Source organism: Paludisphaera soli, from assembly GCF_011064595.1.
Lineage (GTDB): Bacteria > Planctomycetota > Planctomycetia > Isosphaerales > Isosphaeraceae > Paludisphaera > Paludisphaera soli.
The window spans coordinates 1-55,785 of sequence record NZ_JAALJI010000021.1 but is presented as its reverse complement, the minus strand read 5'-3'; the positions used below and the strand labels follow the sequence as shown (position 1 = coordinate 55,785).

The window sequence follows — 55,785 nt, the reverse complement described above, 5'->3', positions numbered from 1 at the left end:
GTCCGTCCAGCCTTGCGCGAGGGCTCGCCGGTAGGCCTCGCGGGACTCGGGCAGGAAGAGGGCGTCGGCGGCCCAGCGCTGGGGCGTGCGGGCGTCGATCTCGGCGGGGATGACGTTGTAGTCGCCCGCCAGGACGACGGGGCCGCCCTGCGCGATCAGCGAGTCGGCGTGCGCGAGGAACCGGTCGAACCACCGCAGCTTGTAGTCGAACTTCGGCCCCGGCGCGGGGTTGCCGTTGGGCAGGTAGAGGCAACCGACCGTGATTCCGCCGACCTCGGCCTCGATGTAGCGGCTGTGGACGTCCTCGGGGTCGCCGAGGAGGCCGCGGCGGACCTCCCTCGGCTTCTCACCCCGGGCGAGGATGGCGACGCCGTTGAAACCCTTCTGGCCGTGCCAGACGGCCTCGTAGCCGATCTCGCGGACGGCGTCCTCGGGGAACAGTTCGTCCGCGGCCTTCAGTTCCTGCAGGCAGGCGACGTCCGGCCGCGAGGCCGCGAGCCAGTCGAGCAGCACGGGGAGCCGGGCGCGGATGCCGTTGACGTTGTAGGTGGCGATCTTCATGCCGCCATTCTACCGCGCGGCCGGCCGGTCACTCCCCGGGCTTGAGTTCCACCTTCAGCCAGCCCGCCTTGCGGCTGTCGAAAGCCTTGTAGGCGGAGATGGCGTCGGTCATCGGCTCGATCTCGGTCAGCACCCGGGTCGGGTCGACCTCCCCAGCCGCGACCGCCTCGATGAGCCTGGGGATGTACTTCCGATGCGGGCAGTTGCCCATCTGGAGCGTCAGGTTCTTCATCATCGCGTTGCCGATCGGGAAACGGGTCATCGACTCCGGGTAAACCCCGATGATCGACAGCGTCCCGGCCTTCGCCAGCGCCTGCACGGCCCAGGTGAGCACCTGCGACGGGGCGTCGCCGGGGACCCACTGGCCCCCCCAGGTCGCTCCCGAACCTTCGAGCAGGACCTCCTTCTGCTCCTCCTTGAACTGCGACTTCATCGCCCGCGACTCGGCGTAGGCCGGGCCGCTCTCGGGGCGATAGGCGTCCACGCCGACGGCGTCGATCGCCCGCAGCACGCCGATCCCCTGCGTCAGCTCCTTGAGGCGTTCGATGGGGCTCTCGGCGTTGAAGTCGATCGTCTCGGCGCCCAGCTCGCGGGCCTTCGCCAGGCGGTCCGGGAGCGTGTCGACGGCGAAGACCCGCCCCGCCCCGAGCATCCGGGCGCCGACGATGGCGAACAGCCCGACGGGCCCGCAGCCGAAGACACAGACCGTGTCGCCGGGCTTGATCTCGGCGACGTCGGCGCCGAAGTAGCCGGTCGGGAAGATGTCGGACAGCAGGATCGCCTGGTCGTCGGTCATCGAGTCCGGCAGCTTGATGAGCGTGGGGTCGGCGAGCGGGACGCGGGCGTACTCGGCCTGGAGGCCCTGGATCGGGCCGGTCGTCGCCGGGCCGCCGAAGAACGCGGTGCCCGCCTGCTTGCCGTTCGGATTGGCGTTGTCGCACTGGGACTGGTAGCCGGCGGTGCAGTAGGCGCAGGTCCCGCAGCAGATGGTGGACGGGACGACCACGCGGTCGCCGACCTTGAAGTCGCGGACCCCGGGGCCCACGTCCTCGATCACGCCGACCCCCTCGTGCCCCAGGATCGTTCCGGGGACCATGCCGGGCATGGTGCCGCGGACCATGTGCAGGTCGGTCCCGCAGATGGCGCTGGCGGTGAGGCGGACGATCGCGTCGGTCCCCTTCTCGACCTTCGGCTCGGGGACCTCGTCGAGCCGGATGTCCCCGAGCCCGTGGAAAACGACGGCCTTCATGCGGGTGTCCTCCCTGGAGAAACGGCGGGGCAGCCTCAGATGAGCGGACGACCGCCGGTGACGGCGAGCGTCGCCCCGGCCATGTAGCTGGCCTCGTCCGAAGCCAGGAGCACGAATGCGGGGGCGAGTTCGGCCGGCTGACCGGCGCGGCCGAGGGCCGTGTCCTTGCCGAAGTTCTCGACCTTCTCGGGCGGCATCGTGGCGGGGATCAGGGGGGTCCAGATCGGGCCCGGAGCGACGCAGTTGGCGCGGATGCCCTTCTTGCCGAGCATCTGGGCCAGGCCGCCGGTGAAGTTCTGCATCGCCGCCTTGGTCATCGCGTACGGCAGCAGTTCCGGGCTCGGGTTGTCGGCCTGGATCGACGACGTGTTGATCACCGCGCCGCCGGCCGGCATGTGGGGCACCGTCGCCTTCGTCAGCCAGAACATGGCGTACAGGTTCGTCTTGAGGGTCCGGTCGAACTCCTCGGTCGAGATCTCGTCGATCGACTCGCGGGCCATCTGGAACGCGGCGTTGTTGACGAGGACGTCGACCTTGCCGAACTCCTTCACGGCGCGGTCGATGATCGCCTGGCAGTGGGATTCTTCCTGGATGTCGCCCGGGACGGCGACGCACTTCCGGCCGGCGGCCTCGACGACGCGGACCGTCTCCTGCGCGTCGGTCTCCTCCTCGGCCATGTACGAGATCAGGACGTCGGCGCCTTCTCGGGCGTACGCGAGCGCCACGGCCCGGCCGATGCCCGAGTCGCCGCCGGTGATGACGGCGGCCTTCCCCGCCAGCTTGCCCGACCCCTCGTAGCTCTCCTCGCCGAAGTCCGGCAGCGGGTCCATCTCGGATTCCAGGCCGGGCGGAACCTGCTTCTGCGGAGGATGGGGGGGCTTCGGTCCGCGTTCGCGCGGGTCGTCGCTCATGGCGGGTCTCCTGGCGGTCTCGATTCGAAACGAGGGCGCGGATCCCCGCGCCCGTACGCCGGATCTGATGAGCATAAGTCATACCGCCGCCATCGGTTTCCGGGGCGGTCCGAGCCCGTCGAGGACGCGTCGCGGCCGATCACCGAGGAGGGGCGATCCTCTCCAGCGGCACGACCGCCGGCGCGGCGGGTACGTCGGGGACGATCCGGCTCGGAAAGGCCGGGACGATCATCCCGGGGTCCACGTCGGGACGGGCCTGATGGATCATCGCCTCGTCGATCCCCGGGCGGGCCGGGACGATCATCCGGGGGTCGATCGCCGCCGTTCGCGGCGGCTGGAGGTCGCGGACGGGCCCCGGGAAGATCCCGATTCGCGGGGGCCGCGGCGGCATCGGGCGGGGCGAAATCGAGGGACGGTCCGCGCGATCGAGCGCGGTCGCCGCCAGCGCGACGATCAGGAGGGGCGTCGCGACGCCGGCGAAGGCGGGACGCATCCCCAGGAAGCGCGGCCTCCGATCGGCGGCCGTCTCGGGCTTCGGCCGGTCGGAGAAGTCCGGATCGGTCCATCGGGTCGACATGGCGTCCTCCGTCTCTCGGGCCTCGGGGTGGACGAGACGCGTCGCGTCGGCACATCTCGATTCGACATGTTACCCGAACGGCCCGCCCCCGGTTCCAGGAAAATCCCGAGGGCGGGGCGGGCGATGAGGCCGGATCGGTCAGCCGCCCGGCTCCAGGGCGGTCACGGCGTCGAGCGGGACGCGGACGATCCCGGCGGCGGGTCCGGGTTCGCGGTCGAGTTCGAGGGCTAGGCCGAGTTCAAGGTCCACGTCGGCGAGGCGGCCGACGACGGCCCCCGAGGGGGTGACGACGCGGACGAGACGGCCGAGGTGCTCGCAACGGGCCCGCCAGGCGGGCGACAGGGCGGCGGGGCCTTCGCGGAGCACGGCGTCGTACCAGCGGTCCAGGCGGCGGATCAGGTCGCGGGCCAGGTCGGAGCGGTCGAAGTCGCGGCCGGCCAGCATCCGCAGCGAGGTCGCCTTGCCGCGAAGCTCCGCCGGGAAGTCCGCCTCGGAGACGTTCACGTTCAGGCCGACGCCGACCACGACGGCGGTCTCCGCCCCATCGGCCGAGAGGGCGCGGATCGCCCGCTCGACGAGGACTCCGCAGACCTTCCGGCCCTCGACCCGGACGTCGTTCGGCCACTTGACCCGGGCCTCGCGCCCGGTCCGGTCGGAGACCAGCTCGGCCACGGCGACCGCCCCCACGACCGTCAGCCAGGCGACCCCCGCGGCCGAATCCGGGCCCACCGGCGCGAGCCCGGCCGGGGGGAACAGCAGGGCCGACATCAGCAGGCTCGAACCCGGGGGGGCGACGAACGAGCGGCCCCGGCGGCCCCGGCCCGACGTCTGCTCCTCGGCCATCACCACCAGGCCGTCGTTGGCGGGCGACGAGGCCGCGCGGGCGGCGACGTCGTTGGTGCTGCCCAGTCGGCTCCAGACCGCCAGGCGGCGGCCGACCCGGAGCGTCCCCAACTCGTGCTCGATCTGGTCCGGGCAGAGCCGGGGCGAGGGCCCCCGGTACGCGACGCCCCCGGCCGCCGGCCGGTCGATCGCGAAGCCGAAGGCCGCCAGCGCGTCGATGTCGGCGACGACGGCGGCGGGGTCGCCGGGGAGGTCGCCGAGGGGGACGGGACCGTCGGCGGAACGGAGCCGATCCAGCAGCGGGATGTTCAGGGCCGGCGGCGAGGCGTCGACCCAGGTCGGGCGTGATCGGCCTTCGCTCATAGGGCCGCTGAGACGTCGAAGGCCACGTCGAGGGCGATCGCCGAGTGCGTCAGGGCCCCCACGCTGATCCGGTCGACCCCGGTCCGGGCCAGACCGGCGATGGTGTCGAGGGTCACGCCGCCGGAGGATTCCAGCTCCACGCCCGGGGCCCGCGCGTCGCGGCGGCGGAGCGCCTCCGCCAGCGCATCGGGGCCCAGGTTGTCGACGAGGACGATGTCGGGCCGGCATTTCAGCGCCGCGTCGAGCTGGTCGAGGTTGTCGACCTCGACCTCGATCGTCGTTCCGGCCGGCGCGGCGGCGCGGGCGGATCCGACGGCGCGGGTGATCGGGTCGGCCACGCCCTGGGTCCGGAGCCAGGCGAGGTGGTTGTCCTTGATGAGGACGGCGTCGTACAGGCCGATGCGGTGGTTGCGGCCCCCGCCGCAGCGCACGGCGTACTTCTCCAGGATCCGCCATCCGGGGGTGGTCTTCCGGGTGTCCAGGACCTTCGCGGCGGTCCCCTCCACCCTCGCGACGAACCGCGAGGTGAGGGTGGCGACCCCGGAGAGCCGCTGGACGAAATCGAGCGCGGTGCGCTCCAGCGCGAGGATCGCGCGGAAGTCGCCGACCAGGTCGGCGACGATCTCGCCGGCCGCCACGCGGTCGCCGTCGGCCTTGCGAGGCCGCCAGCCGTCGGCCACTTCGAACGCTTCGAGGAGCATGGCGACGATCGGCAGGCCGGCGATCACCCCCGGCGCCCGCGCGACCAGCCGGGCCGTCCCCCGCGCGTGGGGCGGGATGACGGCCGTGGTGGTGAGGTCCCCGCGCTCGCCGAGGTCCTCGGCCAGGGCCATGCGGATCAGGGCCTCGGCGTTTCGCCGCTCGGGCTCGCCGAAGCCGGGGTCGGGGTGGGGCATCGCGTCCGTCCTCACTCGCCGGGCGGCCTTTACTCGGGGGCCACGGGTTTTTTCGGCGCGGTCGCGGGCCGTCCCTTGGCCAGGCCGGACTCCACAGGCGACGCCATGACGGAGTTCTCGATCTCGACGCGGTCGGCGACCTTCTCGCCGCGGAGCAGCTTGGCGGCGACGTTGATCCCCTTGCGGACCAGGCGGTCGGGGGCGTAGATGCCGATCGCGGCGTACTCGCCCACCTGCACCTGCGACCGACTGCCCGACTCGTCGGGGCTGTAGCCGGCGATGACGAAGGCCCGATCGTCCTGGACCGCCCCGGCGACGTCCTCGGCCAACTGCACGCCCACGCCGTCGGCCGCGATCACCAGGTTCGTCCCGGGATGGGCCTTCAGGAAGTCGAGGAGGGCGGCCTGCGCGGCCTCGGAATCGCGGCCGGTGCGAAGCTCGCCCACTTCCGCCACGCCGGCGGCCTTGAGGGCGTCCTTCAGGGCGGCGATCCGGTCGCCGATCAGCGGATCGCTCGGGGTCTCGGCCAGGATCACCGCGCCGGACTTGGGGTCGACCTTGCCATTGCCGGCGTTGCGGACGGCCAGGCCGACGATCTCCTTGGCCGACTCGGCGAACGGCCTGGGGGCGACGACGATCTCACGCCCGGGCCCCCCCTCCGGGCCGCCCAGCGAGCGGCCGAGGGCGACGATCGCGACCCCCTTCGCCCGCGCCTCGCCGACGGCGGCGGCCAGCTCGGCGTCGGGCTCGGCCGGGGCCTCGACCAGGAGGTAGCCGGGCGCGCGCTTGAGGCCCTGGCGGACCAGCTCGGCCTGCGAGGTCGCCGACGGGTCGGCCACCAGCACGCGGATCGTGTCGAGCCCCGCCTGGATCCGCGCCGCGCCCTTCACGAAGTCCAGGTCGGCCTCGAGCTTCGGCGCGGGGATCAGCTCCAGGGTCTTCACGCCCTGGCCCGCGACGGTGGCGGGGCGCGACCGCGAAGGGGGCGGCGCCGGCCCCTCGCATCCCGTCGCGGCCAGCCAGCAGGCCGTCCCGACCAGCCCCAGAACTCGACGACGAGGGCTCATCCCAGCGAAACCGAGGCGCGTCATGGGTTCCGAAATCCTCCGACGAGACACCGTTGTCCGACACGTCCGTAGTGTATCCCAAGCCGCCGCGCGCGAACATGGGTGGGGGCCTTTTCGAGTCGTGGGGGGACGCCATGCCGATCAGACGGAGCCTGACCATCGTCGCCTGCTGCGGCGTCGCCTTCGCCCTGACGGGGGGAGCCCTGGGGACGGCCCTGGGCCTCGGGGTCCCCTCATACTATCGGGGGGTGTTCCGCCGGGGCGCCGAGTTCGACTTCAACCCGGTCCGGGTCGGGCTGGGGCTGGGGGCGACCCAGGGGGCCGTCGTCGGGATCCTCGTCGGTTGCGTCGCGGTCCTCGCCGCGGCGATAGCGGGCCGGCCGAGGCCCGGAAACGGAGCGGCGGCGGATCCCGCCCCCCGGCCGTCTTTGGCGCGGCTCGCGTGCTTCCTGCTCGTCGGCCTTGTGCTCGTCGCCACGGGAGGGCTCGTCGGTTTCGTGGGCGGTGCCCTGTCGGCCGAGGGGATGCGCGCCCGCCGCGATCTCGACAGGCTCCTCCCCATCCTCCAGGAGCCGGCCTTTCGGGGGCTCTCGGCCGACCTCTGCTTCTACAACGAGATTCACCTCGATGGTGCGGTCGGCTCCGAGGAGGACCGTCGCAATCTGGAAGGCCGACTCCGATCCCTCTACGGCGACGCCCAGGCGAAGGAACTGGCGGACGGCATCCCGATCGCGCCCCCGGATGGTGAGGCGGGGGAAATTCGTCCGCACCCTTCCCCCGCCGACTCCGACTGATCCGGCATTACTGCCGCTTCTTCCCCGCGCGGGCCTTGGCCTTCGCCTTGGCCCGCGCGCTCTGGCCCTGGGGGGAGGCGGAGGGGCGGGCGACGCCGCCGTCCTGGGCGGAGCGGAGCTGGTGGATCTTGTCGCGGAGGGCGGCGGCGCGTTCGAATTCCAGCTTCTCGGCGGCCTCCATCATCTCCAGTTCGAGGGCCGTCAGGTACTCCTCGCTGGCGTCGGTCGCCTCGTCGCGGTGGACGGCCTCGCGGGCGACGGTGCGGGCGTGGATCTCCTCCTCGATCCCCTTGCGGATCGCCTTGACGATCGTCTCCGGCGTGATGCCGTGCTCGGCGTTATAGGCGAGCTGCAATTGGCGGCGGCGCTCGGTCTCGTCCATCGCGCGCTGCATGGACGGCGTGATCTTGTCGGCATAAAGGACGACCTCGGCGTTGACGTGCCGGGCCGACCGGCCGATCGTCTGGATCAGCGACGTCTCGCTGCGGAGGAACCCCTCCTTGTCGGCGTCGAGGATGCAGACCATCGACACTTCGGGAAGGTCCAGCCCCTCGCGCAACAGGTTGACGCCGACGAGCGCGTCGAAGGCCCCCTCGCGAAGCTCGCGGAGGATCGTCACCCGCTCGATGGCGTCCAGCTCCGAGTGCAGCCACTTGCAGCGCAGGCCCTGCTCCTTCAGGTAGCGCGTGAGGTCCTCGGCCAGCCGCTTGGTCAGGGTGGTGATGAGCACCCGCTCCCCCTTCGCGGCCCGCTTCTTCGCCTCTTCCAAAAGCGCCGGGACCTGGCCCCGCGCCGGCTCAACGCGGACGATCGGGTCGATCAGTCCGGTGGGGCGGATGACCTGCTCGACGACCTCGCCGCCGGACGCCGCGACCTCGTAGTCGGCCGGCGTGGCCGAGACGAACAGCCGCCGCGACGGCTTGGACTCCCACTCGTCGATCCGCAAGGGGCGGTTGTCGAGCGCGCTCGGGAGCCGGAAGCCGTGGTCGACGAGCGTCAGCTTGCGGCTGTGGTCGCCGGCGAACATGCCCCGGATCTGCGGCAGCGTGACGTGCGACTCGTCCAGGATGAACAGGCTGTCGGGCGGGAAGAAGTCCAGAAGGGTGTTCGGCATGTCGCCGGGGTTCCGGCCCGAGAGGTGCCGCGAGTAGTTCTCGATCCCCGAGCAGTAGCCGACCTCCAGGAGCATCTCCATGTCGTACCGGGTCCGGGCGGAGAGCCGCTGGGCCTCCAGCAGCTTGCCCTGCTCCTTGAACTGCTGGAGCCGCTCCTCCAGCTCCCGGCCGATCGAGTCCACGGCGCCCTGGATGCGCTCCTCGGGCAGGACGAAGTGCTTGGCCGGGTAGATGTACAGGTCGTCGTGGGTCTGGACGACCGAACCGGTCAGCGCGTCGATCGTCGCCAGCCGCTCGACCTCGTCGCCGAACAGCTCGATGCGGTAGCCGAACTCCTCGTACGCCGGCCACAGCTCCACCACGTCGCCCCGGACGCGGAACTTGCCGCGCTCGAAGGAGACGTCGTTGCGGTCGTACTGGATGTCCACGAACTTCAGCAGCAGCTCGTCGCGGTCGACCTGGTCGCCGAGCTTCAGGCGGACCATCATCTTGCGGTAGTCGTCGGGCGAGCCCAAGCCGTAGATGCACGACACGCTGGCCACCACCACCACGTCGGGCCGGCTCACCAGGGCGCTCGTCGAGGCCAGGCGGAGGCGCTCGATCTCCTCGTTGATCGAGGCGTCCTTCTCGATGTAGATGTCGCGCTGGGGGATGTAGGCTTCGGGCTGGTAGTAGTCGTAATAGCTGACGAAGTAGCGGACGGCGTTGTGGGGGAAGAACTCCTTGAACTCGGCGTAGAGCTGGGCGGCGAGCGTCTTGTTGTGCGACATCACCAGCGCCGGGCGGCCGTACTGGGCGATGACGTTCGCCATCGTGAAGGTCTTGCCCGAGCCGGTGACGCCCATGAGCGTCTGCGCGCCCCGGCCGTCGCGAAGCCCCTGGACGAGCTTCTCGATCGCCTGGGGCTGGTCCCCCGCCGGCTGATAGGGGCTGACAAGCTGATAGGCGCTCATCGTGTCTGGGGCCTCGTCGCGACTGGGGCTTCCTGGTGAACGTCGGTCTAGGCGTCCAAGTATACCCACGGACGAGCCGAAAGTCTCGCCCGGGCGGGGCTCAGGCCGTGCAGTACCAGAGGTCGAGGCCGGCCTCCTGGATCTGGGCGATCCACCCGCACAGTTCGCCCACGAACTCGGCCGCCTCCAGGTCCTCGCCGGTGGGCTCGCGTTTGCGGCCGACCCGGTAGTCCACCTGCTCGCGGAGGTCGACCAACCCCGGGCCGAACGCACGCAACTTCTCGCCCCCGACGGCCGCGTAGAGCAGCCCGTCCTCGGGTAGGCTGCGGCCGAACAGCGGGACGCCCTCGGCGAACCCCCGGAGGAGTGCCCGAACCTCGGGCCGGGCGTACTTCCCATACCGCCTCCCGAGGGAGTCGCGCAGCGCCGAGGCGTGGTAAGCGGAGGCCGAGGTGACCAGCCATTCCTGGTCGTGGCCGGCGAGGGCGTTCGCCGCCAGCCAGTGAGCGTGCCCCTCGCACTCCAGGTCGCCGAACGGGACGCCGGTCGTGACCGCCCGCTCCACGATCTCGCAGACCTCCCCGAGTTCCCTTTGTGAGAGATCGGGCTGCTCCGTCGCCATCCGCTCGCGGATCCGGGCGACGGCCTCGACGTCGCCCGACCGGAAGAGGCGTCGCATCCGGGCGATCGAGAATCCGTAAAGGTTCAGCCGTTCCGACATGCGAGGCCTCCGCCCGCGGTGCCGATGGGAGGGCCCGGCCCGCCGGGCGTCGCCCGGCTCTCGTCCGTGCATCCTCGAACGAGCACGCGAAATCGGGCCGACTTTAAGGGCGGCGGTCCGGGCGGTCAAGCTCCCCCGCCACCTTGCCAACGCGGCCGCGAGCGGTCACGATCGACAGGAGCCAGGCCGACGCGCCCGCCGACGCCCCCCCCCTCGGAGCCGATCCGCCATGCCCGAAATCAGACGGCGTCCCGCCCGTCGCGTCCTCTCGTCCGCCCGTTTCCTCCTCCTGGCCCTGGCCCTCTCCGGGGGCGCGACGTTCGAAGCCTCCGCCCAGGCCCCGGCCGATCGCCGCGCCTCGCGAGGGCGGATCGACGTCGAAACGCCGCTCAAGCCGGGCGACGGCGGAGCGGCCGTCGAGGACCTCCAGCGCCGGCTGAACCGCGCGCTCGAGCCCTCGCCCGGCCTGGACGACGACGGCGACTACGGCGACGCCACCCGCGCGGCGGTCGCCCGCTTCCAGCGCTCGAAGGGGATCGCCCCGACGGGGACGGCCGACGCCGAGACCCGCCGCGCCCTGGGGACCGAGCGGCTCCCCGAGCCCCCCGTCCCGGCTCCCGAGGTGGTCAACGCCGAGGTCCAGCCGAAGAAGCCGGCCGACCCGCTCGACGGCCCGCCGTTCGTCTCGGCCAAGGCCTGGGCGATCGCCGACGGCCGGACCGGCGAGGTCCTCTGGGGCGACCGCCAGGACGAGCCGCTCCCGATGGCCAGCACCACCAAGATGATGACCGCCCTGGTCGTCGCCCGCCTGCTCGAACGCGAGCCGGCGGCGCTGGGCGAGACCGTCACCTTCTCCGAGCGGGCGGACAAGACCGCCGGCTCGACCTCGGGCGTCCGCGCCGGGGAGAAAGTCCCGGTCGAAGAGCTGCTCTACGGCATGATGCTCCCCTCGGGCAACGACGCCACGGTGGCCTTCGGCGAGCACTTCGGCGGCCGGGTCGAGGTCGAGGGGGACGAGGCCGACCCCCTGGCCCGCTTCGTCGCCGCCATGAACCGCACGGCCGGGGAGATCGGACTGGCCGGCTCGCACTTCACCAACACCCACGGCCTGCCCGACCCGGACCACAACGCGACGGCCGGCGACCTGGCCCGCCTCGCGAGTCACGTCCTCAAGGATCCGACCCTCGCGAAGGTGGTCTCGACCCCGAAGCGCGGCTGCAAGCTCGTCGACGCCGAGGGGAACGAGCGGAACGTCGTCTGGACGAACACGAACCGGCTGCTGGGCACCGAGGGCTACGACGGCGTGAAGACCGGGACGACGAACGCGGCCGGCAACTGCCTGGTCGCCAGCGGCCGACGCGGCGACGACCACCTGATCGTGGTCATCCTGGGCGCGCCCACGACGGACGCCCGCTACCTGGACGCCCGCAACCTGTTCCGATACGGATGGACCCGCCGCGGCCATGTCGCTCCCACGCCGGCCGGAGACTGACCGGGAGGCCCCTCCGCTCCCTCAGGGGCTCCGGCGACGGGCGGCCTCGTCGGCGAGCTTGCGAGCGTCGCCGGCGACGGTCGCCGCCTCGGCGGAATCCGGCGGCCAGAGTTCGGCCCGGCGGTCCAGCGAGGCCTTCGCCGCCGCATAATCCCCGTCCTCGCACTCGAATCGGGAGAGCCGGGCGAGCGCCCTGTCCAGGTCCGTGCGGGCCTCGGCGGCCTCCGGCTCGCGGTCGAAGACCACCCGCGCCGAGGCCGTCGCCCGGACGAGGGCCTCGCGAGCGGCCCGACGGTCGACGTCCCAGTCGTTCTTGGCGGAGTGGGTCCAGACCTGGACGGCGGCGCGGTGGTACGCGACCTCGTCGGCCGCTCCGGGGGTCGTCGCGGCCACGCCCGCCCGGGCGATCGCGCCGAGCTTCGCCGCGCGGGCCCGGTCGCCCCGGTCGCGGTGCAGGAACGTGGACCGCGCGAGCGCCTCGAACAACCGGGCGCGGCCGGCGACGGGCCGACCTCGTTCCAGGAGCCCAAGGCCCCGCTCGAAGTCGAGGGTCGCCCAGCCCGCCGAAGGTTCCCCCCGACCCTCCCCCGCCGCCGCCGATCCCGGCAGTCCCGATTGGGTCGCGTACTCGGCCGTCAGTTCCTCGCACGAGGAGGCCAGCCAGCCGCCGTCGACCGGGGGGCGGCCCGACTCGGCCTCGATCGCGGCGAGCAGGCGGCCGGCGAAGGTCCCCGAGGGGTCGTCGAGCCGGGCGCGTTCCTCGGCGAGCTTCCCGGCGAGCCCTTGAAAGCTCGCGAGCGCCCGGCCGGCGGGGACGTCGCCCGGCGTGCGCGCCAGGGTTCGCTCAAGTCGGCCGACGTGGTCGGCCAGGACGGCGTCGGCCTCGACGAGGATCGGCCGGCGGGCTTGCGAGTCGCGCGTCTCCCGGGCGACGTCGATCAGCATGCCGATGAGCTGGACGGCCGTCTCGCCGTCCTCGGGCTGGAGGGCGAAACACCGGCGCTGGGCCTCGACGGCGGGGAGGAATCGCCAGTCGCGTTGCCGGGCGGCGGCGAGGATGCCCCAGGCCCACGCGACGCCCGGCTCGGCGGCGACGGAGGCCTCCAGCTCCCGTTGCAGGTCGGCGAGGTCGCGTCGAGCTTGTTCCTGGCGACCGCCGAGTTCCAGGGCCGTGGCGGCCAGGAGCCGCCCTTCCCACAGCCGGAATTCCGCGTCGTGCAGCCCTCGGATCGGCCCCAGCAGGTCGCGATGGCGGCCGAGGGCCGTCCCGGCCTCGTCGAGGCGACCGGCCTGGATCAGGGCCTGGGCGTGGTCGCGGAGGTAGAACCCGGCCGCATAGCGGATCGCGGCGTCGTCGGGCGACCGCCCGACGTCGCGCGAGCCGATCGCCGCCGCTTCCTCCAGGAGGCGGAGGGACTCGACATGGTCGCCGATCAGGCCCTGGAGCCGGCCCGAGGCGTGGGCGAGCCGAGCCAGCGTGCGGCGGAGCCCGGCGTCGTCGGGCCGACGTTCGAGGAGGGCGCGGCATTCCGCCAGGGCGTTCGTCGTCGAGACCGCCAGGGCGGCGGCGTTGCGGGGCTCGACCTCCCCGATCCTCGCCGCGAACTCCGAGACGACCCGGGCGGCGGCGTCCGCGCCGGAGCGGGCGTCCATCCGCGAAAGCCGGGCGGCGGCCTCGCCGGCCTCGGCCCGATCCCGGAGCCCAGCGAACGCGACGCCGACGAACGGCAAGGCGACGGCGGCGAGCAGGAGGACGCAGGCCGCGGCCGAAGCGACCGGCCGACGTCGCGCCCGCCGCCATGCCCGCTCCGCGAGCCCCGCCGCCCGCGCCGAGACCGGCCGGCCGTCCAGGAACCGCCGCAGGTCGTCGGCCAGCGCGCGGGCCGAGCCGTATCGTCGCGACGGGTCTTTCCGAAGGCAGGCCGACGCGATCGCTTCCAGGTCGCGCGGCACGTCGGGCCGGAGCCGTCGCAGTGGCAGCGGCTCCCGCTCGACCGTCATCCGGAGGACCTCGCGCGCGTCCTTCCCCCGGAACGGCGGCCGGCCCGCCGTCAGGACGTACAGGATCGACCCCAGGGCGTACACGTCGGTCGCCGGGCCGATCGATCCGAAGCGGCCGTCGACCTGCTCGGGGGCCATGTAGTTGGGCGTGCCTGTGCCGCCGCGGAGGTCGCCGGAACCCGACGGGTCGATCTCCCGGGCGAGCCCGAAGTCGCCGATCAAGGGGTCGCACCGATCCAGCGTGACCTCGGCCCCGTCCCGGAGCAGGACGTTCGACGGCTTGAGATCGCGATGGACGAGCCCTTCGCGATGGATCGCCTCGGCCGCGTCGGCCAGGATCGCCACGAGCCTCGCGGCGACGCCCGGCGCGATCGGGGAACCGGGCGCGAGCCGATCGGCGAGCGTCCCCCCCTCGACGTACTCCATGACGATGTACGGCCGGTCCCCCGCCAGGCCGACGTCGAACGTCCGGACCACGTTGGGGTGGCGGACGCGGGCGGCGGCCCGGGCCTCGCGGAGCCCCTGCTCCCGCCGCCAGGTCCGGCCGCCGGGGAGGACCTTGATCGCGGCCCAGGCGTCCAGTGCCGTCCGCCTGGCCTTGTAGACCACCCCCGCGCCGCCCCTGCCGATCTCGCGGAAGTCCTCGAAACCGGGGACTTCCGGCCAGGCCTCAGCATCCCCCGCGTCGTCGTCGGCGAACGGGGTCGTCGCGGTCGAGGGATCGGCCCTCGCCAGCCGTTCGAGGACGGCCTGGCAACGAGGGCAGGCTTCCAGGTGGCGTTCGAGCGAGGCGTCGGCGGGCCGCTCCCCCGGCTCGTCGTCAAGCCGGCGGAGCGCCCGGTGCTGGGGGCATTGCATGACTTCGCGGCTCCCGGATGCCTGTCCTGGTCGCTCGACCTCTATCGGCCGGGGCGGTCGAGCTCGCGCCGGCCCTGCTCGGCCAGCTTCCGCCCCACGCGGCGGACGGCCATGTAGACGGCGGCGAAGCTCATGCCCAGGTCGCGGGCGACCTCGGCCATCGGCTCGTCGTCGATCGCGCAACGCCGAAAGACGGCCCAGGTCGTCTCGCTGACGCCCGCGCGGACGGCCTTTTGGATCGCCCGCGCCCGCTCGAACAGCGGATGGTCGGGCTCATCGTCGAGCAGGCCGAAGGTGGCGGCGGCCGGGGCGGGCGGGTCGTACTCCGGCGGCAGCGGCCGGGCGGCGGCGCCGGCCTCGCGCAGGTAGTCGCAGACCTCGTTGCCGACCACCCGACGGAGCCAGCCCCGGAACGTCTTCGATGGGTCGTACGCGAAGCTTCGCATCCGCGAGGCCAGGCGCACCAGGACCCGCTGGATCAGCTCGTCGACCGCCTCCTCGCCCAGCCCCGGTCGGCGGCACCAGGCGCGGATCCGGGGGACGTACTCGGCCAGGAAGGCCGCCCAGGCCTCGTGGTCGTCTCGCGATCGGACCCGTTCGAGCAGGGACCGATCGGTCCTCGCTCCTCGGCTTCCGAGATTCGGCGTGCCGACTTCCACGAATTCCCCCCGGGCGCGTTAAGGCCGCCGGTAATGGATGAGGAGGCCGATCGGGCGGGTGAGGAACCCGATGAGATCATGATCCCAGGCGAGGCGATTTTAACCGGCCGTCACCACGCCGAATATCCCCAAATCGATCGCAGCCGCTCAATTGGGCAGGAATCCACCGGAGATCAAACCATGAGAGCCTTTTCAGGAAGTCACGGTCGGCCGCGGATCCGCCTCCTCACGCTCGCGTTCGGCCTGCTCGCGGCCTGGGGCGTCGCACGCGGAGACGATGATCCGATCCTGGCGAAGCTTGAGACGGCCCAGGTCGACTTCGAGGCCCGGATCGCCAAGGCGCGCGAGTCGCTCCTCAAGCGATTCGACGAGGCGATCGAGGGCCGACGGAAGCTCGGCAAGCTCGACGAATTGACGGCCGTCCAGGCGGCCAGAGACGCCTTCGAGCTTGAGCGCACCCTTCCCGACCCGAACGAGGCCCTCGGCCAGGCACTCGCCCGGGGCGGCCGCCAGTATCAATCCGGCCGCGACAAGGCGCGAAAACGGCTGCAAAACGCCTACGAAGCGGCGGTCGCCGCCCTGACCAGGGCCGACCGCCGCGACGACGCGCGGCGGATCCGGGACGAACTGGACGCGCTCGCCGAGGAATGGGCCGCCGACGCCCCGAAGCGGGACTTCGAGGCGATCGACCCCCGCGGCCGGCCCCGAAACTTCCAGCCGGGCAAGGTTGCCGCCATCGCCGTCTGGGCCGAGAAGGACCCGAACGACGGCCGATGGACCTGGCGCATCCGCATGACGCCGCTCGTGAAGGATCGCGTGATCAGCGGCACGATCGCCGTCGATGGGGGGACCATCGAGGGCTACCAGCTCTGCGGGATCGGAAAGGGGAGGTTCGCCGACAACGCCTGGCAGCCCGATCCCTCCACGCTCAGGTTCGACGTCCGCCTGCCCAAGGGCTCCGAGGACGGCCTGGACTTCCGGGTCGCGGGCCGCGACGCCGTCCTGACCATCGAAGCCCGCAACGGAAACGGGGAGGGGGGCGCGAAGGCCTTCCTGATCGGGAGCCAGGGCACGAATCCCGGGCGGCACCCCTTCCGTCTGAGCAACGCCATCCCCGCCGGGGCGGGCCGCTGAAGCCTCCACGAAGCACCACCACGAACCCGGGCGGGACGTCCGCCCGGGCGACGCCAGTCCACCCCGAGGAACGATCTCATGAAGTCAGCAGCGAAATCCGTTTGGTCGGTCGCGGCCCTAGGCGGCCTGCTCTGGACGGCCCCCGCGCCATCGCGCGGCGAGGACGTCCAGCCCCTGGTCCGCATCGGCGACGTGGACGGCTTCGGCTACGGCGAGGCCCGCGGATTCCGCGCCGCCAAGGGGGGCGGCTACGCCAACCGCGACCGGGCGGGCCTGCTGACCGACGGCGACGTCCTGCCCGACATCGACCAGGACGGCTGGCTCCGCACCGGCTCGAAGGACAACTTCGACTTCCGGAGCGCGGCGGAAATCGCGGGGAACTCGATCTTCACCGGCGCCGGCGTCGTCAACGCGGTCGGGACCACCGGCTCGCAGTTCACCGACGTCTCGCTGTCCACGAGCTATGACGCGAGCCGGGCCGCCGGCGAGGTGCTCGTCGGCGGCGACGCCGAGACGGGCCTGATCTTCGGCCCCGGCGGCCCGTTCCCGACGCCCCCCTCGACGACGACCCCCAACCAGCCCGGCTTCGTCTTCCGGTTCGAGGTGGACAAGACGGCGCTCGCCGTCCGGCAGGAGATCTACTTCAACCTCCTCTTCGGGGACTACGACGTCACGCCGGCCTCGATCCGGATCGTCAAGGCCGACGGCTCCGCCGAGATCCTCGGCCTCCGCCAGCAGAACAACACGCGGAACGACGGCCTCATCCAGGCGGCGACGGCCGTCCTGGCGTTCTCCGACGTCTTCGCCGACGGCGGCGATTCCTGGATCGGCTCGCTGATCGTCGACTTCCGCGCCCCTAACGAGCCGTACACGGCCTTCGATTTCGTGGAGCTGAGCACCGCCGCCCTGGTCCGGCCCGTGCCGGAGCCCTCGGCGCTGGCGGCGTCGGCGATCGGGCTGCTGACGATCGCCGCCGGGGCCGGCCTGCGGCGGGGATGGCGGGCCCGCTCGGTGGACGCCTGAGGCGAAGGGGCCTCAGCGGGGCCGGGGCGGCCCGTCGTGGAGGCGGGCCGCGACCTCGTCGGCGCCCGTGCGGAGGTGGCGGGCGAGCCGGGCGAGGGTCGCCGGGCCCACGCCCCGCGCGCGTCGGCCGAAGTCGGAGAGGCTGAGGAACGGGGCCTCGGCCCGGCGAGCGTCGATCTCCCGGGCGAGCGACGGGCCGACGCCGGGGAGGGCCGAGAGGACCTCGACCGGCGCGGCGTTGAGGTCGAGCACCAGCCTCGGCGCGGCGGTGGGCTCGTTCCGTCGGGCGGGTGCGGCCAGGGCCAGCATCGTCAGGCCCGCGCCCAGCGCCAGGGCCGCCAGCAGGCGACGGCCGGCGGCCGTCCAGGGGCCCGACCGCGGCCTCGAACCCCTGAACTCATGTTCCGTAAAGCCTGGCATGGGCGTCCGTTGCGAGCGACGAACGGGTCGTGAGCCGCCGCAACGAACTTACCCCGCCGCCCGGTCGCCGACAAGGACGCTCCCCCGGTCGCCCTGCGGCGCGTGGTCCGGGGTCAACGCGGCTTGCGGCGGGCCCGATGGAAGAACAGGCCCATGGTCAGGATCGCCACGGCGAACATCAGGAACGCGGCCGGCTCGGGAACCGCCTGCGGCGTCACCGGCGGGGTCGTCGGGGTCCCCCCCTGGCCCGCGGGGGGGTTCAGGGGCGGGATGATCGGCGGGATCACGGGGGGGATGACCGGCGGGTTGACCGGGGGGTTGATCACCTGCGGCACCGGCTCGGGGCCGCGCATGTGCCCCTCCCAGCCCCGGACGATCTGCTCGGCGGGCGGGGCGGGCGTCTCGCCTTGGAGGTCGATCATCCGGCCGATGTTCGGGTGGTAGAAGTTGAACCGGGAGGGATTGAGGTTGTGGCGGAACTCCAGCATCCGCCAGACCCGCGTGTCCGGGAGCTGGCCGTTGTTGGCGGACTGGTATGACTGCGCCGCGAAGATCTGCCTCGCGTGCTGAGCTTCCCATTTGGACGGTGGTACGACGAAACCCATGACGATGCCACTCCTCGACCGACGGCTGCGTCCGACGACGAACGCCTGACTCCTCCATGAGGTCCGACGGATCCGATCGACACGACGACCGTTCGATTCCTCGATCCAGGACCGATTCTGACCTGTCCAAATCCTGCTCCATCCGACCGACGCCCGGACCGCGGCCGACGTCGCGGCGAGGGCGAGAGTTCCGACCGAAGCTTGGGAGTCCCCCATCGAGGGCCCTCGGCTTGCGATACGGTGTCGTTGTATCAGGATTTACGATCCTGCCTAGACCATGTGTCAAGCTAGCCCACAGAAAATGATGAGTGCATGAGGAAAATCCGAGACGGCCCCGCTCTTGATGCTTTTACTCAACGACGCCCCATCCGCCGACGCCCAGGAGCCCCCAAACGCTCGAAAATCGAGACGACGGGTCACGTCCCCGCGCGGGCGGGCGGGCGGCCCGGAGGTTCGGGGGAGGCTTGATGGGCGGGCGGGAGTGAAAAAATCGTTAACGAAGGGATTCGGACGTCTTGGAACGGGCCGCACGGCGGTGGTAGACTCGCCCCCACGATCACGCCAGACCGCCGCGCGACTCGTTTCGCGTCGCGTCGCCTTGCCTCGCCTTGCTTCGGTTACGGAGAGAACGTCCAGGATTCCGCCCGGTTCGCCCCGCCCGTCCGATGCGTCCCGACGGAACCCGCGCCCCATCGCCGCCGCAACGGCCGGGCCGGGCTCCCCACCCTGATCGCCGCGACGCATCCCGGCCCGGAGCCGCCGCCCGACCCGATCCGCCCAAGGAGTCGCGCCATGGCCGACGCCCCGCCATCGACGGCCCGTCGTCGCGTCCGTCGCCCGACGCCGACCGCGCGCCTGGCCGGGCTGGCCGCGACGCTGCTCGTGGCGGCCGCCGCCGCGACGCCGACGTCGCCGGGGGCGGCGGGACCGGACGAATCGTCGCGACAACGTCAATCGGTGGGAGCCGCCGGCATGTGGGGACCTCATTCCGGGTCGTTGCTGACCGAATACTACGAAGCGTTCCTGCGCGACCGCGACCTCGGCCGGTTCCGCGAGCAGGTGGCGGCGCGGTACACCGAGGAGACGCTCTGCCGGGTCCTGGCCTCGTCGCCCCAGGTCACGGCCCGGCGCGGCGCGGTGCTCGCGCTGGGGGTCCTGGGCACCTTCGACGGCTGCAACGCGCTGCTGGGCCGGGCCCTCCGCGACGAGGACGGCGTGGTCCGCACGATGGCCGAGCGGGCCTTGTGGGTGATCTGGTTCCGGGCCGACTCGCCGGAGAACAACCAGGCCCTGGAAGACGTCCGCGCCCTGATCGCCGCCGACCGGCCCGACGACGCCGTGGACCGCGCCACCAGGCTCCTGGCCCGCGCCCCCCGGTTCGCCGAGGCGTACAACCAGCGCGCGATCGCCTACTTCAAGCTCGGCCGGTTCGCCGAGAGCGCCGAAGACTGCATCCGCACGCTGACGATCAACCCCTTCCACGTCGGCGCGCTCGGCGGCCTGGCCCAGTGCCAGCTGGAGCTCGACCAGCCTCGCGAGGCGCTCAAGACCCTCCGCCGGGGCCTCAAGCTCCAGCCCCACAGCGAGGCGCTCAACGACCACGTCCGCCTGCTGGAGGCCCGGTTCGAGTCCGACGGCCCGCGCTGACGCCGACCGTCGGCCTCAGGCCTCGGGCTCGTCCTGGTCGGGGCGTCGGACGCTCGTCGGCCGTCGGAGCGACGGGTGGTGGGGGCCGGCGAAGGCCGAGACGACCTCGGGGAGCGCCCCCAGGTGCAGGTGCACGAAGCTCCCCACGGCGTGGTGGCGGAAGTAGAAGTCCCCCTCGCCCGAGAGCCGGCCGTAGCACGACGGGCACTCGAACGGCGTGGGGCTGAACTTCAGGTTCCACCGGCCGCTGCGGTAGCCGCGGACGACGGTCCCCTTGGGGCCGAGCCAGCTGTCCCGGCTCAGGGTGCGGACGACCGGCTCGGGGGGCCGGGGGACGGCGGCCAGCTCGGCCTCCACCGGCAGGATGCCCGCGCCCGGGGTGCGTACGCCGTCGACGGTGATGGAGCGGCCCAGGTAGGCCGAGCCCCCCCCTTCGGTGTAGATCCGCTGGCCCCGGCAGACGTGCTGCCGCAGCGACGCGATCATGCTGACGTTCGACGCCAGCTCGCCCGCGTGGAGGTTGGCCAGGCCGCAGCCGATCATCACCAGGTCCACCCCCTCCGGCAACGCGCCGTCGTTGAGCGGGGAGAATTCGACCAGCTCGGCGCCGAGCGAGGCCAGGGCCTCGAAGGTGTCCGGGAAGTAGCAGCCGAAGGCCTCGTCGCGGGCGAAGGCCACGCGGAAGCCCGGGCCGCCCGACCGACGCCCCGGCCGCGCGACGTAGTCCGGGTAGGGCCGGCTCAACGAGAGCGCCGAGATCGCCTTCAGGTCGGCGTGCCGCAAGAAGCTCGCGGCCAGTGCGTCGACCGCCTGGCGCGGGAGCTCGCCCGCCGCGGCCGACTCGATCTCTCGGCGCGCCTGCGGCAGCAGTTCCACGGCCGCGACGACCGGCAGGCCGCTGGTGAGCCGGATCAGCCGACGGCAGCGTTCCAGGTCCTCGGCCGACTCGACGCCGTCGAGGATCACCGCGGCGGCGTCCCTCGGAGGCACCGGGAGGTGCGAGGTGGCGTCGCGAAGGCCGGCGACCGAGACCACCGACACCACCGGCAGGTCGAGGATCTCGACGAGGGGCCCGAGATCCCCCGGCGACGGATGCGGGCCGGCCAGGCAGGCCGTCGCCGGGCCGCCGAGGCACCCCTCCACCACCCCGAGGTCGGCGATCCGCACGCCCCCGGCCAGCAGCGACCGGCAGACGTCGGGCGGCATCAGCCAGGTGTCGAGGTGCCGGCCCGGCATCCCCGTCGCCTGGGCGACCGCCTCGGTGGGGGTCGGGCAGGCCCGGGTGCGAAAGTGCTGGACCCGCCATCGCCGGGCCGTGAGGCCCGCGATCAGGGCGAGTCCCGCGATCGAGGGGTCGGGGCCCGCGGTGGACGTCGCCAGGGCGATGCGAGGAACGGGCGTCGTCATTGTCGTTTGCGATCCACCACGCCGACCGAGCGTCCGGGCGCTCGACGCCGAATTGATACGGATTCCATCGCCGGGAGGGGCGTGCGTCCCGCGGCCTTCGACTCGCCCCGGGGCCCGGCGGACTCCGGTCGGAACGCGGGTCCTCGACGGCCTTCCGCCGTCGAAACGCCGGGGCCGTCAGGCCGTTCGCCGGCCCACCCAATGATAGGGTCTCGGACATCGAGGTCAAGCCGGCACGGCCTGACGCGGCGGGGGTTTCGGGCGGCGTCGCCCCCGCCCGGGGGGCCGGGGCGGGGCCGCGGGCGTCGATGTTCGGCTTGCCCCGCCCCGGGCCCGCGAGTACTCTACGCCGCGCTCCCGACATGGATGCTCGTCGAGCCGAGACGCGTCTTCACCAGGATCAGTTCGAGTTCGGGAAGGATTCCCATGTCCCAATCCGGATCAGAGCGACGCCCCGCGCGGTTCGACGTGCGGGCGGCGACGGCCGCGGCCCTCGTCTTCGGCGTGCTCGGCGGGGGCGGCGCCCTGCCCCAGCAGGGGGGCAAGCCCTCGGCCGAAGTCCCGGCCCGCGAGGCCGAGGTCGAGGCCCCCGACCAGCTCGCCCGCCCCGGCAAGCCGGCCCCTCCCGTCGCCGCACCGGCCGAGCCGGCACCGACGCCCGACGCCGCGAATGGAGACGCGAAGCCCGAGGCCCCCAGGGCCGAGGAGCCCGCTCCCCCGACGGCCGCCGCCCCCGTCGCCGTCGCCGAGGGCCCGCTGCCGCCCGCGGAAGCCGCGGCCCTCCGGGCCGACGCGGAGCAGAGGCTCAAGGCGCTCGCGCCCCCGGCCGACGGCTCCGACGCCAAGGCGGGCGCCGACGCGGCCTCCAAGCTCGCCGACAAGGCCCTCGCCGAGGTCCTCGCCGAGCGGGCCCGCCGCCTCGACGAGTATGACAAGTCGCTCGGCGAGCTGGCCGGGCTGACGAATCCCGAGTCCGACCCCGACCGCCGGATCGCCGAGGCCAAGGCCGACCTCGCCGACCTCCAGGGCCGCCTCGATCGCCCGGTCGCCGACCTCCTCCCCCCCGTCTTCACCCTGCCCGGCGAGGTCGACCAGGCCGGCCAGGCGCAGATGAAGGAGCTGATCGAGGGGGTCAAGCAGGAGATCAAGGAGTATCAGGACAAGCTCGCGCTGGGCTCCGCCGAGCCGGAGAAGGAGGCCAAGGCGGGCCCGGTCGCCGAGCTGAAGGCGGAGCGGGAGCGGATCGCGCAGGACGTCGCCGCCGTCAAGGCGCGCGAGGCCGCCGGGCCCCCCGCCTCCGCCCGGACGGCCTCCGACCGCAAGCTCGCCGAGGAGCGCGCGGTCAACCTCCGGGTCGAGGCCGCCGCCGCCGCCCTGCGGCTCCAGGTCGTCGAGCGGAAGATCGCCCGCGCCCTCAAGCTGGCCGAGGCCGCCGCCGTCGACCGCAAGCGGTGGGTGGCGCACGTCAAGATCGGCAAGAAGGTGCTGGAGCCCATGCAGGCCCGCTTCCTCCAGCTCGCCCAGCTCGCCGAGCGCGAGCTGAAGGGGAAGTTGCAGGTCGAGCAGTCGAAGGCGGAGCACGCCCGCGACCCGATCGAGCGCTACCGGGCCGAACGCCTGGCCGAGCTGCTGGAGCTGGAGTCCGCGGTCCTCAAGGCCGAGCAGGCCCTGACGGCCGGCGCCCAGCCCTCGCTCGAGGAGATGCGCAGCCGGGCCAACGTCGCGGGCGTCGACTTCGAGCGCATCAAGAAGATCATCGAGGGGGACGAGTCGGGCCGCCGGCGGCTGGACGCCTTCAGCATCAACGCCGACTACCGCCGCCTGGAGCCCGAGCGCCGGCGGATCCAGCGCGAGGAGCGCGACGTCGTCGACAAGCGCCTGCGCGATTACACGAACATGCTCACGAGCGTGGAGCTGAGCCAGATCGAGGACCGGCTGCTGGACCAGATCGACCTGGACGACCTCCAGGACAAGCTCCCCCCCGGCCGCCACCCCGAGGCCGTGGCGATCTGGCAGGAGCTGGAGGAGCGGCACGGCCGGCTCCTGGCCCGTCGCCGCGAGGCGCTCGAGAAGCTGGTGCTCAACGAGGAGGAGATCCTCGTCGAGATCGACCGCCGGCTGGCGATCCTGGAGGACGAGTCGAGCTTCATCCGCACCCACCTGTTCTGGGTCCGCGACCAGGACCCGATCAGCCTGACGACCGTCGGCCTGGCCGCCGGCGAGCTGCGGCGGCTGGCCCGGGTGTCGATCGACGTGGCGGGGGCCGCGATGCGGACCTCGGCCTGGAAGCGGACGACGCCCGAGTTCCTGGCCGCGTCGGCCGTCGTGGTCGTCCTGCCGCTGGGGATCCTTCGCGCCCGCCGCACGCTCAAGCACCGGCTGACCCAGGCCCTGCCGCCGCCCCCCGCCCCCCCCGCTCCGGCCCCGGCGCCGACGCCGCCGGCCGAGGCCGCGCCGGGGGCCTGACCGTGGACACCGACCCGACCGTGCATCGGGACTGAGCCGAGCGTTCCCGTTCATTCCGCGAGGGATTCCTCCGCCATGCTTGCTCTGCGATCCTTGCTGATGGGCGTGCTCTGGGCCTCCGCCTGGCCCCTCTACCTGGCGGCCGTCGCCCAGGCCGCGCGGCTCGGCCCGTGGCCGAAGGCGACCGGCGTGCTGGCCGCGACGATCCTCAACGCGGCGGCGATCGGCCTGTTCGCGCGGGGGCTGGGGAGCTGGTTCTTCAAGCCCGGCGGCTGGTGCGAGCGCTACCTCGACACGCCCCCCAGCGTGACCCGGCAGTTCCGCGGCGCGGGCCGGCTGCTGATCGTCGCGGCGATGGCCCTTTTGATCCCGGTCCACCTGTTCGCCCACGGCGAGATCGCGCACCAGGGGAACGCCGTGACGGCCCCGGCGCTCTCGCGGTTCCTGTTCCTGGCCTTCGAACTGATCGTGCTGGCGTCGCTGACCTACCACCTGCGGCCGGGCTCGGCGCTGATGCTCTGGATCGACCCCGACGTGGCGGTCGAGCCGGCCGACGGCGTCGGGGACGGGTCCGGGGCCGCGACCGGGAGCGGGCCGGCCGCGACCGCCGCGACGGTGATCGTCTCGCGGCAGCCGTTCGGCGCGGTCGGCGAGGCCTGGGTGACCTGGTGCCTCCGCCGCGCCCGGGCGATCTCCCGCCTGATCGTGGCGTTCGGCGTGGTCGTGGTGGTCCTGGACTTCCGGGGCTACAGCTTCGCCGCCGGCCGCCTGGCGCTCGGCGGGGTGGAGAGCCTGGTGGTCTTCATGCTCTCGTGGGCCATCCACCGCGTCGTCGCCCGGCTGATCGCCTGGCGGCTCCGCCTGGACGCCCGCACCAACCGCCTCTGGGCGTCGGCCGCCTCGTACCTGGCCGCGCGCTCGCGGAGCGCCCACGCCGCCGGCGCGGCCCCCGGCTCGGCCCCGGCCGAGCCCACCGACTGGGCCCTCGCGGCCTCGCGGGCGTCCACCTTCACCATCATCCTGCTGGCGTTCGCCATGCTCGGGTGGATCTGGGGCATCGACCCGGCGTTGCTGGACTTCCTGGGCAAGCAGCCGCTCTGGGCCGACGCCGACGGCGACCCCGTGGTCCTCGGCAACGTCGCCGCCTCGATGGCCGCCGTCGTGCTCGGCGGCCTGGCCTGGCGGTACATGCCCGGCCTCTTCGCCTTCACCCTGTTCCGCAGGATCCCCGACGACCCGGGCGTCCGGTTCGCCGTCGTCACCCTCTGCCGGTACGCGGCGCTCGCCGTCACCACCCTCGTCGCCCTGCAGGCGGTCCACCTGAAGCTCTCGCAGATCAGCTTCATCCTGGCGGCGCTCGGCGTCGGCCTGGGCTTCGGCCTCCAGGAGGTCGTCTCGAACTTCATCTGCGGGCTTATCCTGCTTTTGGAGCGGCCGATCCGCATCGGCGACGTCGTCTCGATCGCCGGGACGACCGGCAAGGTGGACCGGATCAACACCCGCTCCACCACGATCATCAACGGCGACAACCAGTGCATGATCGTCCCCAACCGCGAGCTGATCACCGGCCGGCTCGTGAACTGGACGCACAAGGACAAGATCATGCGCGTGGGGGTCCGCGTCGTCGTCGCGCTCGACTCGGACGTCGAGGCCGTGACCTCGCTGCTCCTGACGATCGCCAAGAACGACTTCGACGTCCTCTCCAAGCCCGCCCCCTCGGCGCTCCTGGAGGAGCTGGGCGAGTCGGGCCTGGTCTTCGGCCTCTCGGTGCACGTCGCCGACCCCGGGCTGATGGGGGGGGCGAAGCACCGGATCTGCAAGGCGATCCGCGAGCGGTTCGCGCAGAACAAGATCGCCCTGGCGAGCCCGCTCCGCGAGGTCACCCTGGCCGGACTCTCCGACGAGCTGACCAGCCTGATCGACGGCCGCCGCCTGCGCGGCGACGAGGCCGAAGCCTCGCCCCGGGCCCCGCACCGGGCCGAGGCGCGGGCGTCCGTCGAGAATTGAGGGCGTCGGGGGCTCACTCGCCGGCGGCGGGGGGCTCGGCGGGCCTGGGGGCGGCGGCCGGGCTCGGCCCGTCGCCCAGGTAGAACGCCTCGCAGAGCTTGCCCAGGAGGCGGCCGGCGTCGGTGGTGGTGGGGACCGGGGCCTTGCCGTCGGGCGAGTCCAGGACGACGCCGTTGACGAAGAAGGCGATGATCAGGGGGCGTCCCGCCGCCGTCTCCAGGTAGCCGGCCAGGGCCTTGCTGGTCATCAGTCGCTTGCCGGTCAGGGCGTTCGAGACGAACATCGTGCCGGTCTTGGCGTGGGCGTGGCCCCGGGCCGGGCTGTCCTCGGGCACGGCCTTGGCGAGCGTGCCGTCGCGGCCGAGGATCGGCAGGGCCGCGTCGTAGGCGCCGAAGTCGGGCCGGGCGGCCATGGCCTTCAGGAGCGTCACGGCGGCGCGGGGCGTGGCCATGTCGGCCCACATCCCCCCCGCCCCGCCGCCGAACGAGACGTCGAGCGGGTCCAGGCCCAGCTCCTTGAGGATCTCCCCCTGGCGCTTCAGGCCGGCGGCGAGGGTGCGGTCCCCCTTCCGCACGGCCAGGAGCAGCGGCAGGGTGCTGGCGTGGAGGTTGTGGCTGACCTTCAGGATCACCCGGGCGAACTCCCGGAACGGCGGCGAGGTGTACTCGGCCACCTTGGGGAGGCTCGCCAGCGTCGCGTGCGGCGGCAGCTCGGCCTCAGGGTTGTCGGCCAGCGGCGAGGCGTCCACCCGGACGCCGTGCCGCCGCAGGGCCTCGATCAGGAGCGAGCGCGCGAACGACGCCGGGTCGTCGACCTCCGCGTTGTCGATGAACGAGTCGGCGCCGACCGGGACCTCGCCTCGCACCGTGATCCGCCGGGGGCCGACGACCCGCGCCCGGATGCGGGGCTCGCCGCCGGCGACTGTCTCCACCCGGGCGTCGACCGCGACCGACTCCGTGCCGGGGGTGATCGTCACCGTCGCCGGGTCGCCGGCCGCCTTGCCGGGCGCGACCACCACGTCGATCAGGTTGTCGTTGATCATGATCGGCGAGGTCAGCTTCGGCCCGCTCCCCGAGCTGGGCGCCCGCTCGAACAGGCGGGCGTCGACGATCACCTCGCCCTCGATCTTCTGGATCCCCGCCGCCCGGACCTCGCGCGCCAGGTGCTCCAGCCCGGCCAGCGGGTCGCACGGGACCAGGACCTCGCCCGCCTTGCCCCCCGAGGTGTAGATGTGGTCCTCGTCGGTGAACAGGAGCTTGCCGTCGGGCCCGGTGCGGCCCCCCATCGCGGGGTCGCCCTGGGCGATCAGGATGAGGTCGCCGTGGAGCGCCCCCTGGTCGTCGACGTTGCCGCGCCGGACCACCGGGGTCTGGAAGCGGTGGTCGGCGCCCAGCTCCACCATCGCGGCGGCCGTCGAGAAGAGCTTCGCCGCCGAGGCGGTGCCGAACAGCTCGTCCGCGTTCTTCTCGTAGACCGTCTCGCCGGTCTTCGCGTCGACGGCGAGGATCCCCCAGTGGCCGCGCCGGAACGCGGGCGTCTCCAGGATCGCCTTGACCCGCCCCTCCAGCGTCGTCGGGGCGGGTGCGGGGGCCGCGGCCGGGTCGCGGGACGGCCTTGAGGCTTCCGGGGACGGCCTGGGAGCTTCCTGCGCCGAGGCGAGGGGGCCGCCCAGGGCCGCCCACGCCGCCCCCGCGAGCATCAGGGAGGCGGCCGTGGGCGCCCCGCCCCGCCGCCTCGAACGCCCGCGCCCGCCCCTGCCCTTCGGAGTGATCCCGGCCTGCTGCATCAGTGGTCCCCTTTCCTGCGGTCGCCCGCTCCCGGCCGGCGCGCGGAGTCATCCGCCTCGCCGGCCCCCCGGCGGATCGAGTATAGCGGAACCGTGGTCGCATCGGCACCCGCGCGACCGACCCGGGGCACGCTCGGCCGCGGGGTTCCCGATCCCGGCCGACCCGCTTCGAAGCGTCCGAGGACGGGCGCAAGGCCGAGGAGGGACGACTCCAGGGAAGCCGTCGGCGGAGGATGCGAGGACACGTCGCCGGACGCCCGATATCGAGGGGTCGACGGCGTCGCGCGGCCTCTCGATCGCGAGAGTAACCGCGAAGGCGGCCTCGGGGCCGGGGAGGTGGCGTTGGACCCGAGGGGGGAGGAAAAGGGCGAGCGAGGCCGGGGATCAGCGGATCAGTTGCAGCCGCTTGGCCGAGATGAAGCCGTTGAGCATCCGGTGGCCGATCGCCCGGACCGGGCTGCCGTGGCAGGTGTTCTCGCTCAGGTCCTCGAGCCAGCCGCCGTCGGGGAGCAGCGAGGTCTCGGCCTCGACGATCACCAGCTCGCGAGGCCGGCCCTTGGGGGCGACCTGCAGGACCACGCGGGCCGAATCGTCCACGCCGCCGCACGCCTCGACCCAGGAGTCGATGATCGCTCCGCTGACTTCGAGATCGAGTTCCATCCGAAGCTCCTGCTCGTCTTGGACCTCACCGACCGATCCTTGCCCGGAAGGGGACGACGGATCGTCATCCCACCCTCGACTGACCACATCCATCATAGCAGCCTCCTGTCGTTCGTCAACAGAGACCCGGCGTGATCTATCAGAAAGGCCGCGGAGAATCATCCCACGGACGGGACCGGCGAACGGCCGCAGGGGATTCAAGGACATGGGTAAACCGAAGGAATGCGGCCTAACGTCCGCAAGCATGATGCCGAGATCTCGCAAAACCGAGTGATATCGGGGTTTTCCCCGGTCACATCCGCGGCAGATCGCCGATCTCGGCCACGCATTCCCTCGCCCACGACGGGCCCTCGGCCTATCCTCAGTAAGTCGTGACATCCTCTTACCCATGTGTAGCATCGCGATACCGCGAGGGCAATTCTCTTTTCTGGCGTGTTCTAGAAATCTCGTGGAATTCATCGCTTAGGAGCGAGGTTCCGGCGACGCGGGGGGATCGATAGAACGAAAAACGGCCTTTTTGAGCTATCATGAAACGATCCCCGGCGTGGATTGTCGCCGTTCCCAGGCGGTCTCGGATTTTCCGCTTGGCCCCGCCGGCGGCGCGCGTCAGGATTTCCGGGAGTCCGCAGGGCGGGAGCGGCGCGATCCGGGCCGATTCGGATGATGATGGGTAAATGTTGCAACGGCGACGGCGGGTTTGAAGAAGTCGTCGGGTTCGCAGGTCGAGGACCGGGAGGGGCTCGTGGGATTTCGCGTGGACGTGGAGAAGCGGGGTGGTCGCGAGGTCTACACGATGCGGGACGACGTCTCGGGGGCGTCGGCGTCGGTCCTCCCCTCCTACGGCTTCAACCTATTCGACCTCCGGCTGCCGATCGCGGGCGAGGTCCGACCGGTGATCGTGTCCGACCCGACCTTCGCCGAGGCCCCGAGCCGGGCTGGGGGGAATGGGACGCCGATCCTGTTCCCGTTCCCGAACCGGATCCGGGAAGGGACGTTCACCTTCGGGGGCAAGTCGTACACGATCCCCACCAACAAGGGGGGCCACGCGATCCACGGCTTCGCCATCGACGTCCCCTGGGACGTGGTGGAGCACGAGGCCACGCCCGAAGGGGCCGTGGTCGAGGGCCGATTCCAGCTCTCCGTCCACGCGCCGGAGCACTGCGACCACTGGCCGACCGACGCCGTCCTGTACGTCCGCTACACGCTGGCGGGCCGGACGCTGACGATGAGGTCGACCGTCTCCAACCCGACGGCCATCGACCTGCCGTACGGGTTCGGCATCCACCCGTACTTCCGGCTGCCGTTCCCCCCCGGGGGCGACCTCGCCCGCACCCGGATCATCCTGCCGGCCTCGAAGTACTGGCCCCTGCGCGACTTCCTACCCACCGGCGAGGTCTCGGAGATCTCCGACCGCCTGGACTTCCGCAAGGGCAAGGCGATCGAGGGCCTGATGCTCGACGACGTGCTGACCGGGCTGACCCGCGACCAGGGCGAGGGGGCCTGCCGGCTTTTGGACCTGGACAAGGACGCCGAATTCCAGCTCGGCTTCGACGATTCGTTCCGCGAGCTGGTCGTCTATACGCCGCCGGGCAAGAACGACGTGATCGCGATCGAGCCCTACACCCAGGCGACCGACGCGATCAACCTGCAGGCCCGGGGTGTCGACGCGGGCCTCCGGGTGCTGGGCCACGGCGAGGAGCAGGTCCTCACCTTGACCATACGGACGGTCGGCTGAACCGGCGCGGCCGGCCTCGCCGGACGGAGGACGACTTGGCCTGCGGCGGGCGCCCCGGGTATCCTGGCACGGCCGGGATCGCGGCGGTCCCGCCGACGACGACGCCCGATGAACCCAGACGCACCACCGACACGACCGCAGCGGTCGACCGAGGTTCCGCACATGGAGGCGCCCCTTGATTCCGGCCCCGTCGACGTCGACGCCATGCGCATCGACGTCCTGCGCCGGGCCGTCGAGATCTATCTGCGGCACGCCTACCCCACGGGCGACCGCCCGGAGAACGTCAAGCGGCGCACGACCTGGGCGGAGGGCCTCCCCCCCCGCGAGCTGTTCGCGAAGCCGCCGTTCGAGCGAGCGGGGAAGACCCCCGGCTCGGAGTCGCCGATCTTCGCGCTGCGGCTGGGGAACGGCCGCTACCCGCACATGAAGCTGCAGTTCCAGCCCTGGAACAACGCCGACGGGCTGATGCTCTCGGTCAACACCCACGACCAGGTCGCCGGCCTGGACCTGGTGGCCGACGACGCCGAGGCGTTCCGGACCCTCCAGGCCGAGAACCAGCGGCTCAAGGAGGCGATCGAGCGGGATTGGGAGGCCGAGGGGCTGCCGACCTTCCTCAACTTCCTGCGCACCTACATCGAGAGCCGCGCCGAGGCCGACTCGGCCGAGGAAGCCTGATCGACGGGCCTCAGGCCGTGGCGGCCATCGCGACCGCCTCGGCCTCGAAGCCGGGCAGGACGATCATCCCGCCGGCGAGCATGTCCCAGTACTGGGCGATGCGGACGTCGACGCGGAGCAGCGCCAGGTCGGGGTCGTCCAGCCCTCGGGCGAACCAGATCCGGTTCGCGGGGCTCCACAGCTCGCGGAGCTTCTCCGGCTCGCGCACGATCGAGGCGCGGCCCGAGAGCGAGACGTAGCGGTGGTCCTCCGGGGAGGCGTAGCTCACGTTCACCTCGGCGTCGCCGAGGATCTCGTCGACCTTGGCCGACGAGGTTCTGGTGAAGAACCAGAGGGTGCCGTCGAACTCGGCCTCCTGCGTCGCCATCGGCCGGCTGTGCAGGCCGCCGTCGGGCGAAGCGGTGGCGAGCATCGCCACCTTGATCCCGCGGATCATCATGGCCACCTTGCGGACGGCCTCTCCGGGCTTCTTGCTTTCCATCGCGCCCATCCTTTTCGCCCCCTGTTTGCGGACCGTTTTCCTTGCGGAGAGCCTCCCGCGACCCGCCGAGTCCACCGACGTCGGACGCCAGTTGCAACTGCCGTTCCGATCCCGGGGACGGCCGCCCGCGGCCGGAGATTTGCATCGTGGTCTTTTCGACGGCCCGGGAACGCAGCCCGGGGTCTCACACCCGATCACGAAGGGACGCGAACGATGCCGCAGAACACCACGAGTCGCAATCCGTCCACGCAGCAGGGTCACGGCGGGGGCCAGGAAGGGCACGGCCGGAGCCGGGATCAGGGCCGTGACGTCGCCGCGAGCCCGGAGGCTTGCTCCATGAGCGGCGGCCTGCCCGCCCTCCTCGGCGGCCATCGGGACGTCAACGTGGGCGACGTGGAGCGCGTCGTCTCGGTGATGGGCGGCGGGCTTCTCACCCTCTTCGGGGCGACCCGGGGCGGCCTGACCGGCCTGGGCCTGGCCGTCCTCGGCGGCGGCCTGATCTATCGCGGGGTCACCGGGCACTGCGAGGCCTATCAAAGCCTGGGCGTCGACACCGCCGACGCCCCCTCCCAGGCCCGCGGCGCGCACGCCTGAGCCCACGCCGGAAGAAGGAGCGTCCTTGTGAGGGCGGACCGTCGCTCTTATAAGGGACGAGATCCTCGGGGCCTCCGCCCGCGTCGGGCGCGAGGCCTCCCGGGAGCTTCAAGTCCGATGGGAGCTGAGAATGGCGAGCTATCGTGGTTGGGTCCGGGCTTCGGCCGCCCTGGCGACGGCGTTGGCGGTGGTGATGGGCTCGGTCTTCGCCGATGAGATCTACGGCGTCATCACCAAGGTCGACCCGGAGGCCCGGAAGATCACCGTCTTCCAGAAGAAGGCGGACAAGGAGACCGTCCTCATCGTCGACGAGGACGCCGAGCTGATCACCCCCAAGGACGAGTCCGGCTCGAAGGTCGACCTGAAGAAGATGGAGAAGATGCTCTCCAAGTCCAAGGAGCGCAACCCCGACGCCAAGGGGATCCGCGTCCGCGTCACCCACGAGGGCGACAAGGCCTCGAAGATCGAAGTGCTGGCCAAGAAGAAGGCCGCCGCCGAGTGAGCCGGGCCCTCGCCCCGCGCCGGCCGCCCCGCGCGGCCCGGCGCGGGGCCGCCGGACCACGTCTTGCATCGGGCCCCGGGAGTCGCTACGGTCGTGTTCGGACCGCGTTCCGACGAGCCGGGGAGACTCCGCCACGATGCCGGCCAACCTTCCGCCCCAATACTTGAAGGTCGAGGACGAGTACCGAAGCCTCACCAAGCCCGGCGACCGGCTGGAGAAGCTCCGCGAGCTGTATCGGATGCTCCCCAAGCACAAGGGGACCGAGAAGCTCCAGTCCGACCTCAAGCAGAAGATGAGCCGGCTGAAGGAAGAGCTGGAGACCGCGGCCCCCGGCGCGAAGAAGCAGCACGGCGGGGCCCCCAAGATCCCCCGCGAGGGCGCCGGCCGCGTCGTCCTGGTGGGCCCGCCCAACTCCGGCAAGAGCGCGCTGCTGGCCGCCCTGACCAACGCCCGCCCGGCGGTCGCCCCCTTCCCCTTCACCACCCGCGCGCCCCAGCCGGGGATCCTCGACGTCGAGGACGTGCCGATCCAGCTCCTGGACCTGCCGCCGGTCTCGGACGACTTCATGGAGCCCTGGCTGCCCGGCCTGATCGGCTCGGCCGACGCCGCGATCCTGACGTTCGACCTGGCGAGCGACGACGCGGCCGACGAGGTCGAGGCCGTCCTGGCCCTCCTGGCCGCCCGGGGGATCGAACTGGTGGAGGAGCTGCCCTGCGACGTCGAGGACGTCGAGGTCCGGCACGTCAAGACGGTGGCCGCCGCCGCCAAGGCCGACGCGCCGGGGGCCGAGGGCCGCCTGGAGGTCCTCCGCGAGTGGTTCGCGGGCCGGTTCCGCCCCCGGCCGGTCTCGGCCGAGACGCGGGAAGGACTGGAAACCCTGGCCCGGGACGCATACCATTCGTTGGGATTGATTCGCATTTTCACGAAAGTTCCGGGCAGGCCGGCGGATCGGTCGCGACCGTTCACGGTCCCCGTCGGCAGCACCGTGCTCGATCTCGCCCGCGAGATCCACCGCGACCTCGAGGCGTCGCTGCGGTCCGCCAAGGTCTGGGGGACGGGCGTCTTCGACGGCCAGAGCGTCAAGCGAGACCACGAACTGCACGATCGCGACGTCGTGGAGCTGCATGCGTCATGAGCCCGACACGCGGAATTTCGGCGCCCGGCACGGTCGATCGAGACGGATGCGCCGCGGGCCGGCCCACGGGAACCACGAAGATGGCGACGGCGTTGATCGTGGAAGATCATCCGGAGCAGGCCCGCCTGGTGCAGCGGATCCTCGGCCTGCGCGGCTTCGACGCCCTCATCGCCGAGGACGGCGAGACCGGGCTGGTCCTGGCCCGGCGGCATCAGCCCGACGTCGTGCTGCTGGACCTGATGCTCCCCGACGTCAACGGCTTCGACGTCTGCCGCCGGCTCCGCGGCGACCGGGCGACCATGCTGATGCCGGTGGTCATGCTCACCGCCATGGACGACCGCCAGCACCGCATGCACGGCTTCCGGGTCGGCGCCAACGCCTACCTGACCAAGCCCTACGGCGTCGACCAGCTCTTCGACGCCATCGCCGCCGCCCGCGCCTGGCGCGAGAGCATGCTCCGCCAGGACCTCCACGGCGAGATCCACGTCGAGCTCAACAGCGAGATCACGCTGCTGAAGGACCTGAACGACTTCCTGATGAACGTCTGCCGGGCCACCCCGCTCTCCAACGACCAGGTGATGCAGATCCGCCAGGCCGTGATGGAGATGGCCCAGAACGCCATCGAGTGGGGCAACCAGCACTGCTCCGACCGGCTCGTGAAGATCACCTACCGGGTCCACCACGACAGCCTGGAGATCGTCATCCGCGACCAAGGCCCCGGCTTCGACCGCGGCGCCCTGCCCCACGCCGCCGCCCCCGACGACCCGTTCTCGCACCTCGACGTGCGCGACAAGCTGGGCCTCCGGGCCGGCGGCTTCGGCCTGCTGATCTGCCAGGGCATGGTCGACGACATGAAGTACAATCGAGAGGGCAACGAGGTCACGCTGCTGAAGCGGTACCCTCGCCCCGAGCCGACGCCGGCGCCGCCGCCCGCGCCGGAGGCCTGACCGACGGATTGACCAACGGGCGGACCGGCGCGCCGCGACGCGTCCCCCGGCCTCGATCGGAGAGTTGCGTCGGTGGTTACGACCCGAGAACGTCACGACTTGGCGGCCGCGCCGGGGGCCACGGCCACGGCCGAACCGCCCCGGCCCCGCCGGAGGCCCGTCGTCCTCGTCGTCGACGACGAGCCCGAGGTCCTGCGCTCGGTCCACGACCTGCTGCGCATCGACTACCAGGTCGTCACCCGGGGCGGCGGCGCCGAGGCCCTCGAATACCTCCGCCAGGCGCCCGACGTCGCCGCCGTGCTGACCGACCAGCGGATGCCCGGCATGACCGGCGTCGAGCTGCTCCGCGAGGCCGCCGACGTCCGCCCCGAGACCACCCGGCTGCTGTTCACCGCCTTCGCCGACCTCCGCACCGTCGTCGACGCCATCAACCAGGGCCACGTCTTCCGCTACATCGCCAAGCCCTGGGAACCCGACGAGCTGCAGGCGCTCATCCGCCAGGCCGTCGAGCGCCACGACCTGATCGTCGAGAAGGCCCGGCTCATGGTCGAGCTGCAGGCCGCCAACGCCCGGCTCCGCGAGGCCGACCGCCTCAAGGGCGCCTTCCTCGAAGTCGCCAGCCACGAGCTGAACACACCGGTCACCGTCATCAAGGGCCTGGCCGACCTCTGGAAGATGTCGCAGGGGCCGACCGCCTCCCCCGTCGAGGTCGATTGGGTGGACCGGATCCACGCCGCCGCCGCCCGCCTCGCCCGGACCGTCGAACGCATGCTCAAGCTGGTCGACACCCAGGCCTTCGCCCGCCCCCTGAGCGTCGAGCCCGTCGACCTCGAGCCCCTCATCCGCGGCGCGGTCGACGTCCTGTCCCCCTACCTGGAGAAGCGCGGCCAGTCGGTCGACGTCTCCGTCCCCGCCGGCCTCGCGGCCGTCGCCTGCGACCGCGACAAGATCCACGACGTCCTCATCAACCTGCTGGCCAACGCCGTCAAGTTCACGCCCGACGGCATGACCATCGCCGTCGAGGCCGCCGACGCGCCCGACCCCAAGGGCGAGGGGGACGACGAGGCCCCCCGCTTCGTCCGGATCGCCGTCCGCGACCAGGGCGCCGGCCTGGACCCCGAGGAGCACCGCTTCCTCTTCGAGCCCTTCTTCACCGGCTTCGACACCCTCCACCACTCCTCGGGCGAGTACCAGTTCGGCAAGCGCGGCATCGGCCTGGGGCTCTCCCTCGTCAAGACGTTCGTCGAGCTGCACGGCGGCCGGGTCGAGGCCTTCTGCCCCACCGACGGCCGCGGCGGCTCGGTCTTCGCCTTCCTCCTCCCCCGCCGCGCCGCCCCCGACGTCGACGCCGACCTCGCCCCCGACCGGGCGGAATCCATCTCGCCCGATTGACCCCGGACCCGGACGCGGCCCGACGGGCCCTCCCATCGACCGAGACCCCAACAGCCGAGGCCCGCCCCTCATGGCCGTCCTGACCTGCGGCGCGGTGCAGTTCCACCACCGCGCCGGCGACAAGCCGTACAACTTCTCCGTCGTCGAGCGCTTCGTCGAGGAGGCCCGCGCGCGAGGGGTGAAGATCCTCGCCTTCCCGGAGATGTGCCTCACCGGCTACTGGCACGCCACCAAGCTCGACCGCGACGGCCTGGAGGCGCTCGCCGAGCCGGTCCCCGACGGCCCCTCCTCGCGACGGCTCCGCGCCCTGGCCCTCGCCTCGGGCCTGGCGATCGGCGCGGGGCTGATCGAGCGCGGCGACGACGGCCGGCTGTTCAACACCTACGTCGTCGCGCTGCCCGACGGCGCCGTCCACCGCCACCGCAAGATCCACGCGTTCGAGAGCGAGCACATCGCCGCCGGCGACCGCTACACCGTCTTCGACACCCCCTGGGGCGTCCGCGCCGGCGTCCTGATCTGCTACGACAACAACCTCGTCGAGAACGCCCGCGCCGTGGCCTTGCTGGGCGCCGACGTCCTGATCGCCCCCCACCAGACCGGCGGCTGCGACTCCCGCAGCCCCCACGCGATGGGCCCGATCGACCCCGCCCTGTGGGACCGCCGCCAGGCCGACCCCGAGGCGATCGAGGCCGAGTTCCGCGGCCCGAAGGGACGCGAATGGCTGCTCCGCTGGCTCCCGAGCCGGGCCCACGACAACGGCTACTTCATCCTCTTCAGCAACGGCGTGGGCGAGGACGCCGGCGAGGTCCGCACCGGCAACGCCATGATCCTGGACCCCTACGGCCGCATCCTCGCCGAGACCTGGAAGGCCGAGGATCGGCTGGTCGTCGCCGACCTGGACCTCGACCTCCTCCCCCTCTGCACCGGCAGGCGCTGGATCCGAGGCCGACGCCCCGAGCTGTACGGCCTCCTGACCGAACGCCTCGGCCACGAGCTGGACCCCCGCGCCGCGCGCTTCTCCCGAGAGCGGGTCGAGCCCCCCCCGAAGCCCCCCGGCCCAGCCTGACTCCCGCACGCCCGGCGCGTTACAATCGGCCCTTCATCCGTCGCGAAGCCCTCGGATCAAGGAGCCCCTCCATGTCCATCGCCCCCCTGCTGGCCTGCTGCCTCCTCGCCGCGGCGCCCCCCGCCGCCGCCGAGGAAGGAGCGAAGACGCCCCCGCCGATCCCCCGCGAGTTCCGAGCGGCCTGGGTGGCGACCGTCGCCAACATCGACTGGCCCAGCAAGCCCGGCCTGTCGACCGAGGTCCAGCAGCAGGAGGCGCGTGCGATCCTCGACCGGCTCGCGAAGTCGAACTTCAACGCCGTCGTCTTCCAGGTCCGCCCGGCGGCCGACGCGCTCTATGCGTCGGAGCTGGAGCCCTGGTCGTACTACCTGACCGGCACGCAGGGCAAGGCGCCCGAGCCCTACTACGACCCGCTCCAGTTCTGGATCGACGAGGCCCACGCCCGCGGGATGCAGCTCCACGCCTGGTTCAACCCGTTCCGCGCCAAGCAGGCGGGCGGGAAGTACGAGGCCGCCGCGTCGCACGTCTCGAAGGCCCGCCCCGACCTCGTCCGCTCGTACGGCGACCTCCTGTGGATGGACCCGGGCGAGCCCGACGCCCGGGCGCAGACGCTCGGCGTGATCCTCGACGTGGTCCGCCGCTACGACGTCGACGGCATCCACTTCGACGACTACTTCTACCCCTACCCCGTCGCCGACCCGAAGACCAAGGCCGAGATCGACTTCCCCGACGACGAAAGCTGGAAGCGTCACCACAAGGCCGACGACCCCGCCGACCGCGGCGACTGGCGCCGCGCGAACATGACCCAGCTCATCCGGGACCTCTACGACGGCATCAAGAAGGCCAAGCCCCACGTCCTGTTCGGCATCAGCCCGTTCGGCATCCCCCGCCCCGGCAAGCCCGCCGGCGTGGTCGGCTTCGACCAGTACGCCAAGCTCTACGCCGATACCGAGAGCTGGCTGCAGTCCGGCTGGATCGACTACTGGACCCCCCAGCTCTACTGGAAGATCGACGCCCCCGGCCAGCCCTTCCGCCCGCTGCTGAACTACTGGATCTCCATCAACGCCAAGGCCCGCCACGTCTGGCCCGGCCTCACCGTCAGCCGCATCGGCCGCCAGCCCGGCGAGGGCTACGCGCCCGAGGAGATCCTCAACCAGATCAAGATCATCCGCGAGGCCCCCGGCGAGGACGGCGTCGTCCTGTTCAGCATGAAGCCCCTTCTGCAAGACCGCCAGGGCATCGCCACCACCCTCGCCGAGGGCCTGTTCCGCGAGCCCTCGCTGATCCCCGCTTTCCCCTGGCTGGGCGACAAGGTCCCCGCCGGCCCGATCATGACCATCAACGGCGGGAACGTGGCCCTGGCCTCAGGCCCCGGCGGCGAGCCCGCCGCCCTCTGGGTCGTCCAGCTCCGCAAGGGCGACGCCTGGACCACCCGGATCCTCCCCGCCTCCGCGCCCCTGACGCTCCCCGCCGCCGACGGACTCGTCGCCTTCGGCGTCAGCCGCACCGGGATCGCCGGCCCTCCCGTCCGGTCGAACCTCGCCAAGCCCTGAGACGTCGACGCTTCCACCCCTCCTGACCTGCCGGGAGGGGTGGAGAGATCAGCCGACCTCGACGCGGCGGGCGTGGATCAGCGAGCGGATCAGGTCGGCGACCGAGTCGGGGTCGGGGACGTTCGGGAGCGGGTGGAAGACGTGCCGGACGCGGCCGCCGGTTCCCGAGGGCTCCTCGACGACCAGGGTCAGCGTCGCGAGCCCCTGCGGCCGCAGGAGGGGGCCGGTCCAGGACTGGACGGCGACGCCGCGGTCGAGCGGGATGACGTCCGTCGGGCGCGGCGAGCCGTCGCGGCGGACCTCCACGCGGTCGGCGTGGATGTGGTAGGCGGTCCGCGAGCGCGCGACGATCAGCTTCGCGTAGTGCAGCGACCAGAGGCCGAGGAAGGCGATCCCGAAGGCCGTCGCCGACCAGGCCAGCGCGAACGGCAGGTTGACGTCGCCCGAGCCGCCGTTGGCGAAATCGGCCCCGAGCTTCAGCGCCACCAGCGTCAGGAAGCCGACGAAGAGCGCGATCCCCAGGCTGTGGATCGACCCGACGATCGCGAACTGCTTCGGCAGGGGGACCGGCCGCACCACGCGGATCGGCGCCTCGGTCGGGTCGGTCATGGGCTCTCGGGCCTCGGGCCGGGGGGAATGATCCAGCAGGAGTCGTGCGGGGCCAGGCCGACGTGGGGGTAGTAGGTCCGCGCCTTGGGGGCGGCCAGCAGGATCAGGGTCGTGTGCGGGCCCGCCGCCTCGTGCGTCAGCCGGATCAGCTCGCGGCCGATCCCCCGGCCCTGGTAGCCGACGTCCACCGCCAGGTCCGAGAGATACGTGCAGAAGTGATAGTCCGTGAGCGCCCGCGAGACGCCGACGAGCCGGCCGTCGTCGCGGGCGGTCAGGATCACGTCGGCGTTCTCCAGCATCCCCCGGATCGCGTCCGGCCGGTCCACCGGCCGGCGCTCGGCCAGGGTGGATCGGACCAGCACGTCCACGAACTCCTCGGGGGTGAACGCGGGATGGCTCTCCCGCTGGTACGTCAGGGCCACGTCAGCGGGCCCCCTTGCGGTCGATGAACCTGGCCGGGGCCATGTCCCACGCGCGGAGCGAAGCGGCGGCCCCCCCCTTCGCCGAGACCTTCACGCCCAGCGCGTCCCGGCTCTCCGGGAAAACCTGCTGCGTGAGGCACTGGCGGTCGTTGGCGAAGACCTCCAGCATCGGCCCGTCGAGGAAGATGCGGAGCTTCAGCGGCTCGCCGGGCTTCAACTCCAGCGGCGCCTCGACCACGTTCCGAGGGCTCTTGTAGTCCGACCCCCGCAGCAGGCCGCCGGTGTCGAGCGGGCCGTTGGTGTAGACCACGTCGTCGCGCTTCGTGGACTTCGAGGAGTCGATCGCCAGGGTCTTCGCGGCCGGCTTGTAGACGATGCTGGTCTTCTCGGACTCGTCGGGCGTGCAGCGGACGGCCACGGCGACCTCGTCGCCGCGCGGGTCGACCTCGATCGCCAGCTCCATCGCGTCGCCCCGGATGTCGGCGAGGGACGCGTCCGGGACCGTCCTGGGGTTCCGTCGCAGGCGCTCCAGCTCGGGGACGGGCTTGATCGTCAGGTTCCCCTCGTCGTCCAGGTCGATGATCCGGGGGAGGCTCTGCACGCCGGAGCCGGTCGCCTGCTGGGTGGGCAGCGTGCGGGGGTCGGTGACCCAGGCCCAGATGATCCGCCGGCCCTTGTCGTCCAGCAGGCTTTCCGGGGCGAAGAACTGCCCGCCGGGCCAGTTCATCCGGACGTGCTTCTCGGGGTGGAAGTGGTCGTTCTCATAGCGGCCGATATAGATCCGTCCGCCGACCTTGTGGCTGATGCACAGCAGCGCCCGCTTGTCGCCCCGGCCGATCTTGAAGAAGTCCGGGCACGAGCAGTCCTCGCCCTCGGTGGTCCACGACAGGTCGGGGTGCTCGAAGAACGGGCCGACGGGGGTCCACGAGACGAGGTCCTTCGACTTCATCGTGTAGAGCGTGTCCTTGCCGTTGGGGAGCTTGTTGCCGCCCAGCAGGCAGAGGTAGTCGTCGCCTTCGAGCCAGAGGTACGGGTCCCAGACCGTGTAGACGCCGTGGCCGGGCTCGCCCGGCTTGGGCATGGGGATGATCGGGTTCTTCGGGTGCTTCTTCCAGACGATCAGGTCGTCGTCCGTCGCGGTGGCGACGCAGACGCCGGCCTCGACGCCGAACCAGCAGAGCGTGGGGACGCCGTCCTTGTCGAGAAAGGCATTGCCGCTGAAGATCCCCACGTCCTTGTCCTCGGGCTGGGGGACGAGGGCCGGCGGGAGGAAGGTCCAGTCCACCAGGTCCGTGCTGACGGCGTGCCCCCAGCAGTGGCCCCCCTTGGGGAGCGTCGGGTCCTGGTAGATGTACATCAGGTGATATTTGCCCTTCCAGTAGATGCAGCCGTTGGCGTCGTAGGGGCGGGCCAGCCCCTCATGCGGCAGGGCCGTGACGTGGTACGTCGGCCAGTCCTCGGTCTCGCGGGTCCGGACCGGGCCGAGCCCCTGGCCGATCATCGCGAAGCCGCCGTCCAGGTGGAGCCGGCCGTCGCGGACGGTCGCCGCGCCCATCAGCTTGGCCGGCGGGACGTGACCCATCCGGTCCTCGGCCTTGCCGTCGTCGAAGGTCCACCAGACGAGGGGCTCCGGGTCCGACGCCACGTCGGGCTTCAGCTTCGCCAGGGACTCGGCGTCGAGGGCGAACGGGTAGATCCGCGCGTCCTCGATCTGCCCGCGGAACGTCGGCCCGCCCAGCATCTCCAGGTGGCGGAGCCCCAGGAGGACGACGCTGGAGGCGTCGAACGCGGCGGGCTCGGAGGCCATGTCGTATTCGGCGTAAAGCTTCCCGTCGCGATGGATCGAGACGTGCTTGCCCCGATACGAGACGGCGACCTGGACGAAGGTCTCGGGGCCGGCGGTCTCGGCCGGCCAGGCGGCCTGGTCGGCGTGGGTGCGGCGGAAGAACTCGCTGCCGGCCATCCAGCGGGCCGGGGCGATCTCGCCCAGGACGATCGCGTCGAACGGCCCGCCTGGGCGCTGGATCGTCAGCACGCCGGTCCCCCGCTGGGTCGTGTTCGCGGGCGCGACCCAGACGACCAGCGTCTTGTCGCGAAGCTTGGGGCCCTCGGCGAGAGCGACGGTCGGGGCGGCCAGCCCGAGGAGGGCGAGGAGGAGCGCGGCCGTTCGGCCGGGCCTGCGGGGGGTGCTCATCGCGGGACGTTCCTGTTCGGTCAGTTGGACGGGGAGAGGTCCAGGAGCGTGCGCTGGCGACGGGCCTTCCCGGCCTTCGGCGACTCCTTGACCGCCGTCGCGGGCCCGGCCTCGACCTCGTCCTCGTCCTCGCCCCCGGCCTTCGTCGGCACGGCCTCGGCCGGCTTGCCGGCGGGGTTCAGCAGGATCGGGCGGACGAGGGGGAAGACCTCGCGGCCCAGCTCGACGACGTGCGGGTGGCACGTCAGGAACAGGACCTGCACCTTCCTGGAGACCTCGCCCAGCGCCCGGAGCGTGCGCCGGGAGCGGTCGTCGTCGAAGTTCGCCAGCACGTCGTCCATCACGATAGGCAGGGACTCGGCGCGGCCGCAATAGTGCAGGACGTAGGCCAGGCGGATCGCCAGGTAGAGCTGCTCGCGGCTGCCGGCCGAGAGCTGGTGGGGCTCCAGCACCTCGCCGTCGACCCGGCGGACCTGGAGCGGGGCCTCGTCGTCGTCCGGGCGCTCGACCGCGACGTACCGGCCGCCGGTCATGGTCCCGAAGATCCGCGAGGTCTCGCGGAGCATCTCGGGGCGGGCGTCCTGCTCGAACCGGGCGATGGCCTGCTTCAGCAGGTGCTGGGCGAAGACCAGGGGGACATAGCGGTCGACGGCCTCGGCGAGCTGGGCGCGCCGGGAGGCGACCTGTTCCTGGAGTTCGGCCGCGTCGCCGCCCCCCTTTTCGACGTCGGAGAGGGTTTTACGGCAGGAGCCGACGTTCCGGTCGGCCTCGGTCTTCTCGCCCTTCAGGCGCTCGTGGCGGGCCTCGGCCGCGGCGCGATCGGCCTCCAGGCCGGCGAGGTCGGCGGCCTCCAGGCGGGCGACGAAGGCGTCGAGCGGCTCGGCCTCGCGGAGGCGGTCGAACTCGCGGGAGCGGTCGCGGACCTGGCTCTCCAGCTCGACGATCCGCGCGGCGCGGCCGGCCGCGGCGCGGAAGGCGTCGGCGGTCTCGGCGCCGGCGGCGGCGAGGAGGGCGTCGCGGTCGGCCCGCAGGACGGCCAGGCGGGCGTCGCGGCGGTCGGCCTCGGCGAGGGCGTCGGCCCGGTTCTTTTCCAGGTTCGCCCGCCGCTCGCGGGCCTCGACGCTCTCGGTCAGCCGGGCGTGAAGGTCGGCGGCGGCCTGCTCGGGCGCGACGTCGGCCAGGTCGGGCGCCAGTTCGTCGACGAGCGCCCGCACGCGGGGCTCGAACTCGGCGATCCGGGCCTCGCCCGCGGCGATCCGGCCGTTGCGGTCGTCGGCCTTCTTCAGCTCCATCGCGGCCTCGTTCAGGCCCTGGAGCACCCGGCCCAGGAGGGCGACGTCCCAGGTCTCCGGGAGGCGAAGCTCGCGCAGGAGGTCGATGCGGCGGGCGTCCCATGCGGGCTCGTCGCCGCGACGGGCGGCGATCTCGGCGTCGGCGTCGTCGGCCTTCTTGCGGAGGCGTCGAAGCTCGGCCTGGAGGGCGGCGCGGGCGCGTTCGGCCTCGCGGATCTCCCGGTCGCGCTCGCGGGCCGCGGCCAGCAGGCGGGCCCCGGGCCCTTCGCGGCCGGTCAGCTCGGCGAGCCGGCGTTCGAAGGCGTCGATCGCCTCGCGGACCAGGCGGCCCTCCTGCTCGTTCTCGGTCAGTTTGGACTGGAGCGAGCGGAGGTCTTCCAGGCGGTCGAGCCAGCCTTCCATCGCCTCGGGGGCCAGGGGCTCGAAGCTGCAGTCGGCCCAGAGGGCCTTCCAGCGGTCGAGGGTCGTCGCGGCGTCGGCCCGGAGGTCGTCGAGGGCCTCGCGGTCGCGCCGGATGCGGTCGCGGAGGGCGTGGAGCTGTTCCAGCTTGGCGACGGCGCTGGAGTGGCGGAACAGCTCGTCGGCGTAACGGTCGGTCTCGCGGACCATGGCGGGGAAGGCGTCGACCAGGTCGGGCGCGGCCTCGGCGGCGTGGTCGGCGAGCCACTCGCGGACCTCGGCCTCGACCTCCTCGTGCTCGACGTACTTGCGATGCACGAGGTCCCAGCCGGCGTCGCGGCCCCGGCGCATCTCGTCGAGCAGGTCGCGGCTGGGGAGGTCGCCGTCGCGTCGGCTGAGCGCGGCGACCTCGCGTTCGAGCGCGGCCAGCTCGGCCTCGTCCTTCCGCAGGCCGGACTCCGCGGCCTCGACGCGCTGGTCGATCTTCTGGAGGTCCAGCTTGAACCGGGCGACGGCCGCGCGCGGCGGCGCCGGGAGGAGCGCGGCGCGGGGCGAGGGGGAGGCCAGCGGCGGGGCGAGCCGGGGGAGCAGGTCGTCGACCTCGCGCTGGAGCTTGCGGTGCTCGACGCGGCGGCGCTCGCAGTCCTGGACGTTCTTCGTGTAGTCGTCGGCCTCCTGGAGCAGCGCGGCCCAGGGGGCGAGGTCGGCCGGTTCGCCCAGGTCGGCCAGCGCGGCGGCCTTCTCGTCGAGGTCTTGCAGCAAGCCTTCGCGGCGCGAGGCCAGCTCGCCCAGGGCCTTCTCGCGGGCGTCGCGCTCGGCGGCCAGGCGGTCGAGCCGGTCCTTCCGCTCGGCGGTGAGCCGGAAGGCCCGGAGGTCCTCGATCGTCCACGACGGGGCCAGGCCGGCCAACCTCGCGGCGGCCTCGCTCAGGGCCGCCTCGCGGGCGCGACGGTCCTCGGGCAGGTCGCGGCGGGCCTGCCCGACGGCCTCGATGGAGCGGTAGAGGCCCTCGACGACGGCGCGGCGGTCGATCAGGCGGGGGTCGAACCGGACGTCCGCCAGGGCCCGCTCGGCGGACTCGGCGGCCGCCTTGTGGTCGTCGCGCTCGCCGGCCAGCCGGGCGGCCTCGGCCTCGATCGCGTCGAACCGCGTCAGGCCGTCGGCGGGCAGGCCCTCGGGGGCGGAGAGCCCCTCGCGCTCGCGACGGATCAACATCAGTTCGCGCCAGGGGGCGTACGCCCTGGCCAGCTTGTCCCGCAGCGCCAGGTCGCGGGCGGCCTCCAGCAGGGCGGCGGCGAGGGCCTCGGCCTCGGCCTCGGCGTCCAGCAGCTCCTTCCGGCGCTGCTCGTAGGCCTCGCAGCGGACGCTCTTCGACTTGACCTGCTTCGACAGCTCGGCCAGGTCGGCGAGGAGTTTGTTGACGACGAGGTTCCGGGACTGGTCGGTGTAGAGCTTGCGGGCGTCGGCGTCGAGCGAAGCCAGGACCTTCTTCGGGTCGGCCCCGCCGGCGGCCCCGGCGCTGAAGAGGACCGACTTGACGCTCTGATCGGCCAGCGACTTCTCGCCGGCCGCCAGCTCCTCCAGCCCGAAGGCGAAGACCGAGCGGAAGAGGCCGGGCGAGGCGCCGCCGAGCAGGGCCTCGAAGCGGGCTTCGTCCAGCTCGCCGTCGGCGCCTTCGAGCCTGCCGGAGACGGTGTTCTTCCGCCCCTTGCGGCGGCGCAGCTCGACGGACCGGCCGTCGTCCAGCGCGAGGGTCGCGGCGCCTTCGATGCGGCCGGCGGCCGGGCCGAAGGCGTAGGGGGTGCGCTCGGCGAAGCCGAACAGCAGCTCGCGGACGAACTCCAGGAGGGTCGTCTTGCCGGCCTCGTTGGGGCCCAGGATCATCTGGACCCCCTCCCCCTCGAACGCCAACTCGTGGTCGCGGAAGCGGCCGTAGGCGCCGACCTGAAGGGTGCGGATCCTCATGCGCGGGCCTCCGTCGTCGTCAGGCGGTTGAGCAGCTCGTCCTCGGCCTGGCGGAGCCAGCGACGGAGCTGGTCGGGGCCGGCGAAGCGGTCGTCGCCCTCGTCCTTCAGCTCCAGCGTCGCCCGGGTCGCGAGCTTCCGGACCTGTTCGCCCAGCGCGGTGAGCGCGGCGTCGTCGGATCGGACGTCGTCGATGGAACGGAGCAGGTCTCCCAGCACGTCGCGGCCCTTGCGGAGCTGCTCGCGGTCGAGCGGGAGGTCGGTCTCCAGCTTGATCTTCTCGACCCAGAGGTCGTCGGTGAACTCGCCGGGAAGGGCGCGGAGCTGGGCCACGGTCTCCAGCCTGCGGGTCTCGTCGCCGAGCGTCCGGTGGGCGCGGCAGCGCCCTTTGAACTCCAGGCGGACGGCGGCCAGGCGGCCGTCGGACTCGCCGGCCACGGCCTTGAGCCGCATGCGGGCCGCGTCGATCAGCTCGTCGACCCCGTCCTCGGGGGCGAGCGCGATCGCCTCGCGGCGCCAGCGGAGGACGTCGGTCGAGCGGAAGGCCAGCGAGGCGACCTCGCCCCCCTCGACGGTCGCGACCACGCAGCCCTTCGCGCCGGTCTCGCGGACGTGGCGGCCCTGGGTGTTGCCGGGGTAGACGATGTAGGGCCCCTCGTGCAGGACCTCGCGCTTGTGGATGTGGCCGAGGCCCCAGTAGTCGTAGCCCTTGGCGGCCAGCTCGCCGACCGAGCAGGGGGCGTAGGAGTCGTGGTCGAGCGAGCCGGTGGCGTTGGTGTGCAGCAGGCCGACGTTCAACAGCCCCTTGATGGGATCCGGGTAGCGCGGGACGAGGTTCTCGGTCAGCTCGCGACGGGGGAAGCTCATGCCGTGGATCGCCACGCCGAGGTCTTCGAGGACGATGGTCTCCGGCCTCTTGCAGTCGAGCATGTGGAGGTTGTCGGGCCAGGGCACGCGGTAGCTCATCTCGTCGCGCGAGTCGTGGTTGCCCCGGATGACGAAGACGCGGACGCCGTGGTTGCGCAGGGTCCGCATCTGGGCGGCGGCGAAGAGGGCCGTATTGAAGTCGTTCCAGTCGCCGTCGAAGAGGTCGCCCGAGACGATCAGGAACGACGCCTCCTCCTCGACGCAGGCCCGCACGAGGTTCGCCAGGGCGACGCGCGTGGCCAGCCGCACGCGCTCGACGGGCGCGCCCTCGTAGTGCTCCAGCCCGCGCAGGGGGCTGTCGATGTGCAGGTCGGCGGCGTGGACGAACTTCATGTCGCGACGATCCTTCGCTTCGTGACGGGCACGGGCCGGCGGTCGATCCACTCGATATTGTACTTTTGTCCCCCGTCCGGGGAGGGCAATCGGCGTGGATTTCGACGCGAGGCCGGCGGTGCGACCGTCAGGACCGGATCAGGGCGTGGGGTCGCGGAGGGGTTCGCCTCGCCTGTAGAGGTCGAGCCGGGATTGGGCCCTGGCGCGGTCGTCGGGGTTGCGGAGCAGCTTCAGGGCCAGGGACTGCCAGGAGACGGCGGTGGGAAACCGGCCCAGCTCGGCGTCGGCGGCGGCGAGGGCGGCCAGGGCGTGGGGCTCGGCCTCCCTGGTGATCGCCCGGGCGCGCTCGGCCAGCTCCCGGGCGCGGGTGCCGTCGCGGAACTTGGCGTCCGGGCAGGCGGCGAGCAGCCGGGCGCGGTGGGTAGCGGCGACGGCGTCGTCGGGGTTCCGTTCGAGGGCCGCGTCGAGGTCGGCGGCGGCGTCGGCGAAGCGCTTCTGGAGCAGCCGGACGACGCCCCGGCCGGTGCGGGCGGAGGTGTGTCCGGGGTTGAGGCGGAGGGCCTCGTCGTAGTCGGCGGCGGCCCGATCGAGGTCGCCCGTCTGGGCGCGGGCGCGGCCCCGGCCGTAGAAGGCCTCGGCCGACTTCGGGTCGATCTCCAGGGCCTTGCCGTAGTCCGCGACGGCCAGGTCGAACTCCCGGAGTTCGAACAGGGCGGTGGCCCGGCCGAGGTGGGCGCGGGCGTCCTCGGGCTCGACCTTGATGGCACGGCCGTAGTCGGTCACGGCCTCCAGGTAGCGGCCCTGGTCGAAGGCGGCGGCGGCGCGGGCGTCGTAGGCGTCGCCCAGCCGGGGGTCGAGCCGGATCGCCCGGGTGTAGTCCTCGACGGCCTTCGCCAGGTCCCCGGTCGCTCGCCGGACGTCGCCCCGGCTGAGGTGGAACAGGGCGCTCGACGGGGAGAGCCGGATCGCCTCGTCGTAGTCGGCCAGGGCCTTCGCGTAGCCTCGTCGGGAGGCCTCGGCCTGGGCCCTGGCGAAGAAGGCCAGCGGATCCTTGGGGTCGGCCTCGGCGGCGCGGGAGTAGTCGGCGACCGCCGCGTCGATCTCGCCCCGGGCGGCGCGGAGTCGGCCCCGGCCGACGTAGGCCGAGGCCAGCTTGGGGTCGAGCTTCAGGGCCGCGTCGTAGTCGGCCAGCGCCTTGTCCAGGTCGGGCACCTCGGCCCACGAGGTCGCGCGGTCGTAGTACGCCAGGGCGTCGTTCGGGTCGAGCGCGAGGGCCTCGGTGAACGCCGAGACGGCCCCGACGTAGTCCTTCCGCTCGTGCAGGGCCACGCCTCGCGTCCGCGCCTCGGCGCCCTTCGCCCCGGCGTCCTGGGCCTCGGCCGGCGCGGGCCGGGTCGACAGGAGGGCCAGCGCGGCGATCGCGGCCGGGAGGGCTCGGGGGCGGCGGTGCGTGGGCATGGTCGGGTTCCGAGTTGTGGATGCGTCCGCGCGGCGCGGCGAGGGCGAGGGCCGGGGTCAGGCGCCGTAGCCGTCGGGGTGGGACTGGTGCCACTTCCAGGCGGATTCGACGATCGGGCCGATGCTGGTGAAGCGGGGGGTCCAGCCCAGCTCGCGGCGGGCCAGGCCGGCGTCGGCGACGAGGGCCGGGGGGTCCCCCTCGCGGGGCGGGGCGACCACGGCGGGGATGGCGTGGCCGGTGACCTCGCGGCAGGCCTCGATCACCTCCTTGACGCTCGTCCCCCGGCCGGTCCCCAGGTTGCACCGGAATTCGGTCCCCGGCCGGAGCTTCTCCAGGGCCGAGATGTGGGCCGAGGCCAGGTCGTCGACGTGGATGTAGTCGCGTATGCAGGTGCCGTCCGGGGTGGGGAGCCGATCCCCGAAGATGGTGATGTGCTCGCGACGCCCCTGGGCCACCTGGAGGACCAGGGGGATCAGGTGCGTCTCCGGGTCGTGGTCCTCGCCGAGGTCGCCGTCGGCCGAGGCCCCGGCCGCGTTGAAGTACCGGAGCGCCGCGTACCCCCAGCCGTAGGCCCTGGCGAAGTCCGCCAGCGCCCGCTCGATCACCAGCTTGGTGTATCCATACGGGTTGATCGGATTCTGGGGCTGGTCCTCGCCGATGGGGACCGATCGGGGCTCGCCGTAGGTGGCGCAGGTGCTGGAGAAGACGATCCGCCAGACGCCGGCCTCGCGCATGGCGTCCATCAGCGAGAGGGTGCCGACGACGTTGTTGCGGTAGTACTTCGCCGGGTCCGTGACCGACTCGCCGACGTAGGCGAAGGCGGCGAAGTGCATCACCGCGTCGATCTGCTTCTCGCGGAGGGTCGCGACCACCTTCCCCCTGTCCAGCAGGTCCCCCTCGATCAGCCTCCCCGGCGCGACGGCGCCGCGATGGCCGAAGACCAGGTTGTCGTACGCCCAGACCTCATGGCCGGCCCTGGACAGCATCCGGGCCGCATGCGACCCCACGTATCCGGCGCCCCCCGACACGAGCACGTTCATCGTCTTCTCCGAATCGATCCACTTCGTCAGCCCGAGCCTTCGAGTCTACCCGAAACGCGGGGGTTCCGCCGCATGCGGAGGAGCCGGGGCCGGTTTCCAGGCCCCGGCCTTCTTCGCCGCCGGGGCGGGCCGGAGGGCCGGGGGCGGGCCTTGCGGGGGGAGGGGCTTGGCGATGGCGATGCCCAGGCCGATCTCGTTGGCGGCGTCGTAGGCGAGCACGGCGCTGCGGTGGGGGGTGGCGAAGTCGGCCGAGAGGAGCATGGTCGTGCGGTTGGTCTTCTCGCGGGCCGTCCGCAGGGTCTCGGCCAGCTCCTTGAGCCGGGCGACGACCGGCTCGCGGTCGATCTTGACGTTCCCCTCGGGGTCGATCTCCACCAGGATGTAGTCCTCCTGCAGGTCTTCGAGGGTCCGGTTGCGGCCCTGGGCGACGGCCTCCGGGGGGGCCTCGGCCGAGGGCTTCGGGATCTCCAGGGTCTTGTACAGGATCGTCGTCGCCGTGACGAGGAAGAACAGGACGAGCTGGAAGGCCACGTCGACCATCGCCGCCAGGTCCAGCTCCTCCACCGTCTGCGGGCCCGAGCGCGTCAGCGAGACCAGGCCGCCGTCCTCGTCTTCCTCCCCCTCCAGGCCCTCCGCCCGGTCGTCGAAGTCGCGCGAGCGGGCCGCCGGCAGGGCGACGCGGCTGTCCGACGCGGAGACGGGCTCGCCCCGGTCGAGGTCCAGATCCTCCTCGCCCAGGTCCCACGAGGCCGCCGCCGCCCTCACGCTCGGGGCTTGGGGCACTTCCGGCTCCTCGTCCTCATCCTCGACTTCTTCGTCTTCGTCCGAGTCTTCCGACTCGTCATCCCAGCCCCAGGCCGGGGGCGGCGGGCCCGGGGCGGGGGCCGGCGGCGGGGCGGGCTCGTCGAGGACGGGGAACGAGAGGTCGTCGATCACTTCGTGGCCGACCGGCGGCGTGTCCTCGGCGCGGATCTCGAAGTCGTCGGCGGGCGGGGCGATCAGCTCGGGGACCTCGGCGACGCGGACCCAGGCGGCCGCCGTCCCCGAAGGCCTCGCCAGGTCGTCGTCGCGGATCGCGCCCGAGGCGACGCCGGACCGCACCTCCTCCGAGGAGAGCCCCCGCACCAGCTCCAGGCGATCGGAATGGAAGACGTCCCAGGAAGCCATGCCGCCCCGACTTTCGTGATCTTATAAAAAACACCAGATGTGTTTCGCATTCCCTTCCCCCCTGGTGGGGGAAGGTGGCCCGAAGGGCCGGATGAGGGGGACCATCAAGGCGGACGAGACCAGAAAACGACGGTCTGCTTCTCGTTCCCTTCCCCCCCGGTGGAGGAAGGTGGCCCGTCAGGGCCGGATGAGGGGGACCATCAAGGCGGACTCCACGGATGAGCGACGGCTACTCGGAACGCCCCGCTCATCCGGCCTTCGGCCACCTTTTCCCACGAGGGGAGAAGGACGATCGGCGACGGTTCAGCTCGTGGCTCCCCTACGGCATGCCCTCCGCCTCCTGGACGCCGACGTGGACGGTGACCCCCTCGACCTCGGAGACGGCCGCGGCGACCTCCAGGACCTTGCCGTGCGAGACGTCGCCGTCGGCCTGGAGGATGACCTTGCGGATCCCCTGCTTCACCCCCTCCTCGACGGCCCGGCGGGCCTGGTCGAGCGTTGCGGCCGGGCCGTCGCCGTGCCCCAGCAGCAGTTGCGGCTCGTCGCCGGCCGCCTTCGGCTCCAGCAGCGTGAGGCACGTCGCCGCCGACTGCTCCACCCCCACCCCGTGCCGCGCGGGGGGGACCTCCACCAGCTCGCCGCCGGTCATCTGCGACGAGAAGAGCATGAACGTCATCAGCTGGAACACCACGTCGACCATCGGCGTCATGTCGATGTGCTCGTCGCGCTCCCCGGTCGCATCCCGTCGCAGCAGCATGGGGCCGCCCCGCTCGCGTGAAGTGCCAGGCGGACCCGTCGATCCGCCGAACGTCTACCGACCGCCCGACCGAAGCCCGACCTCAGCGCGACGACGCGGGCCTCGCGGGCCGCTCGGCGGGGGCCGGGGCCTTGGGGTTCTCGGTCGTCTCGATCACGTCCAGCACGTCCTGGAGCTGCCGCTCGGTGCGGTCGCGGAGGCGGCGAAGCCGGGCGTGGAAGTCGTTGCCGATGATCATCATCGGGTTGGCGATCAGCAGCCCCGCCCCGGTGGCCCAGAGCGCGAGGCTGATGTCCGACGCCAGGGCGTTCGGGTTCACCTTCTCCGAGCTGCCGATCCGGCCGAACGCCGCGATCATCGACGCCACCGTCCCCAGCAGCCCCAGGAGCGGCCCCATCCGGACGATCGTCGAGATCGAGCCCAGGCGGTTCTCCATCTCGGCGACGACCTCGGTGTGGAACTCGGTGACCAGCAGCTGCTTGACCTTCGCCAGTCCCTTCGCCCGATTCTTGAGCGCCACGGCGATGAGCTGCGCCAGCGCCGTGTGCCAGTAGGTGGGGCTCTGGCAGACGCTCATGGCGGCGTCGTACTTCCTCGCCTGGCAAAGCTCCTGCACCTGCAGGATCAGGGCGGTCGGGTCCTTGATCGTCTTCTTGCGGAGGGTCCGATAGAGGAGGATCGCGTTGTACACGCCCCACACCGCCAGGAACGCCAGCGCCCCGTAGATGACGTAGCCGAAAGTGTCGATGATCCGCGTGACGTTCATGCGACCCCCGCCCCGATCGTCTCGATCCTCCGGGAGCCCACCCCGGCCCCCGGGACGCTCCTCATACCGCACGCCCCGCTATTCTGCCCGAATTCCTGCGTCCTGAGCAAGCAACCCCCGCCCCGTCTTCAGAAAGTCCCCATTCCGCCTCCGAGATCGGCTTCGTTCGCCGGGCTCGAAAAACGAACCCATCGGCCGCAAGCCGCTTCTGCGCGGGGAGTTAACCCTCGTTTTCGGGCGCGGAAATTGGCTTCGTTCGACGCGTTTCGTCGATCCTCCCGCGGAACCCGTCTCGATCCACCGTGCACCCCGCGCGATTGGCTTCGTTCGCCGCCCGCCGAGAACGAAGCCATCGGCCGCAAATCACTCCAGGAAAACGGGTTGAGCGCACAAAACGGGACCCGAGATTGGGTTCGTTCGGCGCGTTTCGCGTACTTTCTCGCTCGACGCCATGAGAGTCTCCGTCAGGAGAGTCGACGGGCGTCTCCGGGCCCGCCGAAACCCCTTGCCGACGGCCGAATTGCCAGAGAACCGGGCGCACCGCCCCCTAACCCCACAGTACGACATGAGGACCGGTTGCGGAGCGACCGTCGGGCGTCCTCGGACCGGGGGATCCGTGACCGCGAGCGCCGCGTGGTCCTGGCCCCGGCCGGCGCGGTTGGTCATGATGGCGGGCTTGAGGCGTTGCGAACGTCGGATCATCAGGAGTGACGGGGCGGGAATCGGTCATGGGAATCCTCGCCAGGTTGTTCGAACGCCTTTCCAAGAGCGGGCGCGATCCCGTCCGGGGCGAGGGGCGGATCACCTCGGACCACGGGTTCGTGGACGTCGACTTGCCGATCGCCGAGGTCACCGACGACGGGTCGGGGGTCGTCCGCGTCGTGGCCCGAGGTCGGCTCGACGGCCGGGTCGTGGGCCTCGCGCTCGACCTGGATCCGTCCTGGGAGCCCCGGATCCTGGTCGAGGAGTCGCCCCCGTTCCACCAGGGCGGCGGCGTCCTGCGGCGGACGGGCCCCGAGAGCGACGCGTTCCTGGGCGTCCTCGCCCGCGCCTACGACCGGCCGCCGCCGCGCGGGATGGTCGACCGGATCGCCGTCGGCCTGATCGGCCTGCAAGGCGACCCTCGCGAGGTGCTCCGCGCCCCGATCCGCATGAAGGCCTTCCTCCACCCGGACGGGCCCGAGGAGTTGTACGCCGAGGTCTACCTGAACGTCGACGTCGCCGCCGGCGTCTTCCAGTTCCACGACAAGGACCCGGAATATCACGGTGCCCTCCTGGCCTCGCTGGCCGGCGGCGCGTGATCGCCCGATCGACCGGATGGCTCATCGGGAAGTGAGGGCGACTCGTCCGCGAGGGGGGCGCGTCCCCGGATGCCTCCCCCCCGGTAGAGACGTTGATGACGTCGTGTCGCGAAGTCCGAGTGCTGGCCCGAATGGGGAGGCCCCGCGGATGAGATCGCGCCAGGCCTGGACGCGCCGGAGGATCGTCGCCCTCGCCTCCCTTGTCGTCGGCCCGATCGGCCTGGGCTTCGTCCTGGTGCGGCCCTCGCCGCCGGCCTTCATCCTGGCGTATCCGGCGTTTCTGGCGTGGTTCGCCGGGGGCCTGACCCTGGCCCTGATGCGGCAGTCGTGGACGGCGCGATGGTGGCTGATTTCGACCTCGGTCGCGCTCGTCCCGATGCTGGCCTTGTGGCTCGTGGCGAGACGCTCGCCCGAGGCGCTCCTGGACGCCTTCTGGCTGGTGCACGCGAGCCGTTTCGTGATCGTCGCCTGGCTGGCCGCCTGGTCCGGGGTCGCGGCCTTCGGCTGGTGGATCTGGGCCCGCGACGAGGCTCCGACCGGCGAGCACGTCGGCGGATCGGCGCCATGACGTCGACACCATCCCGACGGTCGGCCATTGAGCGAGGCGACCCCCCCGGCGACACTGGATCCGGCCCGTGGACCCGACCCGGCGGGGGCCGCGCGTCCGGCGAGAGATCCCCTGTGATGGAGGACAGAGGAGATGGACGGACCCGAGAAGGAAGGCTGGTGGGCCGAGCAACGCGCGGCCCTGGACCCCACGGATCAGTCGTTCCTCGTCATCGTGCCGCATGCGGAGGCCCCGGCCGAAGCCTTGAGGTACCTCGGGGCGACCCTGAAACGATGGCGGGCCACGCGGCCCGACGTCCGGCACATCTGGGGCCTGGGCGAGCTGCTGGCCGGCGAGTTCCCCCGGACCCCTCCCGATTGCCTGGGAGTCCCCCACCCCCTTGAGCGATACGAAGAACGCTACGAGTCGGTCGCCCTGCTCTGCGTCGCCGCGGGGGCCGACCTGAGGGCCGAAGCGGACCAGCTCGTCCCGCTCCTGGAGCCGCTCCAGCCGATGCTGGCCTGGGTGACGGACCCGTTCACCTACAGCCAATGGAATCGATGAACGCGGGGCGATCGGGCGGAAACCTGTTCGAGGACCAGGGATTCGCGATCCTCGAACGCGTGCTGACGCCCGACGAGTGCGCCGAGCTGTCGGCCGAGGAGCGGCCGGCGGGCCGATCGACGGCCGGGACGCGGAGCCTGCTGGCCGAGCCCTGGTGCCGCGCGCTCGTCGATCGGCTCCGGCTCCATGGGCCGCTCGCGAGACTCCTGCCGACCGGCCTGGTCGCGGTCCAATGCACGTCGTTCGAGAAGTCGCGCGACGCGAACTGGCTCGTCCCCTGGCATCAGGACCTGAGCATCCCCGTGGCGGAACGGGTCGACCACCCGGCGCTCCGAGGCTGGTCGCGCAAGGAGGGGGCGACCTTCGTCCAGCCGCCCGAGGCTCTGCTGGCCGAGATGGCGGCCGTGCGGCTGCACCTGGACCCCTGCGGCCCCGACGACGGACCCCTGCGGGTCGCGGCCGGGTCGCATCGGCTGGGGCGGATCGACCCCTCGCGCGTTCCCGACGCGCGCCGAGGTTCGCCCGAGGTCGCCTGCCTCGCGGGCCCCGGCGACGTCCTGGTCATGCGCCCGCTCCTGCTCCACGCGTCGTCGCGCGCGACCGGGAGCGGCCGCCGTCGCGTCCTGCACTTCCTGTTCGGCCCGCCCGAGCCGCCTTTCGGACTGCGATGGCGGGATCGCGTCTGAATCCGGCGGATCCGACGAAATCCCCTTCTTTCAGCGGCACGCCTCGCTTACCATTCTCTCGTGCGTGCAAGCATTGCGCGTGCGTCGAGAGTCCCGGAAGGGCCATTAGTTTCGAACCCTTGGTGGAGCGATCATGTCGGACGAGAGCGGCAAGTCGGTGGGCTGGGTGGCGGCGATGCTGGCCTTGCTGGTGGCGTACTTCGGCTGGGCCTTCCTGGCGGCCGACTACTTCCAGCACGACCCGACGGGCGACGCCGAGAAGGCCAACTTCTGGATCAACTCGGTGGCCCAGCTCCCGAACCTCCCCGCCGTCCTGGGCTACGGCTTCCGCGAGCGGTTCTGGATCGTCGGCCTCGTCGCGGGGCTGGAAGCCGTGGTGTTCGTCCTCTGGCTGATCCTGAGGAAGCTGGAGAAGGAGCTGGGGAAGTAACGGGACGGGGGCCATGGGGCGGCGAAGGCGGGTCGTCTGGGTGGTGATGCACTACGAGATCATGGGCACGCCCGACGCCCCCCGGGTCGACTCGGTCCAGTTCCACGTCGCGTCATCGCTGCAAATGGCCGAGGACTACATCGGCCGCGTCTGGGTGGACCACCATTCCTGGTGGCAGGTCCACCCGCACGAGGTCGACGCGCCCGCCGATGGCGACGAGGGCGAGGAAACCTACTACTACAGCCACCGGCGCACGCCCCTGAAGGCCGCCCCGATCCGCCGCGCGATCGCGGCCTTCCGCAAGCATGCCGCCCGTCACCCGGAGCATTATCCGGCCCGGCCGAAGGATGAAGGTCCGGGAACGGGGGAGACTCGATGAGCGGACGTCGTCGCCCGACCCGGGAGGGACATGCGGCCATCCCGACGATGGTGTCCAGAGCGAACCCAACGCCCTTCCCCCCTGGCGGGGGAAGGTGGCCCGAAGGGCCGGATGAGGGGGAGGACGAGCACGAGCGCCGACGGAGTTCCAGCGACCGTTCCCAGGGCCGTCGGCCGTGCGGGCGGGGCTGCGAACCTCGAAGCTCCCCGCGAGCGTCCCCCCCTCATCTGACCGCTGCGCGGTCTGTCTTCCCC

49 protein-coding genes (1 of these 49 only partly in view) are annotated in these 55,785 nt (G+C 72.2%); 22 read left to right on the top strand and 27 right to left on the bottom strand.

Annotated features, from left to right (window positions below; all coding sequences use genetic code 11):
- The 7 genes from xth to G6O68_RS22495 all read right to left on the bottom strand — a co-directional run.
- A protein-coding gene (gene xth, locus G6O68_RS22525; RefSeq protein WP_165250905.1) for an exodeoxyribonuclease III crosses the window boundary here: on the bottom strand, positions 1-561 show its 5' portion. 216 nt of this gene lie to the left of the window's left edge; the window shows 561 of its 777 coding nt (coding positions 1-561); its start codon is at positions 559-561; its stop codon lies off the left edge, out of view.
- Positions 562-589: 28 nt separating this feature from the next.
- Positions 590-1,810 carry a zinc-dependent alcohol dehydrogenase gene (locus tag G6O68_RS22520; protein WP_165250904.1) on the bottom strand — a complete coding sequence of 407 codons (1,221 nt, stop codon included), beginning with the start codon at positions 1,808-1,810 and terminating at the stop codon, positions 590-592.
- A 35-nt stretch (positions 1,811-1,845) separates the two neighbouring features.
- Entirely contained in the window at positions 1,846-2,721 is an 876-nt protein-coding gene (locus G6O68_RS22515) for an SDR family oxidoreductase (protein WP_165250903.1), read from the bottom strand.
- A 139-nt stretch (positions 2,722-2,860) separates the two neighbouring features.
- Positions 2,861-3,298: a hypothetical protein gene (locus tag G6O68_RS22510; protein WP_165250902.1), complete on the bottom strand. Its 438-nt coding sequence runs from the start codon at positions 3,296-3,298 to the stop codon at positions 2,861-2,863.
- A 138-nt stretch (positions 3,299-3,436) separates the two neighbouring features.
- Complete coding sequence (locus G6O68_RS22505) at positions 3,437-4,504, bottom strand: biotin--[acetyl-CoA-carboxylase] ligase (RefSeq protein ID WP_240911453.1); 1,068 nt, start codon at positions 4,502-4,504, stop codon at positions 3,437-3,439.
- Complete coding sequence (nadC, locus tag G6O68_RS22500; protein ID WP_165250901.1) at positions 4,501-5,400, bottom strand: carboxylating nicotinate-nucleotide diphosphorylase; 900 nt, start codon at positions 5,398-5,400, stop codon at positions 4,501-4,503. The genes G6O68_RS22505 and nadC overlap by 4 nt, the downstream gene beginning before the upstream one ends.
- A gap of 29 nt (positions 5,401-5,429) precedes the next feature.
- Positions 5,430-6,491, bottom strand: coding sequence for a substrate-binding domain-containing protein (locus G6O68_RS22495; protein ID WP_165250900.1), 1,062 nt, complete (start codon positions 6,489-6,491; stop codon positions 5,430-5,432).
- 110 nt (positions 6,492-6,601) lie between these two features.
- Between G6O68_RS22495 and G6O68_RS22490 the strand changes: the two genes are divergently transcribed.
- Positions 6,602-7,261, top strand: coding sequence for a hypothetical protein (locus G6O68_RS22490; RefSeq protein WP_165250899.1), 660 nt, complete (start codon positions 6,602-6,604; stop codon positions 7,259-7,261).
- A 7-nt stretch (positions 7,262-7,268) separates the two neighbouring features.
- Here G6O68_RS22490 and uvrB read toward each other — a convergent pair whose 3' ends face one another.
- Positions 7,269-9,329: an excinuclease ABC subunit UvrB gene (gene uvrB, locus G6O68_RS22485; protein ID WP_165250898.1), complete on the bottom strand. Its 2,061-nt coding sequence runs from the start codon at positions 9,327-9,329 to the stop codon at positions 7,269-7,271.
- A 100-nt stretch (positions 9,330-9,429) separates the two neighbouring features.
- Positions 9,430-10,050, bottom strand: coding sequence for a hypothetical protein (locus tag G6O68_RS22480; RefSeq protein WP_165250897.1), 621 nt, complete (start codon positions 10,048-10,050; stop codon positions 9,430-9,432).
- Between the two features lie 229 nt (positions 10,051-10,279).
- On the opposite strand from G6O68_RS22480, the gene G6O68_RS22475 reads away from it, so the two are divergent.
- Positions 10,280-11,542, top strand: a complete 1,263-nt coding sequence (locus G6O68_RS22475) for a peptidoglycan-binding protein (protein ID WP_165250896.1) — start codon at positions 10,280-10,282, stop codon at positions 11,540-11,542.
- 21 nt (positions 11,543-11,563) lie between these two features.
- Here the strand turns inward: G6O68_RS22475 and G6O68_RS22470 are convergent, their stop codons facing one another.
- Both G6O68_RS22470 and G6O68_RS22465 read right to left on the bottom strand, forming a co-directional pair.
- A complete protein-coding gene (locus G6O68_RS22470) occupies positions 11,564-14,401 on the bottom strand; it encodes a serine/threonine-protein kinase (RefSeq protein WP_165250895.1) in 2,838 nt (945 codons plus the stop codon).
- A gap of 41 nt (positions 14,402-14,442) precedes the next feature.
- Positions 14,443-15,060, bottom strand: coding sequence for a sigma-70 family RNA polymerase sigma factor (locus G6O68_RS22465; protein ID WP_165250894.1), 618 nt, complete (start codon positions 15,058-15,060; stop codon positions 14,443-14,445).
- 180 nt (positions 15,061-15,240) lie between these two features.
- On the opposite strand from G6O68_RS22465, the gene G6O68_RS22460 reads away from it, so the two are divergent.
- Positions 15,241-16,194: a hypothetical protein gene (locus G6O68_RS22460; RefSeq protein ID WP_165250893.1), complete on the top strand. Its 954-nt coding sequence runs from the start codon at positions 15,241-15,243 to the stop codon at positions 16,192-16,194.
- 78 nt (positions 16,195-16,272) lie between these two features.
- Positions 16,273-17,217, top strand: coding sequence for a hypothetical protein (locus G6O68_RS22455; protein WP_165250892.1), 945 nt, complete (start codon positions 16,273-16,275; stop codon positions 17,215-17,217).
- A gap of 12 nt (positions 17,218-17,229) precedes the next feature.
- Here G6O68_RS22455 and G6O68_RS22450 read toward each other — a convergent pair whose 3' ends face one another.
- Both G6O68_RS22450 and G6O68_RS22445 read right to left on the bottom strand, forming a co-directional pair.
- Positions 17,230-17,637: a ComEA family DNA-binding protein gene (locus tag G6O68_RS22450; RefSeq protein ID WP_165250891.1), complete on the bottom strand. Its 408-nt coding sequence runs from the start codon at positions 17,635-17,637 to the stop codon at positions 17,230-17,232.
- A 113-nt stretch (positions 17,638-17,750) separates the two neighbouring features.
- Positions 17,751-18,242 (bottom strand): hypothetical protein, encoded by a 492-nt coding sequence (locus G6O68_RS22445; protein WP_165250890.1) that lies wholly within the window; start codon positions 18,240-18,242, stop codon positions 17,751-17,753.
- Between the two features lie 792 nt (positions 18,243-19,034).
- On the opposite strand from G6O68_RS22445, the gene G6O68_RS22440 reads away from it, so the two are divergent.
- On the top strand, positions 19,035-19,889 hold the full coding sequence (locus tag G6O68_RS22440) for a tetratricopeptide repeat protein (protein ID WP_240911452.1): 855 nt from the start codon (positions 19,035-19,037) through the stop codon (positions 19,887-19,889).
- A gap of 15 nt (positions 19,890-19,904) precedes the next feature.
- Here the strand turns inward: G6O68_RS22440 and G6O68_RS22435 are convergent, their stop codons facing one another.
- Positions 19,905-21,296: a cobyrinic acid a,c-diamide synthase gene (locus G6O68_RS22435; RefSeq protein WP_165250889.1), complete on the bottom strand. Its 1,392-nt coding sequence runs from the start codon at positions 21,294-21,296 to the stop codon at positions 19,905-19,907.
- 426 nt (positions 21,297-21,722) lie between these two features.
- On the opposite strand from G6O68_RS22435, the gene G6O68_RS22430 reads away from it, so the two are divergent.
- Both G6O68_RS22430 and G6O68_RS22425 read left to right on the top strand, forming a co-directional pair.
- Positions 21,723-23,762: a hypothetical protein gene (locus tag G6O68_RS22430; RefSeq protein WP_165250888.1), complete on the top strand. Its 2,040-nt coding sequence runs from the start codon at positions 21,723-21,725 to the stop codon at positions 23,760-23,762.
- A gap of 75 nt (positions 23,763-23,837) precedes the next feature.
- Complete coding sequence (locus tag G6O68_RS22425; protein WP_165250887.1) at positions 23,838-25,769, top strand: mechanosensitive ion channel family protein; 1,932 nt, start codon at positions 23,838-23,840, stop codon at positions 25,767-25,769.
- 13 nt (positions 25,770-25,782) lie between these two features.
- On the opposite strand, the gene dacB is transcribed toward G6O68_RS22425, so the two are convergent.
- Positions 25,783-27,555, bottom strand: a complete 1,773-nt coding sequence (gene dacB / locus G6O68_RS22420; RefSeq protein ID WP_240911451.1) for a D-alanyl-D-alanine carboxypeptidase/D-alanyl-D-alanine endopeptidase — start codon at positions 27,553-27,555, stop codon at positions 25,783-25,785.
- 384 nt (positions 27,556-27,939) lie between these two features.
- Positions 27,940-28,215: a hypothetical protein gene (locus tag G6O68_RS22415; protein WP_165250886.1), complete on the bottom strand. Its 276-nt coding sequence runs from the start codon at positions 28,213-28,215 to the stop codon at positions 27,940-27,942.
- 697 nt (positions 28,216-28,912) lie between these two features.
- Between G6O68_RS22415 and G6O68_RS22410 the strand changes: the two genes are divergently transcribed.
- Together G6O68_RS22410 and G6O68_RS22405 are read left to right on the top strand one after the other, a co-directional pair.
- Entirely contained in the window at positions 28,913-29,950 is a 1,038-nt protein-coding gene (locus tag G6O68_RS22410) for an aldose 1-epimerase (protein ID WP_240911449.1), read from the top strand.
- 162 nt (positions 29,951-30,112) lie between these two features.
- Positions 30,113-30,625, top strand: coding sequence for a hypothetical protein (locus tag G6O68_RS22405; protein WP_165250885.1), 513 nt, complete (start codon positions 30,113-30,115; stop codon positions 30,623-30,625).
- 10 nt (positions 30,626-30,635) lie between these two features.
- Here G6O68_RS22405 and G6O68_RS22400 read toward each other — a convergent pair whose 3' ends face one another.
- Positions 30,636-31,106 carry a pyridoxamine 5'-phosphate oxidase family protein gene (locus G6O68_RS22400; RefSeq protein WP_165250884.1) on the bottom strand — a complete coding sequence of 157 codons (471 nt, stop codon included), beginning with the start codon at positions 31,104-31,106 and terminating at the stop codon, positions 30,636-30,638.
- A 213-nt stretch (positions 31,107-31,319) separates the two neighbouring features.
- Here G6O68_RS22400 and G6O68_RS22395 point away from each other — a divergent pair, with 213 nt between their 5' ends.
- The 7 genes from G6O68_RS22395 (at position 31,320) to G6O68_RS22365 (ending at position 38,295) form a co-directional block, all read left to right on the top strand.
- Entirely contained in the window at positions 31,320-31,700 is a 381-nt protein-coding gene (locus G6O68_RS22395; protein WP_165250883.1) for a YgaP family membrane protein, read from the top strand.
- Positions 31,701-31,830: 130 nt separating this feature from the next.
- Positions 31,831-32,202: a hypothetical protein gene (locus tag G6O68_RS22390; protein WP_165250882.1), complete on the top strand. Its 372-nt coding sequence runs from the start codon at positions 31,831-31,833 to the stop codon at positions 32,200-32,202.
- 136 nt (positions 32,203-32,338) lie between these two features.
- Positions 32,339-33,337: a GTPase gene (locus tag G6O68_RS22385; RefSeq protein WP_165250881.1), complete on the top strand. Its 999-nt coding sequence runs from the start codon at positions 32,339-32,341 to the stop codon at positions 33,335-33,337.
- An 80-nt stretch (positions 33,338-33,417) separates the two neighbouring features.
- Positions 33,418-34,284 carry a response regulator gene (locus tag G6O68_RS22380; protein WP_165250880.1) on the top strand — a complete coding sequence of 289 codons (867 nt, stop codon included), beginning with the start codon at positions 33,418-33,420 and terminating at the stop codon, positions 34,282-34,284.
- Between the two features lie 72 nt (positions 34,285-34,356).
- On the top strand, positions 34,357-35,676 hold the full coding sequence (locus G6O68_RS22375; RefSeq protein ID WP_240911448.1) for a hybrid sensor histidine kinase/response regulator: 1,320 nt from the start codon (positions 34,357-34,359) through the stop codon (positions 35,674-35,676).
- A gap of 70 nt (positions 35,677-35,746) precedes the next feature.
- On the top strand, positions 35,747-36,742 hold the full coding sequence (locus G6O68_RS22370; protein WP_165250879.1) for a nitrilase family protein: 996 nt from the start codon (positions 35,747-35,749) through the stop codon (positions 36,740-36,742).
- 71 nt (positions 36,743-36,813) lie between these two features.
- Positions 36,814-38,295, top strand: coding sequence for a glycoside hydrolase family 10 protein (locus tag G6O68_RS22365; RefSeq protein WP_165250878.1), 1,482 nt, complete (start codon positions 36,814-36,816; stop codon positions 38,293-38,295).
- 48 nt (positions 38,296-38,343) lie between these two features.
- Here the strand turns inward: G6O68_RS22365 and G6O68_RS22360 are convergent, their stop codons facing one another.
- The 10 genes from G6O68_RS22360 to G6O68_RS22315 form a co-directional block, all read right to left on the bottom strand.
- Positions 38,344-38,904: a PH domain-containing protein gene (locus tag G6O68_RS22360; RefSeq protein ID WP_165250877.1), complete on the bottom strand. Its 561-nt coding sequence runs from the start codon at positions 38,902-38,904 to the stop codon at positions 38,344-38,346.
- Positions 38,901-39,326: a GNAT family N-acetyltransferase gene (locus G6O68_RS22355; protein ID WP_165250876.1), complete on the bottom strand. Its 426-nt coding sequence runs from the start codon at positions 39,324-39,326 to the stop codon at positions 38,901-38,903. The genes G6O68_RS22360 and G6O68_RS22355 overlap by 4 nt, the downstream gene beginning before the upstream one ends.
- A 1-nt stretch (position 39,327) precedes the next feature.
- A complete protein-coding gene (locus G6O68_RS22350; protein ID WP_165250875.1) occupies positions 39,328-41,520 on the bottom strand; it encodes a GH32 C-terminal domain-containing protein in 2,193 nt (730 codons plus the stop codon).
- Between the two features lie 20 nt (positions 41,521-41,540).
- A complete protein-coding gene (locus G6O68_RS22345; RefSeq protein ID WP_165250874.1) occupies positions 41,541-45,176 on the bottom strand; it encodes an AAA family ATPase in 3,636 nt (1,211 codons plus the stop codon).
- The gene (locus G6O68_RS33355; RefSeq protein ID WP_165250873.1) at positions 45,173-46,435 is read right to left on the bottom strand and encodes a metallophosphoesterase family protein; all 1,263 of its coding nucleotides are present in this window, start codon (positions 46,433-46,435) and stop codon (positions 45,173-45,175) included. Before G6O68_RS33355 ends, G6O68_RS22345 begins: the two co-directional genes overlap by 4 nt.
- A gap of 138 nt (positions 46,436-46,573) precedes the next feature.
- Positions 46,574-47,893, bottom strand: coding sequence for a tetratricopeptide repeat protein (locus tag G6O68_RS22335; RefSeq protein ID WP_165250872.1), 1,320 nt, complete (start codon positions 47,891-47,893; stop codon positions 46,574-46,576).
- A gap of 57 nt (positions 47,894-47,950) precedes the next feature.
- Positions 47,951-48,934, bottom strand: coding sequence for a UDP-glucose 4-epimerase GalE (galE, locus tag G6O68_RS22330; RefSeq protein WP_165250871.1), 984 nt, complete (start codon positions 48,932-48,934; stop codon positions 47,951-47,953).
- Between the two features lie 45 nt (positions 48,935-48,979).
- Complete coding sequence (locus tag G6O68_RS22325; protein ID WP_165250870.1) at positions 48,980-50,101, bottom strand: ExbD/TolR family protein; 1,122 nt, start codon at positions 50,099-50,101, stop codon at positions 48,980-48,982.
- Between the two features lie 319 nt (positions 50,102-50,420).
- The gene (locus G6O68_RS22320) at positions 50,421-50,858 is read right to left on the bottom strand and encodes an ExbD/TolR family protein (protein ID WP_165250869.1); all 438 of its coding nucleotides are present in this window, start codon (positions 50,856-50,858) and stop codon (positions 50,421-50,423) included.
- Positions 50,859-50,940: 82 nt separating this feature from the next.
- The gene (locus G6O68_RS22315) at positions 50,941-51,624 is read right to left on the bottom strand and encodes a MotA/TolQ/ExbB proton channel family protein (protein WP_165250868.1); all 684 of its coding nucleotides are present in this window, start codon (positions 51,622-51,624) and stop codon (positions 50,941-50,943) included.
- A gap of 728 nt (positions 51,625-52,352) precedes the next feature.
- Between G6O68_RS22315 and G6O68_RS22310 the strand changes: the two genes are divergently transcribed.
- The 6 genes from G6O68_RS22310 to G6O68_RS22285 all read left to right on the top strand — a co-directional run bounded on the left by G6O68_RS22310 (position 52,353) and on the right by G6O68_RS22285 (position 55,531).
- Complete coding sequence (locus G6O68_RS22310; protein ID WP_165250867.1) at positions 52,353-52,925, top strand: hypothetical protein; 573 nt, start codon at positions 52,353-52,355, stop codon at positions 52,923-52,925.
- A gap of 148 nt (positions 52,926-53,073) precedes the next feature.
- On the top strand, positions 53,074-53,493 hold the full coding sequence (locus G6O68_RS22305; protein ID WP_165250866.1) for a hypothetical protein: 420 nt from the start codon (positions 53,074-53,076) through the stop codon (positions 53,491-53,493).
- Between the two features lie 132 nt (positions 53,494-53,625).
- Positions 53,626-54,036 carry a hypothetical protein gene (locus tag G6O68_RS22300; RefSeq protein ID WP_165250865.1) on the top strand — a complete coding sequence of 137 codons (411 nt, stop codon included), beginning with the start codon at positions 53,626-53,628 and terminating at the stop codon, positions 54,034-54,036.
- Positions 54,033-54,722, top strand: coding sequence for a phytanoyl-CoA dioxygenase family protein (locus G6O68_RS22295; RefSeq protein WP_165250864.1), 690 nt, complete (start codon positions 54,033-54,035; stop codon positions 54,720-54,722). Before G6O68_RS22300 ends, G6O68_RS22295 begins: the two co-directional genes overlap by 4 nt.
- 133 nt (positions 54,723-54,855) lie before the next feature.
- Entirely contained in the window at positions 54,856-55,152 is a 297-nt protein-coding gene (locus G6O68_RS22290) for a hypothetical protein (RefSeq protein WP_165250863.1), read from the top strand.
- A gap of 13 nt (positions 55,153-55,165) precedes the next feature.
- Positions 55,166-55,531 carry a hypothetical protein gene (locus tag G6O68_RS22285; RefSeq protein WP_165250862.1) on the top strand — a complete coding sequence of 122 codons (366 nt, stop codon included), beginning with the start codon at positions 55,166-55,168 and terminating at the stop codon, positions 55,529-55,531.
- The last annotated feature ends 254 nt before the right edge of the window (positions 55,532-55,785 follow it).

Excerpts from the sequence above, each read along its gene's own strand:
- G6O68_RS22520 (WP_165250904.1), bottom strand. The coding sequence starts at position 1,810 with ATGAAGGCCGTCGTTTTCCACGGGCTCGGGGACATCCGGCTCGACGAG.
- G6O68_RS22515 (WP_165250903.1), bottom strand. The coding sequence starts at position 2,721 with ATGAGCGACGACCCGCGCGAACGCGGACCGAAGCCCCCCCATCCTCCG.
- G6O68_RS22510 (WP_165250902.1), bottom strand. The coding sequence starts at position 3,298 with ATGTCGACCCGATGGACCGATCCGGACTTCTCCGACCGGCCGAAGCCC.
- G6O68_RS22505 (WP_240911453.1), bottom strand. The coding sequence starts at position 4,504 with ATGAGCGAAGGCCGATCACGCCCGACCTGGGTCGACGCCTCGCCGCCG.
- nadC (WP_165250901.1), bottom strand. The coding sequence starts at position 5,400 with ATGCCCCACCCCGACCCCGGCTTCGGCGAGCCCGAGCGGCGAAACGCC.
- G6O68_RS22495 (WP_165250900.1), bottom strand. The coding sequence starts at position 6,491 with ATGACGCGCCTCGGTTTCGCTGGGATGAGCCCTCGTCGTCGAGTTCTG.
- G6O68_RS22490 (WP_165250899.1), top strand. The coding sequence starts at position 6,602 with ATGCCGATCAGACGGAGCCTGACCATCGTCGCCTGCTGCGGCGTCGCC.
- uvrB (WP_165250898.1), bottom strand. The coding sequence starts at position 9,329 with ATGAGCGCCTATCAGCTTGTCAGCCCCTATCAGCCGGCGGGGGACCAG.
- G6O68_RS22480 (WP_165250897.1), bottom strand. The coding sequence starts at position 10,050 with ATGTCGGAACGGCTGAACCTTTACGGATTCTCGATCGCCCGGATGCGA.
- G6O68_RS22475 (WP_165250896.1), top strand. The coding sequence starts at position 10,280 with ATGCCCGAAATCAGACGGCGTCCCGCCCGTCGCGTCCTCTCGTCCGCC.
- G6O68_RS22470 (WP_165250895.1), bottom strand. The coding sequence starts at position 14,401 with ATGCAATGCCCCCAGCACCGGGCGCTCCGCCGGCTTGACGACGAGCCG.
- G6O68_RS22460 (WP_165250893.1), top strand. The coding sequence starts at position 15,241 with ATGAGAGCCTTTTCAGGAAGTCACGGTCGGCCGCGGATCCGCCTCCTC.
- G6O68_RS22455 (WP_165250892.1), top strand. The coding sequence starts at position 16,273 with ATGAAGTCAGCAGCGAAATCCGTTTGGTCGGTCGCGGCCCTAGGCGGC.
- G6O68_RS22450 (WP_165250891.1), bottom strand. The coding sequence starts at position 17,637 with ATGCCAGGCTTTACGGAACATGAGTTCAGGGGTTCGAGGCCGCGGTCG.
- G6O68_RS22445 (WP_165250890.1), bottom strand. The coding sequence starts at position 18,242 with ATGGGTTTCGTCGTACCACCGTCCAAATGGGAAGCTCAGCACGCGAGG.
- G6O68_RS22440 (WP_240911452.1), top strand. The coding sequence starts at position 19,035 with ATGGCCGACGCCCCGCCATCGACGGCCCGTCGTCGCGTCCGTCGCCCG.
- G6O68_RS22435 (WP_165250889.1), bottom strand. The coding sequence starts at position 21,296 with ATGACGACGCCCGTTCCTCGCATCGCCCTGGCGACGTCCACCGCGGGC.
- G6O68_RS22430 (WP_165250888.1), top strand. The coding sequence starts at position 21,723 with ATGTCCCAATCCGGATCAGAGCGACGCCCCGCGCGGTTCGACGTGCGG.
- G6O68_RS22425 (WP_165250887.1), top strand. The coding sequence starts at position 23,838 with ATGCTTGCTCTGCGATCCTTGCTGATGGGCGTGCTCTGGGCCTCCGCC.
- dacB (WP_240911451.1), bottom strand. The coding sequence starts at position 27,555 with ATGCAGCAGGCCGGGATCACTCCGAAGGGCAGGGGCGGGCGCGGGCGT.
- G6O68_RS22415 (WP_165250886.1), bottom strand. The coding sequence starts at position 28,215 with ATGGAACTCGATCTCGAAGTCAGCGGAGCGATCATCGACTCCTGGGTC.
- G6O68_RS22405 (WP_165250885.1), top strand. The coding sequence starts at position 30,113 with ATGGAGGCGCCCCTTGATTCCGGCCCCGTCGACGTCGACGCCATGCGC.
- G6O68_RS22400 (WP_165250884.1), bottom strand. The coding sequence starts at position 31,106 with ATGGAAAGCAAGAAGCCCGGAGAGGCCGTCCGCAAGGTGGCCATGATG.
- G6O68_RS22395 (WP_165250883.1), top strand. The coding sequence starts at position 31,320 with ATGCCGCAGAACACCACGAGTCGCAATCCGTCCACGCAGCAGGGTCAC.
- G6O68_RS22390 (WP_165250882.1), top strand. The coding sequence starts at position 31,831 with ATGGCGAGCTATCGTGGTTGGGTCCGGGCTTCGGCCGCCCTGGCGACG.
- G6O68_RS22385 (WP_165250881.1), top strand. The coding sequence starts at position 32,339 with ATGCCGGCCAACCTTCCGCCCCAATACTTGAAGGTCGAGGACGAGTAC.
- G6O68_RS22380 (WP_165250880.1), top strand. The coding sequence starts at position 33,418 with ATGGCGACGGCGTTGATCGTGGAAGATCATCCGGAGCAGGCCCGCCTG.
- G6O68_RS22370 (WP_165250879.1), top strand. The coding sequence starts at position 35,747 with ATGGCCGTCCTGACCTGCGGCGCGGTGCAGTTCCACCACCGCGCCGGC.
- G6O68_RS22365 (WP_165250878.1), top strand. The coding sequence starts at position 36,814 with ATGTCCATCGCCCCCCTGCTGGCCTGCTGCCTCCTCGCCGCGGCGCCC.
- G6O68_RS22360 (WP_165250877.1), bottom strand. The coding sequence starts at position 38,904 with ATGACCGACCCGACCGAGGCGCCGATCCGCGTGGTGCGGCCGGTCCCC.
- G6O68_RS22350 (WP_165250875.1), bottom strand. The coding sequence starts at position 41,520 with ATGAGCACCCCCCGCAGGCCCGGCCGAACGGCCGCGCTCCTCCTCGCC.
- G6O68_RS22345 (WP_165250874.1), bottom strand. The coding sequence starts at position 45,176 with ATGAGGATCCGCACCCTTCAGGTCGGCGCCTACGGCCGCTTCCGCGAC.
- G6O68_RS33355 (WP_165250873.1), bottom strand. The coding sequence starts at position 46,435 with ATGAAGTTCGTCCACGCCGCCGACCTGCACATCGACAGCCCCCTGCGC.
- G6O68_RS22335 (WP_165250872.1), bottom strand. The coding sequence starts at position 47,893 with ATGCCCACGCACCGCCGCCCCCGAGCCCTCCCGGCCGCGATCGCCGCG.
- galE (WP_165250871.1), bottom strand. The coding sequence starts at position 48,934 with ATGAACGTGCTCGTGTCGGGGGGCGCCGGATACGTGGGGTCGCATGCG.
- G6O68_RS22325 (WP_165250870.1), bottom strand. The coding sequence starts at position 50,101 with ATGGCTTCCTGGGACGTCTTCCATTCCGATCGCCTGGAGCTGGTGCGG.
- G6O68_RS22320 (WP_165250869.1), bottom strand. The coding sequence starts at position 50,858 with ATGCTGCTGCGACGGGATGCGACCGGGGAGCGCGACGAGCACATCGAC.
- G6O68_RS22315 (WP_165250868.1), bottom strand. The coding sequence starts at position 51,624 with ATGAACGTCACGCGGATCATCGACACTTTCGGCTACGTCATCTACGGG.
- G6O68_RS22310 (WP_165250867.1), top strand. The coding sequence starts at position 52,353 with ATGGGAATCCTCGCCAGGTTGTTCGAACGCCTTTCCAAGAGCGGGCGC.
- G6O68_RS22305 (WP_165250866.1), top strand. The coding sequence starts at position 53,074 with ATGAGATCGCGCCAGGCCTGGACGCGCCGGAGGATCGTCGCCCTCGCC.
- G6O68_RS22300 (WP_165250865.1), top strand. The coding sequence starts at position 53,626 with ATGGACGGACCCGAGAAGGAAGGCTGGTGGGCCGAGCAACGCGCGGCC.
- G6O68_RS22295 (WP_165250864.1), top strand. The coding sequence starts at position 54,033 with ATGAACGCGGGGCGATCGGGCGGAAACCTGTTCGAGGACCAGGGATTC.
- G6O68_RS22290 (WP_165250863.1), top strand. The coding sequence starts at position 54,856 with ATGTCGGACGAGAGCGGCAAGTCGGTGGGCTGGGTGGCGGCGATGCTG.
- G6O68_RS22285 (WP_165250862.1), top strand. The coding sequence starts at position 55,166 with ATGGGGCGGCGAAGGCGGGTCGTCTGGGTGGTGATGCACTACGAGATC.